This window comes from Cupriavidus laharis (assembly GCF_914271435.1).
Taxonomy (GTDB): Bacteria; Pseudomonadota; Gammaproteobacteria; order Burkholderiales; family Burkholderiaceae; genus Cupriavidus; species Cupriavidus laharis.
In genome coordinates this window covers 1-56,698 of the sequence record NZ_CAJZAI010000020.1, presented here as the reverse complement: position 1 = coordinate 56,698, position 56,698 = coordinate 1, and the positions used below count along the sequence as shown (strand labels likewise).

52 protein-coding genes and 1 other RNA gene (1 of these 53 cut by a window edge) are annotated in these 56,698 nt (G+C 65.9%); 14 read left to right on the top strand and 39 right to left on the bottom strand.

From position 1 onward, the window contains the following. The 4 genes from LDO29_RS25170 to rplM form a co-directional block, all read right to left on the bottom strand. Window positions 1-149 carry the start of a bactofilin family protein gene (locus LDO29_RS25170; protein WP_224082465.1) on the bottom strand. It extends 313 nt beyond the left edge of the window, so only the first 149 of its 462 coding nucleotides appear in the window; the start codon lies at window positions 147-149; its stop codon lies beyond the left edge, outside the window. Between the two features lie 3 nt (window positions 150-152). Continuing rightward, complete coding sequence (locus LDO29_RS25165; protein ID WP_224082464.1) at window positions 153-824, bottom strand: DUF6776 family protein; 672 nt, start codon at window positions 822-824, stop codon at window positions 153-155. A 314-nt stretch (window positions 825-1,138) separates the two neighbouring features. After that, a complete protein-coding gene (rpsI, locus tag LDO29_RS25160) occupies window positions 1,139-1,531 on the bottom strand; it encodes a 30S ribosomal protein S9 (RefSeq protein WP_011296659.1) in 393 nt (130 codons plus the stop codon). A 12-nt stretch (window positions 1,532-1,543) separates the two neighbouring features. Continuing rightward, window positions 1,544-1,972: a 50S ribosomal protein L13 gene (rplM, locus tag LDO29_RS25155; RefSeq protein ID WP_010813907.1), complete on the bottom strand. Its 429-nt coding sequence runs from the start codon at window positions 1,970-1,972 to the stop codon at window positions 1,544-1,546. 741 nt (window positions 1,973-2,713) lie between these two features. Here rplM and LDO29_RS25150 point away from each other — a divergent pair. Continuing rightward, window positions 2,714-3,136 carry an OsmC family protein gene (locus LDO29_RS25150; RefSeq protein ID WP_224082463.1) on the top strand — a complete coding sequence of 141 codons (423 nt, stop codon included), beginning with the start codon at window positions 2,714-2,716 and terminating at the stop codon, window positions 3,134-3,136. A 52-nt stretch (window positions 3,137-3,188) separates the two neighbouring features. On the opposite strand, the gene rnpB is transcribed toward LDO29_RS25150, so the two are convergent. From rnpB to LDO29_RS25125, 5 genes are all read right to left on the bottom strand, one after another. Next, window positions 3,189-3,530: RNase P RNA component class A (gene rnpB, locus LDO29_RS25145), an RNA gene on the bottom strand. A 35-nt stretch (window positions 3,531-3,565) separates the two neighbouring features. Further along, entirely contained in the window at window positions 3,566-4,411 is an 846-nt protein-coding gene (locus LDO29_RS25140) for a DUF3025 domain-containing protein (protein ID WP_224082462.1), read from the bottom strand. Between the two features lie 11 nt (window positions 4,412-4,422). Beyond that, window positions 4,423-5,457, bottom strand: a complete 1,035-nt coding sequence (gene pyrC / locus LDO29_RS25135) for a dihydroorotase (protein WP_224082461.1) — start codon at window positions 5,455-5,457, stop codon at window positions 4,423-4,425. Window positions 5,458-5,502: 45 nt separating this feature from the next. Continuing rightward, the gene (locus LDO29_RS25130) at window positions 5,503-6,816 is read right to left on the bottom strand and encodes a glycerate kinase type-2 family protein (RefSeq protein WP_224082460.1); all 1,314 of its coding nucleotides are present in this window, start codon (window positions 6,814-6,816) and stop codon (window positions 5,503-5,505) included. Then, a complete protein-coding gene (locus LDO29_RS25125) occupies window positions 6,813-7,886 on the bottom strand; it encodes a tartrate dehydrogenase (protein WP_224082459.1) in 1,074 nt (357 codons plus the stop codon). Before LDO29_RS25125 ends, LDO29_RS25130 begins: the two co-directional genes overlap by 4 nt. Before the next feature lie 132 nt (window positions 7,887-8,018). Here LDO29_RS25125 and LDO29_RS25120 point away from each other — a divergent pair, with 132 nt between their 5' ends. Next, window positions 8,019-8,849 (top strand): class II glutamine amidotransferase, encoded by an 831-nt coding sequence (locus LDO29_RS25120; RefSeq protein ID WP_224082458.1) that lies wholly within the window; start codon window positions 8,019-8,021, stop codon window positions 8,847-8,849. Between the two features lie 72 nt (window positions 8,850-8,921). Here LDO29_RS25120 and LDO29_RS25115 read toward each other — a convergent pair whose 3' ends face one another. The 6 genes from LDO29_RS25115 to LDO29_RS25090 form a co-directional block, all read right to left on the bottom strand. Beyond that, entirely contained in the window at window positions 8,922-9,656 is a 735-nt protein-coding gene (locus tag LDO29_RS25115) for an amino acid ABC transporter ATP-binding protein (protein ID WP_224082457.1), read from the bottom strand. Then, the gene (gene gltK, locus LDO29_RS25110; protein ID WP_224082456.1) at window positions 9,653-10,336 is read right to left on the bottom strand and encodes a glutamate/aspartate ABC transporter permease GltK; all 684 of its coding nucleotides are present in this window, start codon (window positions 10,334-10,336) and stop codon (window positions 9,653-9,655) included. The genes LDO29_RS25115 and gltK overlap by 4 nt, the downstream gene beginning before the upstream one ends. A gap of 9 nt (window positions 10,337-10,345) precedes the next feature. Continuing rightward, the gene (locus LDO29_RS25105) at window positions 10,346-11,074 is read right to left on the bottom strand and encodes an amino acid ABC transporter permease (RefSeq protein WP_224082455.1); all 729 of its coding nucleotides are present in this window, start codon (window positions 11,072-11,074) and stop codon (window positions 10,346-10,348) included. A 63-nt stretch (window positions 11,075-11,137) separates the two neighbouring features. After that, window positions 11,138-12,037: a glutamate/aspartate ABC transporter substrate-binding protein gene (locus LDO29_RS25100; RefSeq protein WP_224082454.1), complete on the bottom strand. Its 900-nt coding sequence runs from the start codon at window positions 12,035-12,037 to the stop codon at window positions 11,138-11,140. Window positions 12,038-12,286: 249 nt separating this feature from the next. Next, on the bottom strand, window positions 12,287-13,594 hold the full coding sequence (locus tag LDO29_RS25095; protein ID WP_224082453.1) for a Glu/Leu/Phe/Val family dehydrogenase: 1,308 nt from the start codon (window positions 13,592-13,594) through the stop codon (window positions 12,287-12,289). Between the two features lie 189 nt (window positions 13,595-13,783). After that, window positions 13,784-14,731, bottom strand: a complete 948-nt coding sequence (locus tag LDO29_RS25090) for a LysR family transcriptional regulator (protein ID WP_224082452.1) — start codon at window positions 14,729-14,731, stop codon at window positions 13,784-13,786. A 209-nt stretch (window positions 14,732-14,940) separates the two neighbouring features. Here LDO29_RS25090 and LDO29_RS25085 point away from each other — a divergent pair, with 209 nt between their 5' ends. Together LDO29_RS25085 and LDO29_RS25080 are read left to right on the top strand one after the other, a co-directional pair. After that, entirely contained in the window at window positions 14,941-15,498 is a 558-nt protein-coding gene (locus LDO29_RS25085) for a cysteine dioxygenase family protein (protein WP_224082451.1), read from the top strand. A gap of 63 nt (window positions 15,499-15,561) precedes the next feature. Continuing rightward, a complete protein-coding gene (locus LDO29_RS25080) occupies window positions 15,562-16,020 on the top strand; it encodes an Lrp/AsnC family transcriptional regulator (RefSeq protein WP_224082450.1) in 459 nt (152 codons plus the stop codon). Between the two features lie 53 nt (window positions 16,021-16,073). Here LDO29_RS25080 and LDO29_RS25075 read toward each other — a convergent pair whose 3' ends face one another. Next, window positions 16,074-17,963: an ABCB family ABC transporter ATP-binding protein/permease gene (locus LDO29_RS25075; RefSeq protein WP_224082449.1), complete on the bottom strand. Its 1,890-nt coding sequence runs from the start codon at window positions 17,961-17,963 to the stop codon at window positions 16,074-16,076. Between the two features lie 118 nt (window positions 17,964-18,081). Here LDO29_RS25075 and LDO29_RS25070 point away from each other — a divergent pair, with 118 nt between their 5' ends. Beyond that, window positions 18,082-18,483 carry an acyl-CoA thioesterase gene (locus LDO29_RS25070; protein ID WP_224082448.1) on the top strand — a complete coding sequence of 134 codons (402 nt, stop codon included), beginning with the start codon at window positions 18,082-18,084 and terminating at the stop codon, window positions 18,481-18,483. Between the two features lie 87 nt (window positions 18,484-18,570). Here LDO29_RS25070 and LDO29_RS25065 read toward each other — a convergent pair whose 3' ends face one another. The 6 genes from LDO29_RS25065 to clsB form a co-directional block, all read right to left on the bottom strand. Beyond that, window positions 18,571-19,347: an enoyl-CoA hydratase gene (locus tag LDO29_RS25065; protein WP_224082447.1), complete on the bottom strand. Its 777-nt coding sequence runs from the start codon at window positions 19,345-19,347 to the stop codon at window positions 18,571-18,573. Between the two features lie 76 nt (window positions 19,348-19,423). Then, on the bottom strand, window positions 19,424-20,623 hold the full coding sequence (locus tag LDO29_RS25060; protein WP_224082484.1) for an acetyl-CoA C-acyltransferase: 1,200 nt from the start codon (window positions 20,621-20,623) through the stop codon (window positions 19,424-19,426). A gap of 17 nt (window positions 20,624-20,640) precedes the next feature. Beyond that, window positions 20,641-23,064, bottom strand: coding sequence for a 3-hydroxyacyl-CoA dehydrogenase/enoyl-CoA hydratase family protein (locus tag LDO29_RS25055; RefSeq protein ID WP_224082446.1), 2,424 nt, complete (start codon window positions 23,062-23,064; stop codon window positions 20,641-20,643). Between the two features lie 129 nt (window positions 23,065-23,193). Beyond that, window positions 23,194-24,981, bottom strand: coding sequence for an acyl-CoA dehydrogenase C-terminal domain-containing protein (locus LDO29_RS25050; RefSeq protein ID WP_224082445.1), 1,788 nt, complete (start codon window positions 24,979-24,981; stop codon window positions 23,194-23,196). Between the two features lie 87 nt (window positions 24,982-25,068). Beyond that, window positions 25,069-25,659: a TetR/AcrR family transcriptional regulator gene (locus LDO29_RS25045; RefSeq protein WP_224082483.1), complete on the bottom strand. Its 591-nt coding sequence runs from the start codon at window positions 25,657-25,659 to the stop codon at window positions 25,069-25,071. A gap of 333 nt (window positions 25,660-25,992) precedes the next feature. Continuing rightward, window positions 25,993-27,321 (bottom strand): cardiolipin synthase ClsB, encoded by a 1,329-nt coding sequence (gene clsB / locus LDO29_RS25040; RefSeq protein ID WP_224082444.1) that lies wholly within the window; start codon window positions 27,319-27,321, stop codon window positions 25,993-25,995. 90 nt (window positions 27,322-27,411) lie between these two features. On the opposite strand from clsB, the gene mobB reads away from it, so the two are divergent. Then, window positions 27,412-27,933 (top strand): molybdopterin-guanine dinucleotide biosynthesis protein B, encoded by a 522-nt coding sequence (mobB, locus tag LDO29_RS25035; RefSeq protein ID WP_224082443.1) that lies wholly within the window; start codon window positions 27,412-27,414, stop codon window positions 27,931-27,933. On the opposite strand, the gene LDO29_RS25030 is transcribed toward mobB, so the two are convergent. The 17 genes from LDO29_RS25030 to LDO29_RS24950 form a co-directional block, all read right to left on the bottom strand. Continuing rightward, window positions 27,930-28,703, bottom strand: coding sequence for an endonuclease/exonuclease/phosphatase family protein (locus tag LDO29_RS25030; RefSeq protein WP_224082442.1), 774 nt, complete (start codon window positions 28,701-28,703; stop codon window positions 27,930-27,932). The genes mobB and LDO29_RS25030 overlap by 4 nt on opposite strands. Further along, complete coding sequence (nudB, locus tag LDO29_RS25025; protein ID WP_224082441.1) at window positions 28,703-29,173, bottom strand: dihydroneopterin triphosphate diphosphatase; 471 nt, start codon at window positions 29,171-29,173, stop codon at window positions 28,703-28,705. The genes LDO29_RS25030 and nudB overlap by 1 nt, the downstream gene beginning before the upstream one ends. 81 nt (window positions 29,174-29,254) lie before the next feature. Further along, window positions 29,255-30,148, bottom strand: coding sequence for a hypothetical protein (locus LDO29_RS25020; RefSeq protein ID WP_224082440.1), 894 nt, complete (start codon window positions 30,146-30,148; stop codon window positions 29,255-29,257). 204 nt (window positions 30,149-30,352) lie between these two features. Then, window positions 30,353-32,161: an aspartate--tRNA ligase gene (gene aspS / locus LDO29_RS25015; protein WP_224082439.1), complete on the bottom strand. Its 1,809-nt coding sequence runs from the start codon at window positions 32,159-32,161 to the stop codon at window positions 30,353-30,355. Between the two features lie 46 nt (window positions 32,162-32,207). After that, window positions 32,208-32,945 (bottom strand): DUF502 domain-containing protein, encoded by a 738-nt coding sequence (locus LDO29_RS25010; protein WP_224082438.1) that lies wholly within the window; start codon window positions 32,943-32,945, stop codon window positions 32,208-32,210. A gap of 13 nt (window positions 32,946-32,958) precedes the next feature. Next, on the bottom strand, window positions 32,959-33,288 hold the full coding sequence (locus tag LDO29_RS25005; RefSeq protein WP_224082437.1) for an FmdB family zinc ribbon protein: 330 nt from the start codon (window positions 33,286-33,288) through the stop codon (window positions 32,959-32,961). A 195-nt stretch (window positions 33,289-33,483) separates the two neighbouring features. Continuing rightward, window positions 33,484-34,920, bottom strand: a complete 1,437-nt coding sequence (locus LDO29_RS25000; protein ID WP_224082436.1) for a sodium:solute symporter family protein — start codon at window positions 34,918-34,920, stop codon at window positions 33,484-33,486. Between the two features lie 312 nt (window positions 34,921-35,232). Further along, the gene (locus LDO29_RS24995) at window positions 35,233-35,859 is read right to left on the bottom strand and encodes a methyltransferase domain-containing protein (protein WP_224082435.1); all 627 of its coding nucleotides are present in this window, start codon (window positions 35,857-35,859) and stop codon (window positions 35,233-35,235) included. Window positions 35,860-35,876: 17 nt separating this feature from the next. Next, entirely contained in the window at window positions 35,877-37,454 is a 1,578-nt protein-coding gene (gene ubiB / locus LDO29_RS24990) for a ubiquinone biosynthesis regulatory protein kinase UbiB (protein WP_224082434.1), read from the bottom strand. Between the two features lie 81 nt (window positions 37,455-37,535). Further along, entirely contained in the window at window positions 37,536-38,204 is a 669-nt protein-coding gene (locus LDO29_RS24985; protein WP_224082433.1) for a ubiquinone biosynthesis accessory factor UbiJ, read from the bottom strand. Between the two features lie 149 nt (window positions 38,205-38,353). Beyond that, window positions 38,354-39,316, bottom strand: coding sequence for a Tim44 domain-containing protein (locus tag LDO29_RS24980; protein ID WP_224082432.1), 963 nt, complete (start codon window positions 39,314-39,316; stop codon window positions 38,354-38,356). Between the two features lie 72 nt (window positions 39,317-39,388). Beyond that, window positions 39,389-40,120, bottom strand: coding sequence for a bifunctional demethylmenaquinone methyltransferase/2-methoxy-6-polyprenyl-1,4-benzoquinol methylase UbiE (gene ubiE, locus LDO29_RS24975; protein ID WP_224082431.1), 732 nt, complete (start codon window positions 40,118-40,120; stop codon window positions 39,389-39,391). 21 nt (window positions 40,121-40,141) lie between these two features. Further along, window positions 40,142-40,558: a gamma-butyrobetaine hydroxylase-like domain-containing protein gene (locus LDO29_RS24970; RefSeq protein WP_224082430.1), complete on the bottom strand. Its 417-nt coding sequence runs from the start codon at window positions 40,556-40,558 to the stop codon at window positions 40,142-40,144. Between the two features lie 52 nt (window positions 40,559-40,610). Next, window positions 40,611-42,476, bottom strand: a complete 1,866-nt coding sequence (locus LDO29_RS24965) for an ABC transporter ATP-binding protein/permease (RefSeq protein WP_224082429.1) — start codon at window positions 42,474-42,476, stop codon at window positions 40,611-40,613. A 150-nt stretch (window positions 42,477-42,626) separates the two neighbouring features. Continuing rightward, window positions 42,627-43,061, bottom strand: a complete 435-nt coding sequence (locus LDO29_RS24960) for an HIT family protein (protein WP_224082428.1) — start codon at window positions 43,059-43,061, stop codon at window positions 42,627-42,629. Continuing rightward, window positions 43,058-47,032, bottom strand: coding sequence for a DUF3683 domain-containing protein (locus LDO29_RS24955; protein ID WP_224082427.1), 3,975 nt, complete (start codon window positions 47,030-47,032; stop codon window positions 43,058-43,060). Before LDO29_RS24955 ends, LDO29_RS24960 begins: the two co-directional genes overlap by 4 nt. A 159-nt stretch (window positions 47,033-47,191) precedes the next feature. Then, entirely contained in the window at window positions 47,192-47,770 is a 579-nt protein-coding gene (locus tag LDO29_RS24950) for a YqaA family protein (RefSeq protein ID WP_224082426.1), read from the bottom strand. A 312-nt stretch (window positions 47,771-48,082) separates the two neighbouring features. Here LDO29_RS24950 and LDO29_RS24945 point away from each other — a divergent pair, with 312 nt between their 5' ends. The 8 genes from LDO29_RS24945 to LDO29_RS24910 all read left to right on the top strand — a co-directional run bounded on the left by LDO29_RS24945 (window position 48,083) and on the right by LDO29_RS24910 (window position 56,516). Then, window positions 48,083-48,577, top strand: a complete 495-nt coding sequence (locus LDO29_RS24945) for a (2Fe-2S)-binding protein (RefSeq protein WP_224082425.1) — start codon at window positions 48,083-48,085, stop codon at window positions 48,575-48,577. A gap of 12 nt (window positions 48,578-48,589) precedes the next feature. Further along, the gene (locus LDO29_RS24940) at window positions 48,590-50,965 is read left to right on the top strand and encodes a xanthine dehydrogenase family protein molybdopterin-binding subunit (RefSeq protein ID WP_224082424.1); all 2,376 of its coding nucleotides are present in this window, start codon (window positions 48,590-48,592) and stop codon (window positions 50,963-50,965) included. Between the two features lie 105 nt (window positions 50,966-51,070). Continuing rightward, window positions 51,071-51,865 carry an FAD binding domain-containing protein gene (locus LDO29_RS24935; protein ID WP_224082423.1) on the top strand — a complete coding sequence of 265 codons (795 nt, stop codon included), beginning with the start codon at window positions 51,071-51,073 and terminating at the stop codon, window positions 51,863-51,865. A gap of 346 nt (window positions 51,866-52,211) precedes the next feature. Further along, window positions 52,212-53,108 carry an AAA family ATPase gene (locus LDO29_RS24930; RefSeq protein ID WP_224082422.1) on the top strand — a complete coding sequence of 299 codons (897 nt, stop codon included), beginning with the start codon at window positions 52,212-52,214 and terminating at the stop codon, window positions 53,106-53,108. 3 nt (window positions 53,109-53,111) lie between these two features. Continuing rightward, the gene (locus LDO29_RS24925) at window positions 53,112-54,335 is read left to right on the top strand and encodes a vWA domain-containing protein (RefSeq protein WP_224082421.1); all 1,224 of its coding nucleotides are present in this window, start codon (window positions 53,112-53,114) and stop codon (window positions 54,333-54,335) included. Window positions 54,336-54,351: 16 nt separating this feature from the next. After that, the gene (locus LDO29_RS24920; RefSeq protein ID WP_224082420.1) at window positions 54,352-54,906 is read left to right on the top strand and encodes a CoxG family protein; all 555 of its coding nucleotides are present in this window, start codon (window positions 54,352-54,354) and stop codon (window positions 54,904-54,906) included. Continuing rightward, window positions 54,879-55,901, top strand: a complete 1,023-nt coding sequence (locus LDO29_RS24915) for an XdhC family protein (RefSeq protein ID WP_224082419.1) — start codon at window positions 54,879-54,881, stop codon at window positions 55,899-55,901. The genes LDO29_RS24920 and LDO29_RS24915 overlap by 28 nt, the downstream gene beginning before the upstream one ends. Window positions 55,902-55,910: 9 nt before the next feature. Then, window positions 55,911-56,516 carry a nucleotidyltransferase family protein gene (locus LDO29_RS24910; protein WP_224082418.1) on the top strand — a complete coding sequence of 202 codons (606 nt, stop codon included), beginning with the start codon at window positions 55,911-55,913 and terminating at the stop codon, window positions 56,514-56,516. The last annotated feature ends 182 nt before the right edge of the window (window positions 56,517-56,698 follow it).

The window sequence follows — 56,698 nt, the reverse complement described above, 5'->3', positions numbered from 1 at the left end:
ATGCTCGGCTTGTCGCTCGCCGCGCGGATATTGCCGCGCACCTTGCCATCGAGCCGCAGGCCGCCCGAGAACACCAGATCGCCGTCGATGGCCGTGCTTTCGCCGATCAGTGTATCGATCGAGAGCCCCTTCTTCCTGGAAAACAACATCCCTCACTCCTTGATTGATTCTTGGCCATCCGAAGCCGGACGCTGGAAGGTTGCGGACTGCTTGGCGCGCAGCGTGCCATTCTGCATCACGCGCACGGTCACGTGCCGTACGTCGGCGCCTGGCGGTATGTCGAGTTCGCCCTCCAGCCGCTGGTAATGACGCACGCGCAATGCCGTGCCGGCCTGCCGCGCCGCCGGCACGGTCAACGTTGCCGGCTTGCCCTTCCGCACCATCGCGACAACGAATTCCAGTTCGCCGCGAAACTCCGCCGGCTCGGCAAAAGCGCGCGCCCCGCCCTGCATGAGCAGCAGCCGATATTGCAGGCGCTGCGTGTCAGCCATTCCGGCTTCGACGCGGAAGCTGCGGATATGGATGCCACCCTTATGGTTATCGGCAGGCAACAGCGCTTCAAAGAACGCCAGGTCTTCCTTGAGCTGCCCGGCTTCCTCCTGTGCCGCTCGCAACTGCTGCGCCATGCGTTCCTGCGCCGCGCTGGCCATGCGCAGCCTTGACTCCGCCGTGCTGGCCCCCGCGCGCAGCGCATCGCGCTCCGCACTGACGGCTTCCAGCCGGGCCAACACTTCTGGCTGCGATGCCACCGGCACGGCCTGTTGCAGGCCGGCTTGATACCCGAGGAAGACCGCGCCGACAACCAGACTGGCGGCGAGCGCCATGGCTGACACGCCCCGCAGCCACGACGGGCCCGAGCGAATCACGGCCCGACCGGACACGGGTCGGCGAGGCCGACGCAGGGAACGATACTTCACGTCACCCGCCCGGCCATCAGGAAAAAGCGTTCTTCTGGCAACATGGGCGTGATTGTATCCGCGAGCGACCATTACCCCCACAGAAGTGGGGTGCGAAATTGTGACTTTTTTCGCATTCCCAACGAGTGCCCTCTCCGACGACGGGCGAAAAAAAACCGCACGACCAGCGTGCGGCTTTTTTGCTTCGCGTGATCCGGCAGGGCCGGACCGGCGAACACACATCAGCGCTTCGAGAACTGCTTGCGGCGACGTGCCTTGTGGAAACCGACCTTCTTACGCTCGACTTCACGCGCATCACGCGTGACGTAGCCAGCCTTCGACAGGGCCGACTTCAGCGTTGCATCGTAGTCGATCAGGGCGCGGGTGATGCCGTGACGGACCGCACCGGCCTGGCCGGTTTCGCCGCCGCCGGTAACGTTGACCTTGATGTCGAACGTTTCAGCGTGCTCGGTCAGTTCCAGCGGCTGGCGCACGATCATCAGGGAAGTTTCGCGAGCGAAGTATTCCTTGATGGGCTTGCCGTTGACGACGATGTCGCCCTTGCCCGACTTGATGAAGACACGTGCCACGGCGCTCTTGCGGCGGCCAGTACCGTAATTCCAGTTACCGATCATGGATTGGCCTCCTTAGATTTCCAGCGCCTTGGGCTGCTGCGCTTCGTGCGGATGCTCGGCTTCGGCGTAAACCTTCAGCTTCTTGATCATCGCGTAGCCCAGCGGACCCTTCGGCAGCATGCCCTTGACAGCCTTCTCCAGGGCACGGCCCGGGAAACGCTGCTGCATCTTGCCGAACGTCGTTTCGTAGATACCGCCCGGGTAGCCCGAATGGCGATAGTACTTCTTGTCCGTTTCCTTGGTACCCGTGACACGCAGCTTGGCTGCATTGACGATGATGATGTAATCACCGGTGTCGACGTGCGGAGTGAATTCCGGCTTGTGCTTGCCGCGCAGACGGCGTGCCACTTCGCTGGCGACACGGCCGAGGACTTTGTCCGTCGCGTCAATCACGTACCAGTCGCGCTTAACCTCATGAGGCTTGGCGGAAAAGGTCTTCATGATTTTTCCTGACTATTAGAGAACTGCCCGATACCGACTCGCGAAGGCTTGTACTCGCCCCTGCAAATCTCGTCGGCCGGCCCTTTGGACCTGGCCTTCCTGCTTGTCTTCGCAGGCTCTCCCTGAATCTCTTCCCGCGGGCATGGCGGAAAAGCCGTAGATTATACTGTCGGACGCGACCGGGACACAAGCTAAGCCGAGAGGATTTCGCCAAGATCGCCACGACCGAGGCTGCTTGATGGCTGCAAACGCGGCGTTTGATGCACCTCCCCGGCACAGGCAAAAAAAAACCCAAGCTGGTTTAGCTTGGGTTTGAATCCACCAAAGGAGGAGGGTGGAGGAGACACTTGGAGATCGACGGTGTTTCCTGCGGGCGGTGCGGAGAGCTTGGCCGGGGCTTCGCTTTCGCACTCTGGCGCGCTGTCTGCGCCGTCGTTCAATGATTGGAATTATACATGGGGTAATCCCTGATGCAAGCGAAATTTGCACTGCGAAATGCAATCCCACATCATGGAAAGCAACGCACACCCCGATAGAATGCAATTTCTTATTTAAAATCAATTACTTGACGCATGAATCTATGTGTCACAAGACTGACATATTAGAGGAAACCCTCAGTTTCAACAGGGATATCGGCATCTGCTCGACAGACTTCACGATGTCGTATCCTGGAAAAAGCAAGATTCGAGATCACGCGCTCGTGACCCAAAACACACAACTCTGACGACAGGAACGAACAGAATGGAATGCAAAGTGACATGGATGGGTGCCGAAGGCATGAGCTTCGTCGCCCAGACCGGCAGCGGCCACATCGTCGCCATGGATGGCGCACCGGAAGGCGGTGGCCACAATCTCGCGCCGCGCCCGATGGAAATGGTGTTGCTGGGTACCGGCGGCTGCACCGCCTATGACGTGGTCCTGATCCTCAAGCGCGGTCGCCAGGAAGTGAGCGGCTGCAGCGTGAAGCTCGAAGCCGAGCGCGCCAGCGAAGACCCGAAGGTCTTCACCCGCATCAATTTCCACTTCGTGGTGACCGGCAAGAACCTTAACCCGGCCACGGTCGAGCGCGCGATCAAGCTTTCGCACGAGAAATACTGCTCGGCGTCGATCATGATCGCCAAGACCGCGGAGATCACGCACACACTGGAGATCGTCGAAGGCTGACGGATGCGAATGCCCGGGCAGTTGAACACTGGCCGGGCACATCGGAAGACAAGTGCAAAGCAGGCCGATAAGCCGGATTCTGTGCGCGCCGCCGCACCTTGCGGCGGGCGGCGCGTGACAACCATTCCTCTAGGCCGACTGTTGCCAGCCGGCTCCAGCTCCCTACCCGCAGGCTCAGCGGGCCGCCTCAATGCCTGCCTATTTGGGATTGCTCCAGGTGGAGGTTACCGCGTTTCACCCTTCCCGCCAGGCGAACCCGGCGGCAAGACTCGTCTCTGTGGCCCTATTCCGCACGTTACCGTGGATGGCTGTTAGCCAACACCCTGCCCTGTGGAGTCCGGACTTTCCTCCCCCTGCACCTTGCGATGCAAGCAGCGATTGTCTGGCCTGCTTTGCGGCCCGAAGTCTAACACCAATGCGCCCCGCCGGTCAGGCTTCGCTCTCCTGGCGCCGGCCCAGCCGGAATACCGTCACGTCCGCATAGAATGCCGCGTCGGCATTGGCATCCGACCAGCCGGGAATGCCCATGACGGGCAACGGCGCGAAGCTGCGTCCGCCGCGTAGCCGGCCGGCGTCGGCAGCAGCCTGCAAGGACGCGGCCACCGCATCATCGAGCATGGCAGGTCTGGCGGCGGATACCGGCGGCAGCGCCAGCGGCCATGCATGGGCCGTGACAGACTTGTACGGATTCACCAGCTTCTCCAGCAGCGCGTGGCCGAACGGCACCACCGTGCACTGGCGGCCCCAGTCCTGCCGCCGCCGGACAAACAACTCCTGCCATGCAAACTCGCGCAGCGCCGCCTCAAGGCTGGCGTCGGCGCTCAGGAACAGTATGGCGTTCTCGTCAAACAGCGTCGCGGCATCACGCACACCGCCTCGACCGGCCTGAACGCCCGTGCGGCCGATTACCTCAGCCTGGATCGCATTGAGCCGCGCCTTCGCTTGCGGGAAATGCAGCCAGATCAGCGCGTTGAAGAAATCGTGGAGGTTGTCGCGCGTCGGCACCGCGCCGGTGGCGTGGATGTTGGCCTCATAGGCAGTACCAGCGGGCAATTCCTCCTGTGCGATGAACTTCAGCGGCAGGCCTCGGCCATTGCGCAAGCCTGACCCGGCAGCCAGCTGGTTCAGGCACGCATGCAGCGAGGCGCCATCCGCCACGACCGCGGCCAGGCCGGCACCGGCGGCCGCAAAGGGCTGGAACCACGGCTGCGTCCAGTCGATGGCCGAAAGCGAAGCGGCGAACGCATGGTTCGCCGCCGATGGGACTGCCGTCAATGCCTTGCGCTTCAGCGCGCCTTCCAGCGCAGCGTTTCGCCCGCGCGCAGCGGCACCAGCGTGGCGTCGCCATAGGGCAGCTCGGCCGGCAGCTGCCAGTCTTCACGCTCCAGCGTCAGCGTGCCGGTACTGCGCGGCAGGCCGTAGAATGCCGGGCCGTTGAAGCTGGCGAACGCTTCCAGCTTGTCGAGCGCGCCGGCGGCATCGAAAGCTTCGGCATACAGTTCCATCGCGTGCAGCGCGGTGTAGCAGCCGGCGCAGCCGCAGGCATGTTCCTTCAGGCCGCGCGCGTGCGGGGCGCTGTCGGTGCCCAGGAAGAAGCGGTCGCTGCCGGACGTTGCCGCGGCGACCAGCGCCTCGCGGTGGATCTCGCGCTTGAGCACCGGCAGGCAGTAGTAATGCGGGCGGATGCCGCCGGTGAAGATCGCGTTGCGGTTGTACAGCAGGTGGTGCGCCGTGATGGTCGCGCCCACCGGGCCGCTGGCGTCGCGCACGTACTGCGCCGCATCCTTGGTGGTGATGTGTTCGAACACCACCTTCAGTTCCGGGAAGTCGCGGCGCAGCGGCGTCATGACGCGGTCGATGAAGACGGCTTCGCGATCGAAGATGTCGATATCGCCATCGGTCACTTCGCCATGCACCAGCAGCGGCAGGCCCACGCGCTGCATCGCCTCCAGCGCGACCGCGCAGCGGCGGATGTCGGTCACGCCGGCATCGCTGTTGGTGGTGGCGCCGGCCGGGTACAGCTTGACACCGTGCACGAAGCCGCTCGCCTTGGCGGCGATGACTTCCTCTGCCTGGGTGTTGTCGGTCAGGTACAGCGTCATCAGCGGCTCGAAGCTCATGCCGGCCGGCAGCGCAGCCAGGATGCGCGCACGATAAGCCTGCGCCTGCTCCACCGTGGTCACGGGCGGCTTCAGGTTCGGCATGATGATGGCGCGGCCGAACTGGCGCGCGGTGTCAGGCAGCACGGCCGCGAGCGCCGCGCCGTCGCGCAGGTGCAGGTGCCAGTCGTCCGGGCGGGTAATGGTGAGCTTCTGGGTCATGGCTTGCTGGGCCTGCCGCCGCAAGCGCGGCAGGCAGTCTGGAAGTTAGAGAATCAGGATGGCGCGGTAATCGTTCACATTGGTGCGCGTCGGGCCGGTCACGACCAGATCGCCGATGGCATCGAACAGGCCCCAGGCGTCGTGCGCGTCAAGCTGGCGGCGTGCCGGCATGCCGGCCGCCTCGGCACGCGCCAGGGTCGTCGGACCCGCGAGCGCGCCCGCATTGTCCTCGGAACCGTCGATGCCGTCGGTGTCGGCCGCGATGGCGTGCACGCCCTCCATGCCAGCCAGTTCGATCGCCAGCGACAGCAGGAATTCCGAACAGCGCCCGCCCCTCGCCTTGCCGCTGCCACCGCCGGCCGGCAATGTGACCGTGCATTCACCGCCAGAGATCAGCGCCACGGGCGCGGCAAACGGCGCATTGTACGCGCGAATCTCCCGCACCAGCGCGGCATAGACGCGCGCAACCTCCTGTGCCTCGCCCGTCACCGTGTCGCCGAGGATCACCGGGGTGATGCCGCGCTCGCGGAACAGCGCCGCGGCGGCCTGCAGGCTGCCATGCGCGGTGGCGATCATGCGGTTGTCGACGCGCTGGAATAGCGGATCGCCAGGCTTGGGCGTCTCCGGCACCTCGCCGCGGGCACCGCGCTCCAGGTGCGACTGGACGCTGGCCGGGACGGTGGCGCCGTACCGGCGCAGGATATCGAGCGCATCGGCGAACGTGCTCGGGTCCGCCACGGTCGGCCCCGACGCGATGGCGCTGGGATCGTCCCCGGCCACATCCGAGACGATCAGCGTCGTCACCGGCGCCCGGCTGGCCTGCGCAAGGCGGCCGCCCTGGATGCGCGAGATGTGCTTGCGAACGATGTTCATCTCGGTGATCGGTGCCCCGCAGCGCAGCAATTCCTTCGTCGTGGCCTTGAGGTCGGCCATCGGAATCCCCTCGGCCGGCAGCGACAGCAGGCTCGAGCCGCCTCCCGAAACCAGCACCAGCAGCTGGTCCTGCGGCGTCAACGTCGACACGCGGTCCAGGATCTCGGCCGCGGCCTGTTCGCCAGCTTCGTCCGGCACCGGATGCCCGGCCTCGATCACGCGCACATGCCCGGTCGGCAGGCCGTGCGCATAGCGCGTGACCACCACCCCCTCGATCTGCGCCTTGCCGGCATAGGCCTGCTCCACTGCCAGCGCCATTGACGCCGCGGCCTTGCCCGCGCCCACGACCAGCGTGCGCCCGCTCGCGTGCGGCGGCGGCAGGTGCGCGGCAACGATCTTGAGCGGATCCGCTGCCGCAACCGCCGCCTGGAAGGTCTCCAGCAGCAGCGCGCGCGGATCGCCCGCGAAACTGCCCGCCGCGCTCACAGCGCCTCCGCAATCGCGCGGCCCAGGTCCTCGGTGCCGGCCTTGCCGCCGATGTCGCGCGTCAGCGGCGCATGGTCCGGGCCTGCGGCCAGCACCTTCTCGATCGCGTCCAGCACCACCGCGCCCGCCTCGTCGTGGCCGAGGTGCTCCAGCATCATGGCGCCACACCAGATCTGGCCGATCGGGTTGGCCACACCGCGCCCGGCAATGTCCGGCGCGGAGCCGTGCACCGGCTCGAACAGGCTCGGATACGTGCGGTCCGGGTTGATATTGCCCGATGGCGCGATGCCGATGGTGCCGGTACAGGCCGGCCCCAGGTCGGACAGGATGTCGCCGAACAGGTTGCTGGCCACCACCACGTCGAACCAGTCCGGATGCTGGACGAAGTGGGCGGTCAGGATGTCGATGTGGTACTTGTCGACCTTCAGGCCGGGGTAGTTCGCCGCCATCGCCTCCACGCGCTCGTCCCAGTACGGCATGGTGATCGAGATGCCATTGGACTTGGTCGCCGAGGTCAGGTGCTGCTTGGGGCGCTTCTTCGCCAGCTCGAAAGCGAACTTCAGGATGCGGTCGACGCCCGTGCGGCTCATCACTGTCTCCTGCACCACGATCTCGCGCTCGGTGTTCGGGAACATGCGGCCGCCGATGCTCGAGTACTCGCCCTCGGTGTTCTCGCGCACGACGTAGAAATCGATATCGCCGGGCTTGCGGCCGGCCAGCGGGCTGCGGATGCCCGGCATCAGGCGCACCGGCCGCAGGTTCACGTACTGGTCGAAGGAACGGCGGAATTGCAGCAGCGAGCCCCACAGGGACACGTGATCGGGCACCGTGTCGGGCCAGCCCACCGCGCCGAAGTAGATGGCGTCGTACTTCACCAGCGTGTCGAACCAGTCGTCCGGCAGCATCTTGCCGTGGCGGGCGTAGTAGTCGCAGCTGGAGAAATCGAAGTGGTCCCACCGGAAGTCAATGCCAAATTTGCGTGCGGCGGCATCCATGACGCGAATGCCCTCGGGCATCACTTCCGTGCCGATTCCGTCTCCGGGAATTACGGCAATCTTGTATTGGCTCATAGCGGTCGGGAGGGGTGGTGCGGGATGGCGTGAGGCGCTCAAAGGCGTGCGCTTGGCAGCGGCCCGGGCGCGCGGGATAATGCCTGCATTCTATTGCAAAGCGGCAGCCCCCTGCCGACCCGGTGCCCCGCCATGTGCCAGCTGCTAGGCATGAACTGCGCCACGCCGACCGACGTGACATTCTCCTTCACCGGCTTCGCCGCTCGCGGCGGCGTGACCGACCACCACGCCGACGGCTTCGGTGTCGCCTTCTTCGAAGACAAGGCCTGCCGGCTCTTTATCGACAACCAGTCGGCCGGTACGTCGCCCGTCGCGGACCTGATCAAGCGCTATCCGATCAAGTCGAAGAACGTCATTTCGCATATCCGCAAGGCCACGCAAGGCACGGTGCTGCTCGAGAACTGCCATCCGTTCATGCGCGAACTGTGGGGACGGCACTGGATCTTCGCCCACAACGGCGACCTGCTGAACTTCACGCCGTTCCTGTCCGGCGTCTACCAGCCCGTGGGCGACACCGACAGCGAACTCGCGTTCTGCACGCTGATGCAGGGGCTGCGCAAGCGCTTCCCTGGCTCGCAGCCGCCGCTGAACGAGCTGTGCCATGCGCTGGCGGACATCACGCGGGAAATCACAACGCACGGCGTGTTCAACTTCCTGCTGTGCAATGGGCAGGCCCTGTTCGCGCACTGCTCGACGCGGCTGTACTACATCGTGCGGCAATGGCCGTTCTCGACCGCGCACCTGATCGACGCCGACCTGTCGATCGACTTTGCCCAGGTCACCACGCCGGATGACCGGGTCGCGGTGATCGCTACCGCACCGCTGACCGACAACGAAACGTGGACGCGCTTCGAGCCGGGCGAGCTGATCATGTTCATCGACGGGCGTCCGCAGATGACGCAGATGGTGCCGATCCCGCCAGAGGTGCAGGCGAAGAACGCGGCTAATACGGCTTGTACCTGAAGCCATGCGCGCCGGACTGACAAAAAAGGGACGCCGCGGCGTCCCTTTTCCGTGCAGCGGTGCGCTGCGATCTCAGTGATGCAGGATCTTCGACAGGAACTGCTTCGCCCGGTCCGAGCGCTGCTCGATATTGCCGAAGAACTCTTCCTTGGCGCAGTCCTCAACGATCTTGCCGGCATCCATGAAGATCACGCGGTTGGCCACCTTGCGTGCAAACCCCATTTCGTGGGTCACGCACATCATGGTCATGCCTTCCTGCGCGAGCTGCACCATCACGTCCAGCACCTCGTTGACCATCTCCGGGTCCAGCGCCGAAGTCGGCTCGTCGAACAGCATGCAGATCGGGTCCATCGACAGCGCACGCGCAATGGCCACGCGCTGCTGCTGGCCACCCGACAGCTGGCCCGGGTACTTGGCTGCCTGGCTCTTCAGGCCCACGCGCTCGAGGTACTTCAGGCCCTTGGCCGTGGCCTCCTCCTTCGAACGGCCGAGCACCTTCATCTGCGCGATGGTCAGGTTCTCGGTGATCGACAGGTGCGGGAACAGCTCGAAGTTCTGGAACACCATGCCCACGCGCGAACGCAGCTTGGGCAGGTTGGTCTTCGGGTCGCCCACCGAGGTGCCGTCCACCAGGATGTCGCCCTTCTGGAACGGCTCCAGCGCGTTGACGGTCTTGATCAGCGTCGACTTGCCCGAGCCCGACGGTCCGCAGACCACCACGACCTCGCCCTTGGCAACCCTGGTGGTGCAGTCGGTCAGCACCTGGAAGGTGCCGTACCACTTGGAGACATTGTTGATTTCAATCATAGGGCCACCTTTTTCTGGTAACGCTTGACCATCAGCGAAACGGAGTAGCAGATAACAAAATACACGAGACCGGCAAACAGCAGCATTTCGACGATGCGGCCGTCACGCTCGCCAACACCATAGGCCTGGCCGAAGAAGTCGGCCAGCGCGCTGACATAGACCAGCGACGTATCCTGGAACAGGATGATGCCCTGCGTCAGCAGCAGCGGCACCATGTTGCGGAAGGCCTGCGGCAGGATCACCAGCTTCATGGTCTGCCCGTAGGTCATCCCCAGCGCCTGCGCGGCAAACATCTGCCCGCGCGACACGCTCTGGATACCCGCCCGGATGATCTCGGAATAATAGGCCGCCTCGAACAGCGAGAACGCCACCAGCGCCGAGGTCATGCGCAGGTCCGATGCCGGCGACAGGTTGAAGATGTTCTGCAGCACCTGCGGGATGATCAGGAAGAACCACAGCAGCACCATCACCAGCGGGATGGAGCGGAAGATGGTCACGTACCCCTGGGCAAACCAGTTGAGCGGCTTGATGGACGACAGCCGCATCATTGCCAGGATGGTGCCCCAGACGATGCCCACGATCACGGCCGTGACGGTGATCTTGAGGGAGACCAGCATGCCCTCGCCCAGCACCTCCAGCGTAGCCGGGGTGATGGAGCTGAAGTCGAATTCGTATGCCATGGCGCCCCCTTACTTGCTGCCGATGAAACCGGGCACACGGCTGCGGGCCTCGACCCAGCGCATGACCAGCATGACGACGATGTTAATGAGCGCGTACATCAGCGTCACCGCAATGAACGACTCATACGGGCGTGCGGTGTAGTCCACGAGCTGGCGCCCCTGGGCCGCCAGTTCGAGCAGGCCGATGGTCGACGCCACCGCCGAATTCTTGAAGATGTTCAGGAATTCGGAGGTCAGCGGCGGCACGATGACGCGGAACGCCATCGGCAGCAGCACGAAGCGGTAGGTCTGCGTCAGCGTGAAGCCCATGGCCAGGCCGGCGCTCCGCTGGCCGCGCGGCAGCGAATTGATGCCCGAACGCACCTGCTCCGTGACACGCGCCGCGGTAAAAGTGCCCAGGCACAGCATGGCCGCCAGGAACTGCTGGGTGAACGGGTTCATCTGCTTGATGGCCTCGCCGCCGGGCAGCAGCTCGGGGCCGACGAAATACCAGATGAACAGCTGCACCAGCAGCGGAATGTTGCGGAAGATCTCGACATAGGCCGCGGCGAAGCCCGACAGCCACTTGTTGGGCACCGTGCGCAGCACGCCGAGCACGGAGCCGATGGCCAGAGCAATGACCCAGGACGAGAGCCCGAGCGCGATCGTTACCTTCAGGCCGGAAATCATCCAGTCCAGGTAGGTCTCGTTCTGGGCGGCCTGCTCGAGGAATACTCCCCAATGCCATGTGTAGTTCATGATGCGTCCTCAAAAAGAAACGGAAGGACATGCCTTCCGTTTCGCACGCCTGTATGCGTCAGGTCAGTCGAGTGCCTTGTCGTTCGGGTTCTTGAAGAGCGCCTTCATGTCTTCCGACAGCGGGAAGTCCAGGTTCAGGCCCTTCGGGGGAACCGGCTGCATGAACCACTTGGTGTACAGCGTGTTGACGGTGCCATCCTTCATCATGCCGGCGATCACGGTATCGGACAGCTTCTTGAACTGCGGATCATCCTTGCGGATCATGCAGCCATAGGCCTCGCGCGATTGCGGCTTGCCCACGACGATCCAGTCGGCCGGGTTCTTGGCCTTGGCGCGCTCGCCATACAGCAGCGCGTCGTCCATCATGAACGCCACAGCGCGGCCCGATTCCAGCGTCAGGAACGACTGGCCATGGTCCTTCGTGCTGATGATATTCATGCCCAGCTTCTGGTCATCGTTCATCTTGCGCAGCAGGCGCTCGGACGTGGTACCGGCGGTGGTCACCACGTTCTTGCCCTTCAGGTCGGCCCAGTCCTTGATGCCGCCATCCTTCTTCACCATGATGCGCGTGCCGATGATGAAGATGGTATCCGTGAAGGAAACCTGCTTCTGGCGCTCCAGGTTGTTGGTGGTCGAGCCGCACTCGATATCGATGGTGCCGTTCTGCAGCAGCGTGATGCGGTTCTGCGAGGTGATCGGAATCTCCTTCACCTGCAGGTTCGGCATCTTGAGCTGGTCCTTGATGGCTTCCACGATTTTCATGTTGATGTCGTAGGAATAGCCGACCTGACGGACGCCGCCCAGGTTGTAGTTGAACGGGATCGACGAATCGCGCACGCCAAGCGTAATCACACCGGTATCTTTGATCTTCTTCAGCGTGCCCGTCAGTTGCTCGGCTGCCTGTGCGGTACCGCACACGAAGGCCGCTGCCATCATCAGGGAAGCCAACTTGGCAATTTTCATAACATCTCCTTGACCATGAAGAGAAAGGCGGGATTCTACTGACGAATGTCCCACAGATGAAACAGTATTGCGCAGCATCCCTCTCAAAACAACTGGGTTTTACTCCTAGAAGTCGAATTCAAGGCATAGGTGCGCAGCGACGCCCGATATGACAACGCGGCCCTCGGACATTTCCTCGAGCCGCGTCTGGCGGTCATTCCGACGTTGCTGCGCCGCAACAGAACAGTTGATGGCGCAATGGCGTGGTCATCAGGGGTACAGGCCGCGCATTTCACGCGCCTGCAGGATCCGCGAGCAGGCCACGATGAACGCGGCAGTGCGCAGCGTCACCTTGTTGTCCTGCGCCACCTGCCAGATCGCGCGGAACGCCTCTTGCATGATCCGTACCAGGCGATCGTTGATTTCCTCTTCGGTCCAGAAAAAGCTGGAAAAGTCCTGCACCCACTCGAAATACGACACGGTCACGCCGCCGGCGTTGGCGATCACGTCCGGTGCCACCAGGATATTGCGCTCGCGCAGGATGTCATCCGCTTCGGGCGTGGTCGGGCCGTTTGCACCTTCGATGACCAGCTTTGCCTGAATCTGGGGCGCGTTCTTCGCCGTGATCTGGCCTTCCAGCGCCGCCGGGATCAGGATGTCGCAATCCACCTGCCAGAACTGTTCCGACGAGATGACTTCCGCCTGGAAGCCATCGATGGTGCCGCTGTGCGAGGCGTATTCCATCATCGCGGGCACGTCCAGGCCGGCCGGGTTGTACAGCGAGACGCGGTGGTCCTGCACGGCCACCACCTTGGCGCCGGCCTCATGGAACAGCTTGGCGGCCACGGCACCGACGTTGCCGAAGCCCTGTACGGCCACGCGGGCGCCCTTGATCTCCAGGCCGATATTGCGCGCGGCCTCGGACCCGACCACGAACACGCCGCGGCCGGTCGCCTCGTGACGACCCAGCGAGCCGCCCAGCGAGATCGGCTTGCCGGTCACGACGCCGGTGGCGGTGCTGCCGGAGTTCATCGAATAGGTGTCCATCATCCACGCCATCACCTGGGCATTGGTGTTGACGTCCGGCGCCGGGATGTCCTTGCTCGGCCCGATGATGATGTTGATCTCGCTGGTATAGCGGCGCGTCAGGCGTTCCAGCTCGGCGTGCGACAGCGTGCGCGGGTCCACGCGGATGCCACCCTTGGCGCCGCCGTAGGGCACGTTCACCGCCGCGTTCTTCACCGACATCCACGCCGACAGCGCCATGACTTCCGACAGCGTCACGTCCTGGTGGAAACGCACGCCACCCTTGCCCGGGCCGCGCGACAGGTTGTGCTGCACGCGGTAGCCCTCGTAGTGGGCGATGGTGCCGTTGTCCAGCTCGATGGGTACGTCGACGATCATCGCGCGCTTGGGGCGCTTGAGGGTTTCAACCCAGCGTGCCAGCGAGCCCAGGTAGGGCGTGACACGGTCCACTTGTTGCAGGTAGATGCCCCATGGGCCGAGATTGTCGGCGTTGAGGTAGGACGGCAGTGCGTGCTTTTGGCCAGCAATATTGGTCGGTGCTGCGGAAGACATCGGTTGGTTCCGGGGTGGAGAATGCCCGCAAGCTTAGGCGTGGCGCGGGTCCGGAATCCAATGCCGTTTGGTCATTCGGTCATGCAAGATGTGCATAACGTTGAAAGGTGACTGGTCAACGAAGGGACGTCTCTTGCAGACCACGGACATGCTCCCTCTCCCGCAGGCGGGAGAGGGAGCAAACCATCGCTAATCCGACGCCAGTGTCGCCCATACTTGATCCACCAACTGCCGCTTGCGCCGTGCCGCCGTGGCCCGCCGATCGTTGCCGTTCTCCCCCGGCCGTTCGCGGTACAAGCGGATCTCCATGTCGATCGACAGCGGCAGGCCGCGCGCCGACTCCGCACGCACCAGCCGCCCCTGCGCGACGTCCTCGCGCACTGCGCTCTCGGGCAAGAAAGCCATGCCATGTCCGGACAGCGCCATGACCTTGAGCGCCTCGGCCATGTCCGTCTCGTAGCATTTGTCGAGCTTGAGCGCTTCCGAGGTATCGGCCAGCAGCATGTCCACCATGCGGCCAAGGAAGGCATTGGGCGTGTAGCTCAGGAACGGCACCGGTTTCTTGTCCGTGCCGGGCAGCCGGTACAGCGGCTTGCCGGCGCTGTCGGGCACGCTATAGGGCGATAGCCGCTCGATGCCGAGCACGAGCATGTCATAGCGAGCCGGATCTAGCTGGATCGCCTGACGCGCATGGTGGTACACCATGACCAGGTCGCAGCCGCCCTCCACCAGCATCAGCACCGCGTCATGCACGTTGAGCGCGCGCAGCCGGCACGGCAGCGTGCCGATCTTGCGCTCGAGCGCCTTGAGCCATTCGGGGAAGAAGGTCAGCGACAGCGTGTGCGGCACGGCGAATTCCAGCACCTGCGCGTTCGACGAGCGCTGGCCCCGCATCAGCGCCCGCGTCTCGCTGACCTGCGCCAGCATCGCCAGCGCCTGCTCGTAGAACACCTTGCCGGCGGCGGTCAGGCTGGTCGGGTAGCTGGAGCGGTCGATCAGCTCCGTGCCGACCCACGCCTCAAGCGACTGGATCCGGCGCGAGAACGCCGGCTGCGTAACATGCCGCTGTTCAGCCGAGCGCGAGAAGCTGTGCGTCTCGGCCAGGCTGACGAAGTCTTCAAGCCATTTGATTTCCATGACGCGGATTATCCACCGGCTTGGACACCAGCGGCACTGGCGCGCAAGGCGTTCCCATAGGTCGCCAATTCATAGCATTTGATTCTTTAGATTGCTATGCTCATAGCATGTATTTGCACACCTTACCGATATCGGACGACAGATTGCATGCCTTTGCTCCGGCGCCGCACCTATGATTTCCACATACCAAGAACGTCACGGAGCCAGCCATGCAATCCTGCCCAGCCACCACAGGCGGCACGCCCGCCTTCCAAGCGGGCCCGCTGGGCCAGCTCGCGCGCAGCATGGAGGCAACCTTCGCGCACAGCGCGCGCATGGTGGCCGGCAATATCGACACCTGCCTGCCGGACGCCGACACCCTGCTGGCCTGCCTGCCGCCGGGTGCGCTGCTCGGCAACCCGCACAGCTATGCCCGCCACCTCGTCTATGCCGATCCGCTCGCGCGCTTCTCGGCCATGCTGCTGGTCTGGCGGCCCGGGCAGTCCAGCCCCGTGCACGGGCACCGCACCTGGTGCGCCTACCGCGTGCTGCGCGGCACCCTGAGCGAGCGCCACTACCAGTGGGATCCGGCCACGCAGCGCGCCACGCAGACCGGCAGCGCCGAGCGCAGGGCCGGCGCCACCTTCAGCGTGCCGGCGGGCCTGCAGCACATCCATGCGCTTGGCAATGCCAGCGACGCCATCGCCGTATCGCTGCACCTGTATGGCGTGGACCAGGACCAGATCTCCACGGGCGTCAACCTGCTGGTTGAGACCGTCGACGCCTGACGCGCCCGCTCCGGGGACGGCGTGCAAGGGCTGCCGCCTCCCCGGGAACAAACGCAGAGTTCAATGGACCGCTACGACAAACAGATCCTTGCCATCCTGCAGGAAGATGCCACCGTGCCAGTGGCCGAAATCGGCGAACGGGTCGGCCTGACCTCGACGCCGTGCTGGCGCCGTATCCAGAAGCTCGAGGAAGCCGGGCTGATCCGCAAGCGCGTGGCGCTGCTCGACGCCGATAAGCTGAACGCCGGCGTGACGGTATTCGTCTCGGTCCGCACCAGCCAGCACAACGTCAAATGGCTCAAGCAGTTCCACGCGCTGGTCGCCTCGATTCCCGAGGTGACCGAGTTCTATCGCATGGCAGGCGACACGGATTACCTGCTGCGCGTGGTCGTGCCCGACATCGCCGCCTATGACCGCGTGTACAAGAAGCTGATCCAGGGCGCGGAACTGGCCGACGTGAGCTCCAGCTTTGCGATGGAGCAGATCAAGTACACCACGGCGCTGCCGCTCGACTACGCGTAGCGGCCCAGTACCTGGCAGGATTTCTCCCGCGCAGTGCTGCGCGGCTTCAGCGCTCAGGCATCCTGCGTCGCATCGCCGACGTCGATGGCCAGTTCGTCCGCCACGGTCTCGCCTTGCGCCGCGCTGCGCGCCTGAATTTCCCACATCTCCGCATAGCGCCCGCCTGCACGCATCAACTCGGCGTGCGTACCGCGCTCGACGATGCGCCCGCGGTCCATCACCAGGATCTGGTCGGCATGGACCACGGTGGACAGCCGGTGCGCGATCAGCAGCGTGGTACGGTTCTGCGCAAGCCGCATCAGCTCGGCCTGGATGGCCTGCTCGGTGCGCGAGTCCAGCGCGGACGTGGCTTCGTCGAACACCAGGATCGGCGGGTTCTTCAGCAGCGTACGCGCGATCGCCACGCGCTGCTTCTCGCCGCCGGAAAGCTTGAGGCCACGCTCGCCCACGGGCGTGTCATAGCCTTGCGGCAACTCACTGATAAAGCCATCGATCTGCGCGGCACGCGCCGCCGCGATGACTTCGTCATGCGTGGCATCGGGCCGGCCATAGGCGATGTTGTAGAAGATGCTGTCGTTGAACAGCACCGTGTCCTGCGGCACGATGCCGATCGAGCGCCGCAGGCTTTCCTGCGTGATGCTGCGGATGTCCTGCCCGTCGATCAGGATGGCACCGTCGCCGACGTCATAGAAGCGGAACAGCAGGCGCGCGAGCGTCGACTTGCCCGAGCCGCTGTGCCCCACCACCGCGGTGGTAGTGCCCGCCGCAATGGTGAAATCGACATCGTCCAGGATCACGCGGTTCGATTCATAGCCGAAGCACACATGGCGGAAGCGCACTTCCGCGCCCTGCACCTTCAGCGGCTGCGCGCCCGCGGTATCGGCCACCTCCTGGTGCGTGCCCAGCAGCACGAACATGCGGTCCATGTCGGTGGTCGCCTGCTTGATCTCGCGATAGATCACGCCAAGGAAGTTCAGCGGGATATAGAGCTGGATCATCAGCGTGTTGACCAGCACCAGGTCGCCCAGCGTCAGCTTGCCCGCCACCACGCCCACGGTGGCGCGCCACAGGATCAGGATCAGCCCGGCCGCGATGATGGTCTGCTGGCCGAAATTCAGGAAGGAGAGCGAATTCTGCGAGCGGATCGCCGCCGTGCGGTACTTGCGCAGGTTCTCGTCATAACGCCGCGCCTCGTATTCCTCGTTGCCGAAGTACTTGACGGTCTCGAAATTGAGCAGCGAATCGATGGCCTTCTGGTTGGCGCGCGAATCGAGCTCGTTCATCCGGCGGCGGAAATGCGTGCGCCATTCGGTCACAACGATGGTGAAGACGATATAGCCCACCAGCGCGCAGCCCGTGATGGCGGCAAACCAGATGTCGTAGTGCAGCACGAAGAAGCCGAGCACCAGCGCCATCTCCACCAGCGTCGGCAGGATGCTGTACAGCGAGTACGAGATCAGCGACTGGATGCCGCGCGTGCCGCGCTCGATGTCGCGGCTCATGCCGCCGGTCTGCCGGTCCAGGTGGAAGCGCAGCGACAGCGCGTGCAGGTGCCGGAACACCTGCAGCGCGATTTCCCGCACCGCGCTCTGCGTGACCTTGGAAAAGAGGATCTCACGCAACTCGGTGAACAGCGTGGCGGACAGCCTCAGCACGCCGTAGGCCACGATCAGCCCGACCGGCACCACCAGCAGCGCGCGCGGGTCGCCGGCGGTGATGTTCATGGTGTCGATGAGCCGCTTCATCAGCACCGGTACGCCCAGGTTGGCCACCTTGGCTGCGACCAGGCAGGCCAGCGCAAACATCACGCGCCACTTGTAGTGCCAGACATAGGGCAGCAGGTTGCGCACGGTCTGCCAGTCGCTGCGTGGCGGGCGCTGGCCGGGAAACAGGGTGGCGGGCCGTGCGGGGGACGGTTCCGCGGTCGTGGAATAGCGGCGCATACGATAGAATTCAGGCCAATGGCCGATTGTCGCAGAGATCGCGCCGGCCGGCAGGACGCCCCCCGGCTGCGGCCGCCGGGCAGCACTGCCCTCCTTCTCCTCTTTCCGGTTGCCCGCAATGAATTCGCCCCATACCGTCCCCGCCCTGCCCGCCGGCAAGAGCCCCGCGCTGCGTGTCGTACCGATGCCCGCCGATGCTAACGTGCATGGCGACGTGTTCGGCGGCTGGATCATGGCGCAGGTGGATATTGCCGGGTCCATTCCCGCAGTCGAGCGCGCCCAGGGCCGCGTGGCCACGGTGGCGGTCAATTCCTTCCTGTTCAAGCACCCGGTGTTCGTCGGCGACCTGGTGAGCTTCTATGCCGAGATCGAAAAGACCGGCCGCACCTCGATCACGGTGTCGGTCGAGGTCTATGCGCAGCGCATGCGGCACAGCAATGAGATCGTCAAGGTGACGGAAGCCACGCTGACGTATGTGGCGACGGATGAGAGCCGGCAGCCGCGGGTGTTGCCGACTTGATGGTTTCTCCCCTCTCCCGCTCGCGGGAGAGGGGAGCCAGGCGTCCGGTAGAGAAGCCTTATCGGGATGGCTCGCCGTCTCGCCCGCTCAGTTGAACTTCGTAAAATCCGGCCTCCGCTTCTCGAAGAACGCCGCAAACGCCTCCTTCGCCTCGGGCGCCACCAGCATGCGCCGGAACACCGCACCCTCCTCGGCCATCTTCTGCTCCACGGCCGCCATGTCATTGCCCTTCATCAGCCGCTTGGTCTCGCGCAGCGACGAGGCCGGCAGCGCGGCCAGTTTGCGCGCCTGTTGCAGCGCAAATTCATGCAGTTCCGCCACTGGCAGCACGCGCGTGACCAGGCCGATCTCGTGCGCTTCCTGTGCGCCGAACGGCTCGCCGAGCATCAGTTTTTCAGCCGCACGCTGGTAGCCGACCAGGCGCGGCAGCAGCAGGCACGATGCGGCCTCGGGGCACAGGCCGAGCTGCGCGAACGGCAGCGACAGCTTTACCGTTTCCGATGCATAGACGAAATCGCAGTGCAGCAGCAGCGTGGTGCCCACGCCGACGGCCGCGCCGCTGACAGCCGCGACGACCGGCTTGCTTGCATGGCTGATCTGGTACAGGAACTGGAACACCGGCGCCTGCTCCGCGCCTTCGCCGCCAGTGGGCGGGCGCTGCATGAAGTCTTCCAGGTCGTTGCCCGCGGTAAAGATCTCGTCCTTGCCACGGATCAGGATGACGCGGACCGCGCGATCTTCCTCGGCAGCGCGCAAGGCGTCGGCCATGGCCTGGTACATCGCTGCCGTGATGGCGTTCTTCTTTTCTGCGCGATTGAACTCGATCGTCAGGATGCCCTGCTCGATGCTGGTGCGGATGCTCATGGATACCTCTCGTGGCGATACGTGGCTGCGATGACGGGATGGGGCGCCCGGGCAGCGCCCCAGCTGGCGGGTTGCTTCAGACGCGCTCGAAGATGCCGGCCGCGCCCATGCCCGTACCCACGCACATGGTCACCATGCCGTACTTCAGGTTGTGGCGACGCAGCGCGTGCACCACGGTGGCCGAGCGGATCGCACCGGTCGCGCCGAGCGGATGGCCCAGCGCAATGGCGCCGCCCATGCGGTTGACCCTGGCCGGGTCAAGCTCCAGATCGCGCATGACCGCCAGCGATTGCGCGGCAAACGCCTCGTTCAGCTCGATCCAGTCGATCTGGTCCTGCGTCAGGCCAGCCGCCTTCAGCGCCGCGGGAATCGCTTCCTTCGGGCCGATACCCATGATCTCCGGTGGCACACCACGCACCGCGAACGACACGAAGCGCGCCAGCGGCACCAGGTTGAACTGCTTCAGGATCTTCTCGGATACGAGGATCAGCGCGCCGGCGCCATCGGACGTCTGCGAGCTGTTGCCGGCGGTCACGCTGCCCTTGCTGGCAAACACCGGGCGCAGCTTGCCAAGGCCTTCCAGCGAGGTCTCCGGGCGCGGGCCTTCGTCCAGCGAGATCGTGCGCGTCTTGATGCTCACCTCGCCGCTGGCCAGGTTCGGGAACTTCTCGACGATCTCGATCGGCGTGATCTCGTCCCTGAACTCGCCGGCCTGCTGCGCGGCGATGGCCTTCTGGTGCGAGGCCAGCGAGAACGCGTCCTGGTCCTCGCGGCCGACCTTCCATTGCTGCGCGACCTTCTCGGCGGTCAGGCCCATGCCGTAGGCAATGCCGACGTTCTCGTCGCGCGTGAAGATGTCAGGCGACATCGACGGCGAGTTGCCCATCATCGGCACCATGCTCATCGATTCCACGCCGGCGGCGATCATCACGTCGGACTCGCCCACGCGGATGCGGTCGGCGGCCATGGCCACCGCGCTCAGGCCCGAGGCGCAGAAACGGTTGACGGTGATGCCGCCCACCGTGTTCGGCAGGCCCGACAGCAGCGCGCCGATACGCGCCACGTTCAGGCCCTGCTGTGCTTCGGGAATCGCGCAGCCGACGATGGCGTCTTCGATCAGCTTCGGATCAAGGTTCGGCACCTGCGCCACGGCGGCCTTCAGGATCGTCGCCAGCAGGTCGTCCGGACGCGTGTTCCGGAACGCGCCCTTCGGCGCCTTGCCGATCGGCGTGCGGGTCGCGGCAACGATATAGGCGTCTTGCAGTTGTTTCATGATGTCGGTTCCTCGCTGCCTTAATTGCGGACGGGCTTGCCGGTCTGCAGCATGCCCATGATGCGTTCCTGCGTTTTGCTTGTGCCGAGCAGGTCGACGAAGGCCTTGCGCTCCAGCGCGAGCAGCCATTCCTCGCTCACCAGCGAGCCGGCTTCGACGTCGCCGCCGCAGACCACTTCGGCAATGCGCGAGGCAATCAGGAAGTCGTGCGCGGAGATGAAGCCGCCGTCGCGCATATTGACCAGCGATGCCTTGATGGTCGCGATGCCCGAGCGGCCGGCCACCGGCACCAGTGCGGGCAACGGCGCGCGGTAGCCGGCGTCTGCCAGTGCGCGCACTTCGTTCAGCGCCACGTGGAGCAGTTCGTGCACGTTGAAGACGATCTTGTCCGAGGTCTGCAGGTAGCCCATCTGGCGCGCTTCCAGCGCGGAAGCCGACACCTTGGCCATGGCCGCGCTCTGGAAGCGGCTGGTCAGGAATTGCAGATAGTTGGTGCTGCCGGCCGCCTGCGCGGCACGCGCCGCTGCCAGCGCAGCTTCCTTCAGGCCGCCGCCGGCGGGAACCAGGCCCACGCCCACTTCCACCAGGCCGACATAGGTTTCCAGCGCCGCGATGCGTGCCGCCGAATGCAGCATCAGTTCGCAGCCACCACCCAGCGCAATGCCCGATGCGGCCGACACAACCGGCACTGCCGAGTACTTCACGCGCATCATGCCGTCCTGGAACTTCTTGACGAACGGTTCGATGCCCTTGGCACCGCCCATCATGAAGGCCGGCATCGCGGCTTCCAGGTTAGCGCCCGCCGAGAACGGACCGCCCGGCGCGCCGAGCTGCAGCGACGTCGGCTGCCACACGACCAGGCCCTTGTACTCGGCTTCAGCGAGGTCGATCGCGCGCGTCAGGCCGTCGATCACGTCCGGCCCGATGGTGTTCATCTTGCTCTTGAACGAGACCACCAGCACGTCGTCCTGGCCCTCGGCCACCCAGGTGCGCACGGCGTCGTTCTCTTCGACGGTGCGGCCGGCCTTGCGCGGATCCAGCGTGGCCGTGCCTTGAATCGCCGCACGGAAAACCTGGCGCTGGTACACCGGCAGCGTGCTGCGCGCGACGAACTGCTGCGTGGCAGGCGCCCACGAACCTTGCGCGGCATGCACGCCCTGGTTTTCGGCGACCGGACCCTCGAACACCCATGCTGGCAACGCCGCCTTGGACAGCGCCTTGCCGGCTTCGATGTCTTCCTTCACCCACTCCGCAACCTGCTTCCAGCCCGCAGCCTGCCAGTCTTCGAACGGACCCGAGTTCCAGCCGAAGCCCCAGCGGATCGCCAGGTCGACGTCCGCCGCCGAGCCGGCAATCTGCTCGAGGTAAACGGCGATGTAGTGGAACACGTCGCGGAAGATCGCCCACAGGAACTGCGCCTGCGGATTCGTCGACTCGCGCAGCAGCTTGATGCGTTCCGCCGGCGCCTTCTTCAGCATGCGCGCGACGATCTCGTCGGCCTTCTTGCCCGACTCGACGTACTGGCCGGTCTTGGCATCCAGCACCTTGATGGCCTTGCCTTCCTTCTTGTAGAAGCCGGCACCGGTCTTCTGGCCCAGCGCGCCCGCGTCGACCAGGCCCTTCAGCACGGCCGGAGTCTTGTACACCGGCGCGAACGGGTCCTCATGCAGGTTGTCCTGCATGGTCTTGATCACGTGCGCCATGGTGTCCAGGCCCACCACGTCGGCAGTGCGGAACGTGGCCGACTTCGCGCGGCCCAGCTTGGAACCGGTCAGGTCGTCGACCACGTCGAACGGGATGCCGAACTTCTCGGCCTCGGCGAACACCGCCAGAATCGAGAAGATGCCGACGCGGTTGGCGATGAAATTCGGCGTGTCCTTCGCACGCACCACGCCCTTGCCAAGCGTAGAGGTCAGGAACGCTTCGAGCTTGTCGAGGATATTCGGCTGCGTGGTTGCTGTCGGGATCAGCTCGACCAGGTGCATGTAGCGCGGCGGGTTGAAGAAGTGCACGCCGCAGAAGCGTGCCTTCAGGTCCGCATCGAAGCCTTCGGACAGCGCCGTGATCGACAAACCCGAGGTATTGGTCGCGAAGATGGTGTTCGCGCCCAGGTGCGGCGCGACCTTCTTGTACAGGTCGTGCTTCCAGTCCATGCGCTCGGCGATCGCTTCGATCACCACGTCGCATTCCTTGAGCAGGGCGATATCGTCTTCGTAGTTGGCGGCCTGGATCAGGCCAGCCTCGTCCTTGATGCCCAGCGGCGCGGGTGACAGCTTCTTCAGGTTCTCGATGGCGCGCAGCGCGATACCGCTCTTGGGGCCTTCCTTGGCCGGCAGGTCGAACAGAACCACCGGCACGCGCGCGTTGACGAGATGGGCGGCGATCTGCGCCCCCATGACGCCGGCGCCGAGCACGGCGACTTTCTTGACGATGAAATTGGACATGAGCGCTCCTGAGCAAAGTGAGCGTTGTAAATCGTCGTCCCCGCGCACGCGGGGACCCAGTGACTTTGGTGTTCTGCCAGCGCCCTGAAAGACGCTGGGTTCCCGCCTTCGCGGGAACGACAGTCTGGCTTAGAACAAATCAGCGTCCAGCGCCATCAGCGTGGCCGAGCCGGCGCGCGCCTTGCGGATCTCGCCGGCCGTTTCCGGCAGCAGCTTGGCGAAATAGAAGCGCGCCGTGGCCAGCTTGGCGGTGTAGAACTTGTCGCCGCTGCCTTCCTTCTCCAGCGCGATCTTGGCCATACGTGCCCAGAAGTATGCGAACACCAGGTGGCCCACCACGCGCAGGTACGGCACTGCGGCGGCGCCGACTTCATCGGCATTGCCCATGGCCTTCATGCCGATTTCCATGGTCAGCTTCTGCACCTTGTCGCCCAGGTCGGCCAGCGGGTTGACGAACTCCTGCATGGCTTCGCTGGTGCCCTCTTCCTCGACGAATTCCTGCACGATCTTGCCGAAGGCCTTCATCTTCGCGCCCATGTCGCCAAGAATCTTGCGGCCCAGCAGGTCCAGCGCCTGGATGGTGTTGGTGCCTTCGTAGATCATGTTGATGCGGGCGTCGCGCACGTACTGCTCCATGCCCCATTCGGAGATGTAGCCATGGCCGCCGAACACCTGCATGCCTTCGTTGGTGCTGGTGAAGGCGTTGTCGGTCAGGAAGGCCTTGATCACCGGCGTGAGCAGCGCGACCAGGTCGCCGGCCTGCTTGCGCACGGCCTCGTCCGGGTGCGACAGCTCGCGGTCGATCTGCAGCGCGGTCCAGTAGCTGAATGCGCGGCCGCCCTCGGCGTAGGCCTTCTGCGTCAGCAGCATGCGGCGCACGTCCGGATGCACGATGATCGGGTCGGCGGGCTTGTCCGGTGCCTTCGGGCCGGTCAGCGCGCGCATCTGCAGGCGGTCCTTGGCGTAGGCCAGCGAGTTCTGGTACGCGACCTCGGTCAGGCCCAGGCCCTGCGCGCCGACGCCGAGGCGCGCGGCATTCATCATCACGAACATCGCGTTCAGGCCCTTGTTGGCCTCGCCCACGAGCCAGCCGCGCGCACCATCAAGGTTCATCACACAGGTGGCATTGCCGTGGATGCCCATCTTGTGCTCGATCGAGCCGCACTGGATGCCGTTGCGTTCGCCAGGGTTGCCGCTGGCATCGGGGATGAACTTCGGCACGACGAACAGCGAGATGCCCTTGGTGCCCTGCGGCGCATCCGGCAGGCGCGCCAGCACCAGGTGGATGATGTTCTCGGCCATGTCGTGCTCGCCGGCCGAGATGAAGATCTTGGTGCCGGTGATCAGGTAAGAGCCATCGGCCTGCGGTTCAGCCTTGGTGCGCAGAATGCCGAGGTCGGTGCCGCAATGCGGCTCGGTCAGGCACATGGTGCCGGTCCACACGCCCGACACCAGCTTGGGCAGGTAGGCCTGCTGCAGTTCCGGCGTGCCGTGCGCATGCAGCGCCTCGTAGGCGCCGTGCGACAGGCCCGGGTACATGGTCCACGCCTGGCTGGCCGAGTTCAGCATCTCGTACAGCACGTTGTTGACCACGATCGGCAGGCCCTGGCCGCCGAAGGCCGGGTCGCACGCCAGCGCGGGCCAGCCGGCCTCGATGTACTGCTGGTAGGCTTCCTTGAAGCCCGTGGGCGCCTTGACCACGCCGTCGCCGACGTAGGTGCAGCCCTCGCGGTCGCCCACCTGGTTGAGCGGAAACACCACGTCCGAGCAGAACTTGCCCGCTTCTTCGATGACCTGGTTGATGGTGTCCGCGTCGATGTCCGCGTGCGGCGGCATCGCCTTGAGTTCGGCTTCAGCGCCGAGCAGTTCGTGGAGGACGAACTGCATGTCGCGCAACGGTGCGGTGTACTGGCCCATCAAAAGCTCCTTGGAGTTTCATGATGCCGCCACGCCGCCCGTGCGCCGCCCGCAGATGGCGGGCGCAACGGTCCGTACGCGGCAGCTTCAGGTACGGTAAGACTGAATCAGTTTGTTGAGCGCGACCATGGCAAGTTCGGCGCTGTCCGGCAGGCGCAGGAAACGGGCGTCATGATGCAAGCCTAGTTCAAGGCTGTACATCTCGAACAGCATCAGGCGCGGATCGCAATCCGCGCGCAGGTGCCCCTCTTCCTTGGCCTGCGTGATGGCACGCGTCAGCGCGGCACGCCAGATGGTGACGCTCTTGACCAGCTCGTCACGCACCAGGCTTTCCGCGCGGTCGTCGTACTCGACCGCACCGCTGATGTAGATGCATCCCGTCGTCACTTCCTGGATGCGTTTCTCCATCCACCGGCGCACCATCGACCACAGCCGGGGCAGCCCGCGCGGCTCGTGCAGCGAGGGGTAGAACACCTCCTGCTCGAACCGCCGGTGATACTCCCGCACAACTTCCACCTGCAGGTCTTCGCGCGAACCGAAATGCGCGAACACGCCGCTCTTGCTCATCTGCATGCGTTCCGCCAACAGGCCGATGGTCAGACCCTCGAGCCCGTCGCGGGACGACAGTTCCAGTGCGGCATCCAGAATCGCCACACGTGTCATCTCCCCCTTGCGCATCGGCGCGGGGGAAGCGGTGGCGGATTCGAGGCGGGCTGACTGGTGTCGCATGTTATTTCTCCGTTCTTGTGGCGCCTTCACTGGGCGCCACGTATGACCCTGACGTTGCTTATTGCCTGCGGCGGCCGCACAAATGCCGGTTTTCGCCGCGAATGCACGCAGTCTAAGCCAAAAAAGAACGGTCGTTCAGATTATTCTGTCGCGACCGGTTGCCATCAAGCTTTTAATTAGACCCACGTTTCTAAACAGGCTGCGTTGCAACATCAACACGCCGCCTGCTGCCACAAGCCACGCCGCCAGCGCCATGCTGCGTGGCAATATCCGCGCGTTGCCTCAGTAGCGCCCCGTCACGCCGGCGATGACGACGCCAAGACGCAACACCATATACGCCGCCCAGTTCGCCACGCGTCGCAGCGTCGAGCGCCGCGCATGGGCTTCCGGCATGACCCGCACGCTGCGCTGCGCGATGGCGCACTCCAGTTCCGCGCGCAGTTCCGCGGCGAAGGCCGGATCATAAACGCAGACGTTGGCTTCGCGGGCGAGCAGAAGGCTGAAGGGGTCCATATTGCTCGACCCGACCGTGGCCCAGGTCTGGTCCACCACGCCCACCTTGGCATGCAGGAAGCTTTCGGCGTACTCGTAGATCTCCACGCCGGCGTCCAGCAAGCTGGCATACAGCGCGTGCGTGGCGAAATGCTGCAACCGGTATTCGACGCGGCCCTGCAACAGCAATCGTACCCGTACGCCGCGCGCGCGGCAGGCCAGCAGCGCGCGCCGCACCTTGTGCCCAGGCAGGAAATACGCGTTAGCCAGGATCACGTCGTCACGCGCCACGCCCAGCGCGCGCAGGTATTCCCGTTCGATGGTGCGGCGGTTGCGCAGGTTGTCGCGCAGCAGCAGCGCCGCCAGCACGCTGCCCTCGGCCTCGTGCCGCGGCGGCAGGTCGGTGACGAGCGGGTAGCCCGCCGCGGCGCCGGCCAGGCCGACGCCGCGCAGTTCGCCGCGTAGCGACAGGCGCCACCAGAGGCGTTCGGCGGTCAACGCGATGCGGTCCACCAGCGGCCCCCGCACTTCCACGGCGAAGTCGTAGCGGGCCCCGAGCCCTTCCTGCTCGAAGGGCCCATGGTTGTAGTCGTCGATGATGTTGATGCCGCCCACGAACGCCACGCGCCGGTCGATCACCGCCAGCTTGCGGTGCAGGCGGCGCAGATGCCGGCGCGCCAGCCGGAAGCCGTGCAGGACGCGGTAGACACGCAGCTGCACGCCGCCATCGCGCAAGCGCTGCGTGAGTTCGGCTGACATATCGCCGGCACCGAAGCCGTCCACCGTGAGCCGTACCGATACGCCACGCGCCGCCGCGCGGATCAGCGCATCGCTCACGGCGCGCCCGACTTCGTCATCGGCGTAGATATAGGTTTCCACGATGACCTGGAAGGCCGCCGCGTCGATAGCCTCGATCAGCGCCGGGAAGAAATCGCGCCCTCCGCTCAGCAGGCGCACCTGGTTGCCGCCCACGGGCTTGCTGTGCCGTCCGGCCCAGCGAAGCAGGCGCCGCCGTCCCGCACGCGCGGCCGTGCCGGCGCCGTCATCCCGCGCCGCAACATGCGCCACGGCAGTGGCACGCGTGGCGGTCAGCTTGTCGGTGTCGGATATCCGTGACATGACGCGATTATGGGACACACGGCGCCATCTGCACATGGTGCGGCGCATCTCTGCTATCGTCGATGCACTCAGGCACCAAGGGATAGCACCGTGAAGGTATTCGGCATCACCGGCTCGTCCGGCAGCGGCAAGACCACGCTCCTGGACGCGCTGATCCCGCGCTTCGTCGCCAGCGGCATGCGGGTCAACGGCATCAAGCATACGCACCATGGCTTCGACCCCGACACGCCGGGAAAGGACTCGTGGCGCATGCGCGAGGGCGGCTGCAGCAACGTGGTGCTGGTCGGCGCGCGCCACATGACGCTGATGCGCCACTATCCCGAGGACATCCCATCGCCCGAGCTCGACGACGCGCTGGCCGTGCTGCCAGCGGATACCGACCTCGTCCTGGTGGAAGGCTACAAGCGCAGCGATTTCCCGAAACTGGAAGTCTTCCGCCCGTCGCTGGGGCGTGCGCCGCTATGGAATGAGGTGCCCGGCGTGGTCGCCGTTGCCACCGATGCGCCGGCGGTAGTGGCGCAGATGACGTCCTTGCAGGTGCTGGACCTGGCCGATCCCGACGCCATCTTCCACTTCATCCGCAGCCGGCTGGAGGAGACCGGGAACAGCTAGGCAGCCTTGCCGGCGGCCGCGCTGTCGTTGTTGGCGCTTTGCGCCAGCTCCGCCACCAGTGGCACATGGTCGGAGCGCTGCGCCCAGTCGCGTCCGGTCAGCGCATGCGCCCGTTCGATCTCGAAGCCGCGCACATAGATGCGGTCGAGCTGCCACCACGGCATATGGCTCGGAAAGGTGTGCAGACGTGCCCCGCGCGCATGCGACGCTTCCACTGCGCCCAGCGTGTTGCAGATCTGCGCGTCGAGCCGGTGGTTCCAGTCGTTGAAATCGCCGGCGATCACCAGTGGCGCCGAAAGCGGCACGACGTTGCGCACGCGCTCGACCAGCGCCTCGGCCTGCCGGGCGCGGCTGCGCGCGAACAAGCCGAAATGCACGCAGATAAGATGGGCTTCCACGCCATTCACGTCGGCCACCGCGTGCAGCAGGCCGCGCTGCTCGAAGCGGTGGTCGGAGATATCGAGGTTCTCCGACATCAGGATCGGATGGCGCGACAGGATCGCGTTGCCGTGGTGGCCATGGTCGTAGACGGCGTTGCGCCCGTACACGGAGTGCGGGTACGCGTCGGTGGCCAGGTAGTTCAGCTGCGTGTGATCCGGATCGAACAGTGCCGCGGCGACCAGGCGGTCGTTGCGGTCCTGCACTTCCTGCAGGAACACGATATCGGCGTCCATGGCCTGCAGCCCGGCGCGCACGTTCTGGATGCGCGGGCGGCGCGAGATGCCGGTCACGCCCTTGTGGATGTTGTAGGTGACGACTCGCAGCTTCATCAGCCAGCTCCACAGACGGCTGGCCTGCCTGCGGCGCGCCAGGCCAGTTGGCGCACTGCCTCCGCGTTGCTGCTGGAAAAGCACTGCTGCGCCGCCGCCTCCCATGGCAGCCATTGCGACTGCAGGTGCTCGCGCGGCGCCAGCGTCACGGGGAGCGGCCCGGATACACACAGGCCGAACCAATGCTCGGTATTGCGCGTGACGCCCGCCGCATACCGGTGGCGCCACTGCGGGTAAATGTCGTACTGGATGGTGTGCTGCCAGTCGGTGAGCTGGTGTTCGCCGGCGATGATGCCGGTCTCTTCGAACACTTCCCGCGCGGCGGTCAGCGACAGGGGCTCGTCAAGGGTATCCAGGCTGCCCGTCACGGACTGCCAGAAGCCCGGCCGGTCGGCGCGTTCCAGCAACAGCACTTGGAGATCTGGCGTGTAGATCACGACCAGCACGGATTCAGGAATCTTGTAGGGCATGGAACAGGGTCCGATGGACACCCAGTAGGATAGCGCAGCCGCGCCCGCTTGCCACGCGAATGCCCCGCCGTATCCAGGCCGTCAGGCCGCGTCGCGTTGTGCCTCGGCATGCATCGGGTCGGTGCGCAGCCAGGTGTCGAAGACATCGGGTGCGTCGCCATGCCCCCAGGCCTCGCGCAGCTGCTGCATGAGCGGCGCGAGCGATTCCCGGTAGCGCTGCGCGGCTTCGCGCGCCTGGAAAGCCAGGTCTTCGGCACTGGCCTGCGCCTGCTCGCGCAGCGTGCCTCGCTGCTGGACGATTTCCTTCTCGCGCTGGCCCAGCGTGTTGTATTTCTGAATCAGGAAGCGCTGGTAGTCGCCGGCTTCCCCGCCCTGCGCCGACTGGGCATTCACCTGTTCGAAGCGCAGCACGATGCTGGCCGTCTCCTGCTCGACCTGGGCAGCTTCGGCTTCCAGTGCATGGAGGGCGTCCTGCTGGCGCTGGGCGCCGCGCCGGCTGTCCTGCACGCGCGCGGCCTCTTCCTCGAAGGTACGCTGCGCGAACAAGTAGGCCTGCACCACGGGCTGCGGTGCCACCACCAGCAGCGGGTCGGCCCCGGCGGCGCGCTGACCGGTCAGCAAGGCGTCGTCGGGCAACCGCAGGTTGCCCAGTTCATCGAGCCAGCGGCCGCGCGCCATCACGGCGGCAACGGTGTCCAGCGCCACGCGCCGCAGGGCTTCGGCGCGCTGCGATGCGACCGGCTCCACGGCCGGCACGCCGCTGGTCGCCTGCGCGGCGGCGTGGGCAACGTCGGGCACACAGGCCGCCACGGTCGTCGCCACCGATTCCGACATGGCCTGCGCCGACTTGCGTACCGCGCGGCGCAGTTCGAAGCGTGCGAGCAGCATCATCACCAGGCCGGCAACTAGCCAGGTCAGGATCGTTTCGGCATGCGCCAGCAAGAACTGGCGGATCAGGTCTGTGTCCAGGTTCACGTCATATTCCTCCCGCGCGCCGGCCACCTCAAGGCGGGGGCTCGGTCAGCGCCTAAGATAGAAAGAGACATTGCCATCCGGGGCCATGTTCCGGCCAGTAACAAATGGAAACTTCGGCGCGCAGCCAGCGCGGGAATCACTTGGGACCGGAAACGAAAAAACCGCGCACAAGGCGCGGCTTTTTGTAGCTCAGGACTGTCCGGCTCAGACCGTGGTCTTCGGCTCGGCGGCGCGCAGGCGGATATGCAGCTCGCGCAGCTGCTTCTCGTCGACCGCGCTCGGCGCCTGCGTCAGCAGGTCCTGGGCGCGCTGGGTCTTCGGAAAGGCGATCACGTCGCGGATCGAATCGGCACCGGCCATCATGGTGACGATACGGTCCAGGCCGAACGCCAGGCCGCCGTGCGGGGGCGCGCCATATTGCAGCGCATCAAGCAGGTAGCCGAACTTGGCACGCGCCTCTTCGTCGTTGATCTTCAGCGCGCGGAACACCTTGCTCTGGATATCCGAACGGTAGATACGGACCGAGCCGCCGCCCATTTCCCAGCCGTTCAGCACCATGTCGTAGGCCTTGGCGATGCACTTGCCCGGATCGGTCTCCAGGTACTCCATATGCTCGTCCTTGGGGCTCGTGAACGGGTGGTGCATGGCGACCCAGCGGGCGTCTTCCTCGTCGTACTCGAACATCGGGAAGTCGATCACCCACAGCGGCTTCCAGGCGTCCTCGAACAGGCCGCTGGCCTTGCCGAACTCCGAGTGGCCGATCTTCAGGCGCAGCGCGCCGATGGAGTCGTTGACCACCTTGGCCTTGTCGGCACCGAAGAAGATGATGTCGCCGTCCTGGGCGCCGGTGCGCTTCAGGATCTCGGCAATCGCCGCGTCATGCAGGTTCTTGACGATCGGCGATTGCAGGCCGTCACGGCCCTTGGCCACTTCGTTGACCTTGACCCAGGCCAGCCCCTTGGCGCCGTAGATGCCGACGAACTGGGTGTAGGCATCGATCTCGCCGCGCGAAATCGCGCTGCCGCCCGGCACGCGCAGGCCGACCACGCGGCCGCTGTCGCTGTTTGCGGGGCCCGAGAATACCTTGAAGTCGACGTCCTTCATCACGTCGGTCAGCTCGGTGAATTCCAGCTTCACGCGCAGGTCCGGCTTGTCCGAGCCGAAGCGGGCCATGGCTTCTCGGAACTCCATCACGGGAAACTTGGCGTCCAGGTCGACATCGATGGCGTTCTTGAACACCACGCGCATCATGTCCTCGAACAGGTCACGGATCTCCTGCTCGGTCAGGAACGAGGTCTCGCAGTCGATCTGCGTGAATTCCGGCTGGCGGTCGGCGCGCAGGTCTTCGTCGCGGAAGCACTTGGTGATCTGGTAGTAGCGGTCGAAGCCCGACACCATCAGCATCTGCTTGAAGATCTGCGGGGACTGCGGCAGCGCGAAGAAGTGGCCCGGGTTCACGCGCGACGGCACGAGGTAGTCACGCGCGCCTTCGGGCGTGCTCTTGCCGAGCATTGGGGTTTCGATGTCGATGAAGCCTTGCGCGTCCAGGTACTTCCGCACTTCCATCGCCACCTTGTAGCGCAGGCGCAGGTTGTACTGCATCTGCGGGCGGCGCAGGTCCAGCACGCGATGCGTGAGGCGCGTGGTTTCCGACAGGTTGTCGTCGTCGAGCTGGAACGGAGGCGTGACCGACGGGTTCAGCACGGTCAGCTCATGGCACAGCACCTCGATCTTGCCCGAGGTCAGGTTGGCATTCTCGGTGCCGGCCGGGCGCGGACGCACCTTGCCGGTGATGCGGATGCAGTACTCGTTGCGGATCTCTTCCGCGGCCTTGAACATCTCCGGGCGGTCCGGGTCGCACACCACCTGCACCAGGCCTTCGCGGTCGCGCAGGTCGATGAAGATCACGCCGCCATGGTCGCGGCGGCGCTGGACCCAGCCGGTCAGGGCCACTTCCTGGCCCGAGAGTTGTTCGGTCACCAGACCGCAGTAGTGAGTACGCATGGAAGACATAGGAGATTTCCCGGTAATACGCAGCCGCCCGCCGGGCGGCCCGTGATCAATTGGTATGCGAAGGATCGGCCGTCTCGGCCTCGGCCTCGCGCCCGGCCACGGAGGCAGGGGCAACGGCAGGGCCGACGGGATCCGCCGGGCGGCTCGGGCCGCCGTTCTTGCGGGGCAGTTCCGCCGGTGCCACCACGCCCATCGAAACGATGTACTTGAGCGCGGCATCGACGGTCATGTCGAGTTCGATGGTGTCGGCCTTGGGCATCATCAGGAAGAAGCCCGAGGTCGGGTTGGGCGTGGTCGGCACGTAGACGCTGACGTACTCGCCCTGCAGGTGGTTCTGCACGTCGCCGCCTGGACGCCCGGTCAGGAAGGCGATGGTCCACGAGCCTTCACGCGGATACTGCACCAGCAGCGCCTTGCGAAACGCATTGCCCGACGACGACAGCAGCGTGTCGGACACCTGCTTGACGCTGGTGTAGATCGGGCCCACCACCGGGATATGGCCCAGCAGCGCTTCCCACCAGCGCACCAGGCGCTGGCCGATGAAGTTGTGCGCGAGCAGCCCGACCAGCAGGATGAACAGCAGCGTCAGGATGGCGCCAAGGCCCGTCACCCGCTTGCCGAACAGGAGCTGGTCCGGCCGCCAGGCTTCCGGCAGCAGCGCCAGGCTCTGGTCCATGGTGCCGATGATCAGGCTGAGCACCCACAGCGTAATGCCCAGCGGCACGAGCACCAGCAGCCCGGTCAGGAACCAGGTCTTCAGCGCGGAAGTTTTCTTTGCGACCACGGCCGTCCTGCGATCAGTGGCAGGCGCAGGCGCTGCCGCAACCGCCCGCGGGCGCTGCCGACGTGGTGCTGTCCGACGTGCTGGCCGAAGATTCGGTCGACGCCGCCGCGGCGCCAGCAGCCGTGCCCGACGATGCCGTGGCGCTGGTGCCACCGCTGCCGCCGCGGAAATCGGTCACGTACCAGCCCGAACCCTTGAGCTGGAAGCCGGCCGCGGTAAGCTGCTTCTTGAAGGTCCCGGCAGCGCCGCAGGACGGGCAGTCGGTGAGCGGGGCATCGCTCATTTTCTGCAGCACATCGCGCCCGTGGCCGCAGGCGTCGCAACGGTAGGCATAGATCGGCATGGTGTGTCTTTCGCGAAAAATCTGGATCGGAACAGTGCGGGCACCGCCCGCGCGACCGCGCACGACGATGCAAAGCTTTGAATTATAAACCTTTATGGGGTTGCCTGACGGGCGGAAATGCGGGCACAAAGCGACACACCTGGCCAGCCGGGGCCAGGATCGTTGGATCGGGGGAGCCGTCCCCCCGGACGGCAATCAGGCGATATGCACTTCCTTGACCGGCGCGTGATCCGCAATCCACTGCGGCAGCAGCGAACCGACCACCATGCCGCCGATCGAGAACAGCAGGCCGACCATCTGTGGCGGCATCATCGCATCGGCAAAGGCGACTTCGCAGGTCAGCCAGGACGCAAGGCCCAGCAGGATGGCCGCCAGGCCGCCCTGGCGCGTGGCCGGTTTCCAGAACATGCCGAAGGCGAGCGGCACGAATGAGGACACCAGCGTGACTTTGTAGGCATTTTCGACCATATGAAAGATCGAAAGGTGCGAATTCAGCGCGAACAGGGTCACGGTGCCCGTGAACACCAGCACGACCGTCTGCATCACGCGCAGGAACTGCTTGTCATCGAGATGGCGGAAATACGGCCGCAGGATGTTCTCGGCAAAGGTCACCGACGGCGCCAGCAGCGTAGCCGAGGCGCAACTCTTGATGGCCGACAGCAGCGCGCCGAAGAACATCACCTGCGCGAACATCGGTGCATGCTGCAGGATCAGGCTGGGCAGGATCAGCTGGGAATCCGAATTGATGTATTTCGCCACCATGTCCGGATCGATCAGCGTGGCCGAGTAGGCCAGGAACATCGGAATGAAGGCAAAGAAGAAATACAGCACGCCGCCAAGCACGGACGCGCGCCCGGCGATGTGCTCGGTCCGTGACGACGTCACGCGCTGGAACACATCCTGCTGTGGAATCGAGCCCAGCATCATGGTGAACAGCGCCGCGGAAAACCCGATGATCTGCACCAGGTCCAGCGAAGGCAGGAACTCGAACTTGCCGGCCGCCGCCGCATGCGACACCACCGCCGCCACGCCGCCGGCCTGGCCGCTGACTTCGTAGCCGATATAGAGCATGCCGACCACGATGATGATCATCTGGATGAAATCCGTCACGGCGACCGACCACATGCCGCCGAACAGGGTGTACACCAGCACGCTGGCCGCGCCGATCATCATGCCGGCCTCTTGCGACAGCGCGCCGTCAGAGACCGTATAGAACACCAGCCCGAGCGCCTTGATCTGCGCCGCGACCCAGCCCAGGTACGACACCACGATGCACAGCGTGGTCAGCACCTCGGCCAGCCGCCCGTAGCGGTTGTGGTAGTAGTCGCCGATGGTAAGCAGGTTCATGCGGTACAGCGGACGCGCGAAGAACAGGCCCACCAGGATCAGGCACAGCGACGAGCCGAACGGGTCGGACACGACCCCTGACAGGCCCTCTTTCAGGAATACCGCGGGGATGCCCAGCACGGTTTCGGAACCGAACCAGGTGGCGAAGACGGTGGCGGTGACGACGTAGAACGGCAGGCTGCGACCGGCGACGGCGAAATCGGTGGTGTTGCGCACGCGCAGCGCCGCCCACAGGCCGATGCCGACCGAGATTACCCAGTAGATGATGACGAACCAGATCAGCATGCCGCTGCCCTATGCAGAAATTGCCCTTGTGGCGAAAAACCGAATGCCGGGCCGGCTGCTATGTCTTGCGCCTGCCTGCCCGGAGTCCAATTCATCGGTCGGGGCCGCTTGAGGGGCATTGGGACGCCTGTCCCTGAGCGGGATGGCGCACTTGGCCTGCGGTCGTAGCCGAATCAAAACGCGGATTATAGCGACGGAGACCTTCGCGGAAGAAAAAAATTCCCGACGGGTGGCAAATCGCCAGGGTCGTGCATCGCGACCGGCACTGTCGGGCCCGGCTGCCGTTGTTCCGGCGCAAACCCGTGCTGCCGCTCAGTCCGTCCGCCGGCGCCAGACCTGCCAGCGCTCCTGCCCCTCAAAAACCTGCAGCGGCGCGGCGGAAGGACGGTCCTCGATACGCTCGAAAGCGGGTCCGAGCAAGTCATCGAGGTCGGATGCGGGCATGGCGAACGGCGGCCCGCCGCGCTTGTCGCCCAGGAAAAAATAGCCGGCCAGCAGGCCGCCGGGCGGCAGCAATGCCGCCACGCGCTCGCCGTAGGCTTCGCGCAGTATCGGCGGCAGTGCACAAAGAAAAGCGCGCTCGTAGATCAGCTCGCAGCGCGGCTCCGGTGTGAAGGCGAAGAAATCCGCTTCGCGCACGATCGTGCCGGCCGGACCCAGCGCGCGGCGGGCCGAGGCGACCGCTTGCGGCGAAAAGTCGATGGCCGTAACCGGCCAGCCACGCTCGAACAGCCAGCCCGCTTCCCAGCCGTTGCCGCAGCCGGGCACCAGCGTCGGGCATGGCTGGTTGCCAGCAATGAACTGCTGGAACTCGGCGGGCACGCCATGCAGGTCCCAGGGCGTGAAGCCCTGTTCGAAGCGTTCGTCCCAGAATGCCGGATCCGCCGCGTTGCGAGTACTGAACTCCGGCGGCGCCGGTGCCTTGTCGGCGGGGGTCATATCGTGTCTCCTTCGTTCTACCAGTAGCCGGCCCAGGCCAGCATATGCGTCAGCACGATGCCGGCGATAAAGCCGCCCACCAGCAGCAGCGCGGTGCCGACCAGCCGGTTGGTACGGCGCTGCTCGGTCACCAGCATGGCCAGCAGCCGTTCCTGCTCGCCATTGGTATTCAGCGCGCGCCGCTCCAGGAACTGGTGCGCCAGGCGCGGGAAGTCGGGCAGCATCTTGGCCCACAGCGGCGCCTCGACCTTGATCCGTTCCCACGCGCCCTTCCAGCCCACCTGCTCGTGCATCCAGCGTTCGAGGAAGGGCTTCGCCGTTTTCCACAGGTCCAGGTCCGGATCTAGCTGGCGGCCCAGGCCTTCGATATTGAGCAGCGTCTTCTGCAGCAGCACCAGTTGCGGCTGGATCTCGACGTTGAAGCGGCGCGAGGTCTGGAACAGGCGCATCAGCACCATGCCGAGGGAGATTTCCTTGAGCGGCTTGTCGAAGTACGGCTCGCAGCAGGCGCGCACCGCGCTTTCCAGCTCCTCCACGCGCGTATCGGGCGGCACCCAGCCGGATTCCACGTGCAGCAGCGCCACGCGGTGGTAGTCGCGGCGGAAGAAGGCGATGAAGTTCTGCGCGAGATAGTTCTTGTCGAACTCGGACAGCGCACCGACGATGCCGAAGTCCAGCGCGATGTAGCGGCCGAAGGTCTCGGGCTGCACCGACACCAGGATATTGCCGGGGTGCATGTCGGCATGGAAGAAGCCGTCGCGGAACACCTGCGTGAAGAAGATCTCCACGCCCTCTTCCGCGAGCTGGTGCATGTCGACGCCGGCGGCCTTGAGCGATTCGGTGCGCGAGATCGGGATGCCGTGCATGCGCTCCATCACGAACACCGTGCTGCTGCACCAGTCCCAGAACACCTCGGGCACCAGCAGCAGGCTGGTGTCGGCGAAATTGCGGCGGAGCTGGCTGGCGTTGGCCGCCTCGATCATCAGGTCCAGTTCGTCGTGCAGGTACTTGTCGAACTCGGCCACGACTTCGCGCGGCTTCAGGCGCTTGCCGTCGGCCCAGAAGCGTTCCAGCCAGGTGGCCATGTCGCGCATCAGCGCCAGGTCGCTGTCGATCACCGGGAGCATGCCCGGGCGCAGCACCTTCACCGCGACCTCGCGGCCGTGGCTGGGGCCGCCCTTGAGCGTGGCGAAGTGCACCTGCGCGATCGACGCGCTCGCCACGGGCTGGTGCTCGAAAGTTTCGAAGAGATCGTCGAGCCGCCGACCCAGCGAACGCTCGATGATCTTCACGGCGACCACCGAATCGAACGGCGGCACCTGATCCTGCAGCATGGCCAGCTCGTCGGCAATGTCCGGCGGCATCAGGTCGCGCCGGGTGGACAACACCTGGCCGAACTTGACGAAGATCGGCCCCAGCTTGGTCAGCGCGAGCCGCAGGCGTTCGCCGCGCGGCATGTCCAGCTTGCGCCCGATGGTCATGACGCGGACCAGGAAGCGGATCTTGCGGTTCTGGAAGCCGGAGAGCACGAGCTCGTCCAGGCCGTAGTACAGGATGACGAAGAGGATCTTGCCGAGGCGCAGAAGGCGGGTCATGCGGCGGTATTGGTATTCAGGGAACGGTGGCGCTGCGCGGTGCGGGCCGCAGCAAAAGTGGGCGTCATGCCGGCGGCGCGATCAGCGATGGGCGGACGGCAGCGCCGTCGGGGCGGCGGGGCGGGTGCGCTCCAGCCGCTCCAGGCGTTTCTCCAGGCGGGCAAGGTCATCGCGCAGGCGGCCCACATCGGTACCGAAATCATCCAGCGCTACGTGGCGCACCAGCGTCCGCTTTTCGTCCAGCAGGTATTCGGTAACGTTATCCACCAGCGTGCGGCCCACGCGCGTGGCCTGCTCATGCACCTGGCGCGCACCGTCGACCATGCGCTGGGCCAGGCTGTCGCTGACCGGCCCGCCCAGGATTCCGCGGAACGCGCGCGACAGGTCCTCGGCCGCGTCCCAGCGCAGGTTGCGCGCGAGCATCGAAACCGTGTTGGCCAGCTCGGCATCGCCCTCGATGCGCACATGGCGCATCGCCGCAGCCTGGCCGCCGTCCGCCACGTCGGCAGCGACGAGCGGCCATTGCTGCAGGGGCACGAGCAGCGTGACTGCCGGCGCTTCGGCCGCGGGTGCCAGCTCGGTGGCGCCATCCTCGGTCACCCGCAGCGACAGCGCGAACGCGGCGGCGTCGAAGCGGACCACGCGGCCGGCGAACGGCGCCAGCAGGCCGCGGGCCCAGGGCTCCTGTTCGAGCAGGTGGTTCAGCGCGGCAACGGCGGGCGCGGCCAGGGCGGAAGGCAGAGGATTCATGGCAAAGGGCGTGCTGCGCACGACTGGGCTGGCAGGCCTGACACAGGGTGAGACACCGCCTCCAAACGGAAAAGGCCCGCGCTTGCGCGCGGGCCCTCCATTCTAAGCTACTCCCCGCTGGCGTCACCGCCATGGGGCACTGACGGCACTCAGGACTCCTGCTGGATACCGGCAAGCAGCCAGCCACCCGAGCCGGAAACCGGCTTGGCCAGGTTCCAGACCTCGGCAAACGGCTGCGCCGCTTCGCCGGCGCGCTCGCGGATCATGCCCGAGAAACGCACGCTGGCCAGGTGCTGGCTCGGCGACGATTCGATGCCCAGCATCTGCGCTTCCAGCGTAACCACATCGGTCTTGTTGACTTCGGCGCCGCGCTCGGACAGGTCCATCTTGATCTCGGCGAACATTTCCGGCGTCGTGAATTCGCGGATGTCGTCGAGGTTGCCGGCATCCCAGGCCGCCTGCAGGCGCACGAAATGCACCTTGGCGTTGCGCAGGAAGGCTTCGGTGTCGAAGTCGGCAGGCACACCCCAGGGCTGGGCAGCGCCAGCGGCTACCGGCGCCGCTGCGCCGGCAGCGGGCATCACGGGTTCGGCCGCCGTGGCCGGGGCAGCCGGCTGGCGCAGCATCGGTTCCGCGTTGCGAGCCATGCCGCCCGCGCCGGCGCCCGCGTAGGCAGGCTGCTGCTGGCGGCTGCCGCCACGGAACTTGCGGATCAGCCACATCACCACGAACGCGACCAGCGCGATCAGGATCAGGTTGGACAGAAAGCTCAGCGCCGCGCCGCCCAGGCCGAAGTGCGACAGCAGCCAGCCAATGCCCAGGCCGGCGGCGATGCCGCCCAGGATGCCGCCCCAGTTGCGCTTGGGCGCAGCCGCGGCGGCCGCGCCGGCAGCCCCGGCGGTGGCCGGTGCGGCCTGCTGCGCAGGCTGCTGGGCCGGCTGCGACGGCGTCTGCTGCGCCGGCGCCTGCTGGCGTTGCTGCGTCACGGTGGACGATTGCTTGCCGATGCTGCGCGAGCCGCCCATGCGCTTGGCATTGGCGTCCAGCGCCATGCCGAGCGCGATCGCGGCAATCAGCGACCCCACCAGGAATTTTCCGCGAAGTGATGACATATTCAGTGATCCCCTGTCAGTTTCCGCTCAAAACCGGCATTCGATTGCCGGATTCGAGCCAGGAATGGCGATTTAATACTTGCGCCCGACGTGGAGCGCCACCACTCCGGCCGTCAGATTGAAGTATTCGACATTCTCCAGCCCAGCTTGTTCCATCAAGCGTACAAGTGAAACCTGGTCTGGATGCATGCGGATGGATTCTGCCAGATAACGGTAGCTTGGGGCATCCCCCGCCACCTTCTGCCCCAGCCACGGAAGCACCTTGAAGGAATAGATATCGTAGGCCTTCTCCAGCGGTTTCCATACCTTGGAGAATTCCAGCACCATGACCTTGCCGCCCGGCTTCACCACACGGCGCATCTCGGCCAGGGCAGCATCCTTGTGGGTCATGTTGCGCAGGCCGAAGGCCACCGTGACCAGGTCGAAGTAGTTGTCCGGGAACGGGATGCGCTCGGCATCGCACAGGGCCACCGGGGTGATGATGCCCTTGTCGAGCAGGCGGTCGCGGCCCACGCGCAGCATCGATTCGTTGATGTCGGTGAGCCAGACCTGGCCGGTCAGCCCGGCCTGCTTCGCGAACGCCTTGGCCAGGTCGCCTGTGCCGCCGGCGATGTCCAGCACCTTGTGGCCAGGCCGCACGCCCGCCTGGGCGATGGTGAACAGCTTCCACAGCCGGTGCATGCCGCCCGACATCAGGTCGTTCATCACGTCATACTTGCTGGCGACCGAATGGAACACGCCGGCAACCTTGCCGGCCTTCTCCGTTTCGTCGACCTTCTCGAACCCGAAGTGGGTTTCGCTCATATCTCAGACTCCAGGTACTGATCAGTGGTGATGGCCGCAACCATGGCCGCCGGCAGCCGCCATGGGCGTGTCGCGGTCGACGCCCGCGGCTTCCAGGCGCTTCAGGTAGTCGGCCCACAGCGCATCCTGCTGGTCGCCCAGGCGGTACAGCAGGTCCCAGGAATAAATGCCGGTGTCGTGGCCGTCGGTGAACCGGATCTGGATGGCGTAGTTGCCCACGGGCTCGACGGCGGCGATGCCGACCTCGCGCTTGCCGGTCTGCAGCACTTCCTGGCCGGGGCCGTGGCCCTGTACTTCGGCCGACGGGGAATACACGCGCAGCAATTCGAACGGCAGCCGGAAGCTGCGCCCGTTCTCGAAGCCGATTTCGAGCACGCGCGACTGCGTGTGCACTGTCAGCGCGGTGGGATGGGGAGTATCTTTCTCGAGGCCTGCCATAGTGGGTGCGCCGGCGCGGGCGCCAGGTGGGTTGGCGTGCCGCGGCTCGCGGTCACGCCTCGCATACGACCCGATAGCTTACCGCAGCCACCCCACCTTGCCCATCCTGGGTGCCGGCGCCGTCATCGGGCACATAGCGCAGCCGGCGGCCATGAAAGGCAGCCACGGTGCTGCGGTGGGCAATGCTGATGATCGCGGCATCGGGCAATGCCTCGACCATCAGGCGGTACATGATGCCCTCGGTTTCCTCGTCGAGCGCGCTGGTGGCCTCGTCCAGGAACAGGTAGCGGGGCTTCTGCAGCAGCGCGCGGGCGAATGCCAGGCGCTGCTGCTCGCCGGGCGACAGCCGCAGCGACCAATTGTCGAAGACGTCGAGCTGGTCCACGAGCTGCGGCAGCCGCGCCTGGCGCAGCACCGTCTGCAGTGCCTCGGCGGCGTGGGCCGTGCCTGCGTCCGGATACGCGAGCGCGTCGGCGAGCGTGCCGATCGGCAGGTAGCTGCGCTGCGGCAGGAACAGCGTGCGCGCGTCGGCCGGCATCGTGACGGTGCCGCTGCCGTACGGCCAGATACCCGCCAGCGCGCGGAACAGCACGCTCTTGCCGCAGCCCGACGGCCCGTTCACAAGCCAGCGCTCGCCCGGCGCGATGGCCAGCGAGAACGGCGCCACCAGCTGGCGCTGGCCGACGCTCGCGCCGCGGTGGGCACGCACCGGCAGCGCCAGACCGAGGCCGTCGACGCGAATGCCCGCCTGCGGCTCGCCAGTATGTTCGACCTCGATATCGCGCACGCCGGTATGCGCCTGGTCCTGCCGCTCGGCCACGCGGATCGCCTCCTGGAAATCGATCAAGCGGTTGGCTGCCGCCTTCCAGCCCACCAGCGTCGCGTAGCTGTCCACGAACCACGACAGCGCGCCCTGCACCTGGCCGAAGGCCGAGCTGGTCTGCATCAGGCCGCCCAGCGTCATCTTGCCGGCGAAGTAGCGCGGCGCCGCCACCAGGATCGGGAAGATGATGGCGAACTGCGCGTAGCCGGAACTGACGAACGTCAGCCGCCGCGTATAGCGCATGAGCTGGTTCCAGTTCGCGCGGATGCGGTCGAAGCGCGCGCGCAGGCCGGCCTGCTCGGTCGGCTCGCCGCGGTACAGCGCCACGGGTTCGCTGTTCTCGCGCAGCCGCACCAGCGTGAAACGGAAATCCGCCTCGTACTGTTCCTGCTGGAAATTCAGGCCGATCAGCGGCCGTCCGACGACATGCGCGATCAGCGAGCCGATCACCGCGTAGCCAGCTGCAAACCACACCATGTAGCCCGGGATCACGATCTCGTTGCCGCCCAGCGCAAGGCTGATCGGGCCGGATACCGTCCACAGGATGCCGACGAAGGACAGCAGCGTCACCACCGAATTGAGCAAGCCCAGCGACAGCGACAGCGCGCCGTCGGTGAACTGGCGCAAGTCGTCCGAAATACGCTGGTCAGGGTTGTCGGTGGTATGCGTCTGCTCGATCCGGTAGTACGCCTGGTGCCCCATCCAGTGGCCCATGAACTGGCCCGTCATCCAGGTGCGCCAGCGCATCTGCAGCATCATCGTGTAGTACTGCCGCGAGATGGCGGCCACGATGAAGAACGCCGCGATCCACGAGAACCGCAGCAGCAGCACCTTGAACGACGCATAGTCGCGCTGCTCCAGCGCGTTGTAGAACACGCGGTTCCACTCGTTGAGCAGCACGTTGATATAGACGATACCCAGGTTGAGCGCCACCACCAGGGTGAGCAGGCCAAGCCCAGCCTTGCGGTCTTCGGACTTCCAGTAGGGCTTGATCAGCGCCCAGGTCGCGGCCATGCGCAGCCGGCTCTGGATCTTGAGGGCCCGGGCGGGAACAGCCGGGCCCGGTACGGTGACGGAAGTCGGTGTGGTGGACATAGCGGCAGCGGTGCGCCCGCCGGCGCTGCGGCGGGCTTGTTCTTCTGGAATGAGCAACGGCCGCGGCGGCCCTTGCGATGACAACAGGATTCAGACGCGTGCCGCATGGCACGGTTCCGCGCCGCCGGCCAGGTGTTGCCGCCGCGCGGCTCAGCTGCCCACAGCCAGCGCGGAAAGTGCCGTACGCAGCGCCGGCAGCCGGCTTGCCAGTTCTGCCACGCGCGCTGCGTCAGCGGCGCGCTGGGGCGCAGCCCAGATCGCCTCGGGGAAATGGGTGTCCCAGCGGTAACGCGGAATGATATGCCAGTGCAGGTGCGGCACCATATTGCCGAATGCGGCCAGGTTGACCTTGTCCGGCGTCATGACCTCGCGCACCACGCGTTCCACACGGGCCACCAGCCGCATCAGCCAGGCCTGGTCGGCGTCATCCAGGTCGGTCAGTTCTGCCGCATGGTCGTTCCAGACGATGCGGCAAAAGCCGGGAAAGCGGTCGTGCTCGACCAGGATCACGCGCGCGCGGTCGCCCATCCAGACGAGTTCGCCGCCGTCGGCTTCGCACAGCGGGCAACCCTGCACGCGCGTCACACCAGCACCCGCTCGATACCGCCAGCATTGGCCTTGGCCACATACTCCGGCATCCAGTTCTCCCCAAGCAGATGCTTCGCCATCTCCACGACGATATAGTCGGCCTGCACCGACGCATCCTCGTTGTAGCGCGACAGCCCCTGCAGGCACGACGGGCAGCTGGTCAGGATCTTGACGTCGCCGGTGAAGCCGTCGGCGCGCAGCTTGTCGGCGCCCTTCGTCATCTCCTCTTCCTTGCGGAAGCGGACCTGCGTCGAGACATCCGGACGGGTCACCGCCAGCGTGCCGGACTCCCCGCAGCAGCGCTCGTTCTTCTCGATCTTGCCGGCGCCCGCGTTGCCGCCCATCAGGTCATTGACCAGCCTGGTCGGGTCCATGGTCTTGATCGGCGTGTGGCAGGGGTCGTGGTACATGTAGCGCGTACCGGTCACGCCTTCGAGCTTCACGCCCTTTTCCAGCAGGTATTCGTGGATATCGATGATGCGGCAGCCCGGGAATATCTTCTCGAATTCATAGGTGGCGAGCTGGTCGTAGCACGTGCCGCAGCTGACCACCACCGTCTTGATGTCGAGGTAGTTCAGCGTGTTGGCCACGCGGTGGAACAGCACGCGGTTATCGGTGACCATCTTCTCGGCCTTGTCGTACTGGCCGTTGCCACGCTGCGGATACCCGCAGCACAGGTAGCCCGGCGGCAGCACGGTCTGCACGCCCACGTGCCACAGCATGGCCTGCGTGGCCAGCCCCACCTGCGAGAACAGCCGCTCCGAGCCGCAGCCCGGGAAGTAGAACACCGCTTCCGTTTCCGGCGTGGTCGCCTTCGGGTCGCGGATGATCGGCACGATCTCGTTGTCCTCGATGTCGAGCAGCGCGCGCGCGGTCTTCTTGGGCAGGTTGCCCGGCATTTTCTTGTTGATGAAGTGGATCACCTGCTCGCGCACCGGCGGCTTGCCCACCGTGGCCGGCGGATGCGCGGTCTGCTTCTTCGCGAACTTCTTCAGCACCTCATTGCCCAGGCGCTGCGCCTTGTAGCCCCAGTCGATCATGACCTTGCGGGTCAGGTTGATCGTTTCCGGGCTGGTGGCGTTCAGGAAGAACATCGACGCGGCCGTGCCGGGGTTGAACTTCTTCTGCCCCATCTTGCGCAGCAGGTTGCGCATGTTCATCGACACATCGCCGAAGTCGATCTTCACCGGGCACGGCGTCGCGCACTTGTGGCACACCGTGCAGTGGTCGGCCACGTCGGAGAATTCGTCCCAGTGCTTGATCGACACGCCGCGGCGGGTCTGTTCCTCGTACAGGAAGGCCTCGACCAGCAGCGAGGTGGCCAGGATCTTGTTGCGCGGGCTGTACAGCAGGTTCGCGCGCGGCACGTGCGTGGCGCACACCGGCTTGCACTTGCCGCAGCGCAGGCAATCCTTGACGCTGTCGGCAATGGCGCCGATATCGCTCTGCTGCATGATGATGGACTCATGCCCCATCAGGCCGAACGACGGCGTGTACGCATTGCGCAGGTCCGCGCCCGGCAGCAGCTTGCCCTTGTTGAAGCGGCCCTGCGGATCGACCTTCTGCTTGTAGGCGCGGAAGTCGCCGATCTCGTCCTCGGTCAGGAACTCCAGCTTGGTGATGCCGATGCCGTGCTCGCCGGAAATCACGCCGTCGAGCGAGCGGGCCAGGTCCATGATGCGGGCCACCGCGCGGTGGGCGTCCTGCAGCATGTCGTAGTTGTCGGAGTTGACCGGGATGTTGGTGTGCACGTTACCGTCGCCGGCGTGCATGTGCAGCGCCACGAAGACGCGCCCGCGCAGCACTTCCTTGTGGATGGCCTGCGCCTCGTCGAGGATGGGCTTGAACTCGCCGCCGTTGAAGATCTTGCGCAGCTCGGCGCGCACTTCGCCCTTCCAGGACACGCGAATGGTGCGGTCCTGGAGCAGGTGGAACACATTGGCATCCGGCTGCTGCGCCAGGCGCGCGTCGAAGGCCTGGCCGAGCAGACCCAGGCCGTGCGCGATCAGCGACGCCTTGGCGGCTGCCAGCGGCGTGTCGAGGTGGTCCTGCAGGTAGCGCCAGCGCGAGCGGATTTCGCGCAGCAGCGTGAGCGCGTGCTGCACGCGGTCTTCCAGCAGCTCGGCGCTCGGGATCTCGTTGGCGTCGTCGCTGCGGCCCAGCGGCAGGTTGCCGCGCGCGAAGAAGGCTTCCAGCGCGTCGACCAGCGCGAGCTTGTTCTTGATCGACAGCTCGATGTTGATGCGCTCGATGCCGTCGGTGTACTCGCCCATGCGCGGCAGCGGAATCACCACGTCTTCATTGATCTTGAAGGCGTTGGTATGCCGGGCAATGGCGGCGGTGCGCGAACGGTCGAGCCAGAATTTCTTGCGCGCCTCGGGGCTGACGGCGATGAAGCCCTCGCCGCTCTTGCCGTTGGCCATGCGGATCACTTCCGACGTGGCACGCGCCACGGCATCTTCATCGTCGCCGACGATATCGCCGATCAGCACCATCTTCGGGAAAGCATTGCGCTTGCTCTTGGTGGCATAGCCGACGGCGCGCAGGTAGCGCTCGTCCAGGTGCTCGAGGCCGGCGAGGATGGCGCCACCCGGGGTCTTCGACTCGCCGTCAAGGAAATCCTTGATCTCGACGATGCTTGGAATGGCATCGCGCGCCTGGCCGAAGAACTCCAGGCACACGGTGCGGATGAACTTCGGCATGCGGTGCAGGATCCAGCGCGCGCTGGTGATGATGCCGTCGCAGCCTTCCTTCTGCACGCCCGGCAGGCCCGCCAGGAACTTGTCGGTGACGTCCTTGCCCAGGCCTTCCTTGCGGAACTTGCGGCCTTCGATGGCCAGCGTCTCGGTGCGCAGCACCTTCTCGCCCGGTGCCCGGTTGCCGTCCGACCACTTCAGTTCGAACGTGGCGACCGGCACGTCGTGGATCTTGCCCAGGTTGTGGTCCAGCCGGGTGACTTCCAGCCAGTTGCCTTCCGGATCGACCATGCGCCACCAGGCCAGGTTATCCAGCGCGGTGCCCCACAGCACAGCCTTCTTGCCGCCCGCGTTCATGGCCACGTTGCCGCCAATGCACGACGCGTCAATCGACGTCGGGTCCACCGCGAACACCAGGCCGGCCTTGTCGGCGGCGTCGGCCACGCGGCGCGTCACCACGCCGGCGCCCGAGAAGATGGTCGCAACCTTGTGCGAGACACCTGGCAAGTCAGTCTGCTCGACCGGGCCGAGCTGTTCCAGCTTCTCGGTATTGATGACCGCGCTCATCGGCGTCAGCGGCACGGCGCCGCCGGTATAGCCGGTGCCGCCTCCGCGCGGGATGATGGTCAGGCCGAGCTCGAAGCAGCCCTTGACCAGGCCGGCGATCTCTTCCTCGGTGTCCGGCGTCAGCACGACGAACGGATATTCCACACGCCAGTCGGTGGCGTCGGTCACGTGCGATACGCGCGACAGCCCATCGAACTTGATGTTGTCCTTCTGCGTGACGCGGCCCAGCACGCGCTGTGCGCGCTTGCGCAGGTCATAGGCAGCGGCGAACTCGTTCTTGAAGTCCTCGATCGCCTGCTTGGCGAAGGCAACGAGCTGCTCCACGCGGTGCGAGCGGTCCTCGGCGGCCGGCTCGGCATGCACGGCACGGTCGGCAGCGCGGCGCTTCTCGATCTCGCTCAGGCGGTGGTGCAGCGCGCTCACCAGCATCTGGCGTCGCTTGGGGTTCTCGAGCAGGTCGTCCTGCAGGTAAGGATTCCGGCGCACTACCCAGATATCGCCCAGGACTTCATACAGCATGCGTGCCGAACGGCCGGTACGGCGCTCGCTGCGCAATTCGTCCAGAATGCGCCAGGCCTCTTCGCCCAGCAGGCGAATGACAATCTCGCGGTCCGAAAAGGACGTGTAGTTATAGGGGATTTCACGCAGGCGCGGCGGGGCGTCCTGCGCGGCCAGCTTGGCGTCGAGCACGAGTGGGGCGTTCATGGGGGGACCGCTTCCTGCTGCGCACTGAAGGTGTGCGCCGATCGTTCATTAAAGCGCGATTGTACTGCATGGCACGGTTTCGCCGCGCCGCAACATGACACAACCCGTGTCGGAACAAGGGTTTAGCGCCGCTTTGCGTACTGCCGGGCACACAAGGATTCAGAACCAGGCCCTGAAGATTCCGGCAATGTTGTGCCAAAAACTGTCCGGAATCCACAGCAGGCTGGCAGTCATGGCCAGATAGCGCAGGAATTTGCCGACCGCCATATAGGCCAGGCTGGGCCAGAACGACAGCCGCAGCCAGCCCGCCAACGTGCACAATGGATCACCTATGCCCGGCAGCCACGACACCAGCAGCGTCGGCGGGCCCAGCCGCCGCATCCAGCGGAAGTAGCGCGCGTCCAGTTTGGGCTTGGTGGGCTTGCGCACATGTTCGCGATGCTCAAGGTGTTCCTGCTCGTGTTCGCGCGCCTGGCGCCGCTTGCGGTAGCGCACCAGCGCCAGCTTGGCCGCATAGCCGAGCCACCAGTCGATAGCGCCGCCCGCGGTATTGCCGAGCGTGGCCACCACCACCGCCGGCCAGAACATATGCGGGTTGAGCTTGACGTAGCCGAACACGGCCGGCTCCGAGCCCAGCGGCAGCAGCGTGGCCGACACCAGGCTGACGACGAAGATCGCGGGCAGGCCCACCTTAGGCAGGGCGATGATGTCGAACAGCCAGTCGAAGAACGCTTCCATGTCGTGGGCCGGGGTATCCAGGGGTGCCTTGGCGGCGTCAGCATTCTAGCCGTACCCCTTTCGGGGCACGGGCAACCCGCATGGCAGCGCCCGGCGATTTGTGATTAACTGTTAGAGCCCGTCGCGGCCAAACGTTCGCCGGCCGCCGGGGGGGTCCCCTCCCGCACGGCATTCGCCGTGGGCAGCACCGGAAGCACCAATATCACGAAATAGCCGTAGCAAACGGCAGTACCGCGTCGTGGCCAGTCCCGCGCTGTTTTTTTCGGGATTTCGGGGAGTTGGTCATGCGCGTCCACCCACATGGAGACAAGCATGGCGATTCCGATCCGCCTGACGGTCAATGGCAAGCCCGTTGACACCCAGGTAGAACCCAACACCCTCCTGGTCCAGTTCCTGCGCGAACAGCTTCGCCTGACCGGCACGCACGTCGGCTGCGATACCGCGCAGTGCGGCGCCTGCACGGTCCACCTGGACGGACGCGCGGTCAAGTCCTGCAATATGCTCGCCGTGCAGGCCGACGGGGCCCAGGTCACGACGATCGAAGGGCTGGCCGGCGGCGGCAATGGCCTGCATCCGATGCAGGAAGCCTTCCGCGAATGCCATGGCCTGCAGTGCGGCTTCTGTACACCCGGCATGGTCATGGCAGCCACCGCGCTAGTGAAGGCACAGCCAGACGCTGATGCCACCACTATCCGCCAGCAGCTCGAAGGCAACCTGTGCCGCTGCACGGGCTACCACAACATCGTCAAGGCCGTGCAGCAGGGGCAGGCCGCCATGCGCGGCGCCGCTGCCACGAGCGCCGAGTAAGGGAGGCCAGCCATGAACGCACCCGAATCGCAAAAGTTCGTCGGCGCGGCGGTCAAGCGCAAGGAAGACTTCCGCTTCCTGACCGGCAACGGCCAGTACACCGACGACATCGTCCTGCCGCAGCAGAGCTACGGCTACTTCGTGCGCTCGCCGCACGCGCATGCGCGCATCAAGTCGATCGACAGGAGCGCCGCGCTGGCCTCGCCCGGCGTGATCGCCGTGCTGACCGGCGAGGACATGGCCGCCGACAAAGTGGGCGGCCTGCCCTGCGGCTGGCTGATCCACAGCATCGACGGCTCGCCGATGAAAGAGCCGCCCCACCCCGTCATCGCACAGGGCAAGGTTCGCCATGTCGGCGACCAGGTGGCGCTGGTGGTAGCCGAAACGCTGATGCAGGCGAAGGACGCCGCCGAGAAGATCGAGGTCGACTACGAGGAGTTGCCTGCCGTGGTCAACGCCGCCGATGCGGCCGCGGCCTCCACGCTCGTGCATGACGACGTGCCGGCCAACACCTGCTACACCTGGGGCCACGGCGACAAGGCCGTGACCGATGCCGCCTTTGCGAAAGCCGCGCACGTGACCACGCTGGAGATCGTCAACAACCGGCTGATCCCGAACGCGATCGAGCCGCGCGCGGTCAATGCCAGCTATGCGCGCCAGGACGACAGCTACACGGTCTACGTGGCCAACCAGAACCCGCACGTGGAACGCCTGCTGATGGGCGCCTTCGTGCTGGGCCTGCCGGAATCGCGGCTGCGCATCATCGCGCCCGACGTTGGCGGCGGCTTCGGCTCCAAGATCTTCCTGTACCCGGAGGACGTGGCGCTGACCTGGGCCTCGAAGAAGGTCGGCCGGCCGATCAAGTGGACCGCCGAGCGTTCGGAATCCTTCCTGACCGATGCCCACGGCCGCGACCACGTGACCAAGGCCGAGTTGGCGCTCGACGGCGACGGCAAGTTCCTGGCCATGCGCGTGCACACCACCGCGAACATGGGCGCCTACCTGTCGACCTTCGCCAGCAGCGTGCCGACCATCCTGTACGCGACGCTTCTGGCCGGGCAGTACGCCACGCCGGCCATCTATGCGGAGGTAAAGGCGGTGTTCACCAACACCGCGCCGGTGGATGCCTACCGTGGCGCCGGCCGGCCCGAAGCCACCTTCGTGGTCGAGCGCCTGGTGGAGACCGCCGCGCACGAGCTCAAGATGGATCCGGCCGAGCTGCGCCGCAAGAACTTCATCCGCCAGTTCCCGTATGCCACGCCGGTAGGCCTGACCTATGACACCGGCGACTACGAGCCTTGCCTGGCGCGCGCGCAGGAACTGGCCGACGTGAAGGGCTTCCCGGCCCGCCGCGACGAGGCAAAGCAGCGCGGCAAGCTGCGCGGCCTCGGCTACTCCTGCTACATCGAGGCCTGCGGCCTGGCACCGTCGAACATCGCCGGCGCACTCGGTGCGCGCGCGGGCCTGTTCGAGGTTGGAGAGATCCGCGTGCACCCGACCGGCACCGTCACCGTGTTCACCGGTTCGCACAGCCATGGCCAGGGTCACGAAACCACCTTCGCGCAGATCGTGGCGGACCGGCTCGGCATCGCGCTGGAATCGGTCGAGATCGTGCACGGCGACACCGGCCGCGTGCCGTTCGGCATGGGCACCTACGGCTCGCGCTCGCTGGCAGTGGGCGGTTCGGCGATCATGAAGGCGCTCGATAAGATCGAGGCCAAGGCCAAGAAGATCGCCGCGCATTTGCTGGAGGCATCCGACGCCGACATCGAATTCAGCAACGGCGTGTTCCGCGTGGCCGGCACCGACCGCACCAAGACCTTCGGCGAAGTCGCGCTGACCGCCTACGTGCCGCACAACTACCCGCTCGACAAGCTGGAGCCGGGCCTGAACGAGAACGCGTTCTACGACCCGACAAACTTTACCTATCCGTCGGGCGCCTACGTGTGCGAAGTGGAAGTCGATCCGGACACCGGCGAGTCGCAGGTGGTGAAGTTCACGGCGGTCGACGACTTCGGCAACATCATCAACCCGATGATCGTCGAAGGCCAGGTGCACGGCGGCATCGGCCAGGGCCTCGGCCAGGCCATGCTCGAACAGTGCGTCTACGACAGCGACAGTGGCCAGCTGCTGACCGGCTCGTACATGGACTACGCCATGCCGCGCGCGGGCGACCTGCCCGACTTCACCGTGGAAACCGCCAAGGGCACACCCTGCACGCACAACCCGCTGGGCGTGAAAGGCTGCGGCGAAGCCGGTGCCATCGGCTCGCCTCCGGCCTTCATCAACGCGCTGGTCGATGCGCTGTCCCCGCTCGGCGTGAAGGGCCTGCAGATGCCTGCCACGCCGCACCGCGTGTGGCAGGCCATCCAGGCCGCCAAGCCGTGATCTCTCGTCGCTCCCGCGAAAGCGGGAGCCCAGCGACTTTTGCAACCGCTGGTAAAGACACTGGGTTCCCGCCTGCGCGGGAACGACAAGCGAAAGGAAACCGACATGTACGCATTCCAGTTTGAACGTGCAGCGGATGCCAAGGCGGCCGTCGCGAAGCTCAAGGCCGACCCCGACGCCAAGTTCCTGGCCGGCGGCCAGAGCCTGCTGGCCGCGATGAAGCTGCGCCTCGCCTCGCCATCCACGCTCATCGACGTGGCGCACATCCCCGGCATGGCCGACATCCGCGTCGAAGGCAACGAAGTCGTGATCGGCGCCGCCGCGCGCCACGCCGACGTCGCCGCCAACGCCGAGGTACGCCAGCGCATTCCCGCGCTGGCCGCGCTGGCCGAAGGCATCGGCGACCGCCAGGTCCGCGCGATGGGCACCATCGGCGGCTCGCTCGCCAACGACGACCCTGCCGCGTGCTACCCGGCCGCCGTACTGGGCCTGAACGCCACCGTGGTCACCGACCGCCGCACCATTGCGGCTGATGACTTCTTCAAGGGCCTGTACGAGACCGCGCTCGAGCCAGACGAACTGATCACGGCCGTGCGCTTCCCGATCCCCGAGAAAGCCGCCTACATCAAGTTCCGCAATCCGGCCTCGCGCTTCGCGCTGGTCGGCGTGATGGTCTCGCGCACCGGCGGCAACGTGCGCGTCGCCGTGACTGGCGCGGCTGACAGCGTGTTCCGCTGCCAGCCGCTGGAACAGGCGCTGTCGGCCAGCTTCACGCCGGCGGCGGCGAAGGCGGTCAAGATCGATCCGTCACACCTGAACGCCGACCTGCACGCATCCGCCGAATACCGCGCCCACCTGATCCCGGTGCTGGCAGCGAGAGCGGTGGAGGCTGCAGGCTAGACGAAAAGGAGCGGAGCGCCGCGAAAGGAGAAGCGAGCATAGCCAACGCCATCGAAACAGCGACGGTTTGGCCGTTCCCTCCCCTTGAGCGGCGCCTCGCGCTGAGCCAGCTCCGCGGTCGTCCGGGGCACAGCCCCGGACAAGCTTGCGCAGTGTCTGAGCGGCCGTTCAGGCCGCGAGTTTTGCGCGAGCGCCGCGGAGCTGGCTCAGCGCGAGGGGGTGTCGCCGATCACGGGGTCGCCTTTCTTGCTTCTTCTTTGGCGAGACAAAGAAGAAGTAGCCCCCGAAGGAGGCTATCCAGCGGCGCCAGCACGAACGACGACGTACGAAGCAACCAGACAGCCCCATGCTCCCCACCTCCATCGACGAAACCCTCGCTCAACTGGCATCCCACCAATACTTCGCCGACCGCGAAACCGCGACCGTCCTGTACCTCGCCCTGCGCATGCAGCGCCCCCTGTTCCTCGAAGGCGAGCCCGGCGTAGGCAAAACCGCCCTGGCCCAGGCCATGGCCGAAGTCATGGGCACCCGCCTGTTGCGCCTGCAGTGCTACGAAGGCCTCGACGCCGCCAGCGCCCTGTACGAATGGGACTACCCCCGCCAGATCATGGCCCTGCGCGTGGCCGAAGCCCGCGGCGAACGCCCCGAAACGCAGTCGCTCTACCACGACGACTACCTGCTCAAACGCCCGCTGCTCGAAGCCCTGCTCCCCGACCCGGCTGCCCCCGGCGTGCCGCGTGTGCTGCTGATCGACGAGATCGACCGCGCCGACGAACCGTTCGAAGCTTTCCTGCTGGAGATACTGTCCGAATACCAGGTGTCGATCCCCGAAATCGGCGTGATCCGCGCCGAACGGCCGCCGCTGATCATCGTCACCTCCAACCGCACCCGCGAAGTGCACGACGCGCTCAAGCGCCGCTGCCTGTACCAGTGGATGGGCTACCCGCAGCGCGACCGCGAACTGCAGATCGTCGCCGCGCGCGCGCCGGAAGCCGCCGCACGGCTGCAGGCGCAGGCCGTCGATTTCATCCACCGCCTGCGGGGCATCGACCTGTTCAAGGCCCCCGGCATCGCCGAGGCCATCGACTGGTGCCGCGCGCTGTCCGCGCTCGGCGTGACCGAACTGGACCCGCAGTCGGTGCGCGACACGCTCGGCGTGCTGCTCAAGTACCAGGACGACCTGGCCCGCGCCGACGGCCCCACCGTGGCCGAACTGCTCGCGGGCACGTCGGCCGCGACCTGAGCCATGGCCACGCTGCACCCCGCCAGCACCGGCAAGCCCGGCCCCGCCCTGCCGGTGCTGGCGCGCAACGTCACGCATTTCATGCGCCTGCTGCACGACGGCGGCTTCGCGTTGTCGCCTGCGCATTCGGTCGACGCGCTGGAAGCGCTGCAATACGTGGACATCGGCCAGCGCGACGATGTGCGCGCAGCGCTGGCCGCGCTGGTGCTGTCGGGCCCGGACCAGCGCCCGCTGTTCGATGCCGCGTTCGACCTGTTCTGGCGCGACCCCGACTGGGAAGGCAAGCTGCGCGCGATGCTGCTGCCGCGCGTGGATGCCGGCGCACCGCCACCGCGCCGCAGCAACCGGCTCGCCGACGCGCTGGCGGCACGCCAGCCCGACCTGCCCGCACGGCCACAGCAGACCGAAGCGGAACGCCTGGCGGTGCCGTTGACCTTCTCGGACCAGGAGCGTCTGGCACAGCGCGACTTCGAAACGCTAACCGCGCAGGAATGGCGCGCGCTGCAGCATCTGGTGCGCAAGCGCCGCGCCCACCTGGCGATGGAACGCACGCGCCGCTTGCGCCCGTCCAGCAGTGGCACCCACGCCGACCTGCGCGCCAGCGCGCGCCTGGCGGTGCGCCAGCATGGCGAATGGCTGCGCTGGAAATACCGCCGCCATGCCGAACGCAAGCCGCCGGTGGTACTGCTGCTCGACATCTCGGGCTCGATGAGCCAGTACTCGCGCGCGGTGCTGTACTTCTGCCATGCGCTGACGCTGTCGCGCGAGCGGCTGTCGGTGTTCCTGTTCGGCACGCGGCTCACGAACATCACGCGCGCCTTGCGCGAGCGCGACCCCGACGAAGCTGTCGCCGTCATCACCGGCCAGGTACGAGACTGGGCCGGCGGCACGCGCATCGGCGAGGCGCTGGCCAGCTTCAACCGCCAGTGGGCACGCCGCACGCTCTCGGGACGCGCCACGGTACTGCTCGTCACCGACGGCCTGGACCACGAGCACATCGACCTGCTGAGCCAGGAGATGGCACGGCTGCGGCGCTTTGCGCACCGCATCATCTGGCTCAACCCGCTGCTGCGCTACCCCGGCTTCACGCCGCAGGCACGCGGCGTGCAGGCCATCCTGCCGCATGTGGATGCGCTGCGTCCGGCGCACAACCTCGACAGCCTGCTCGCGCTGCAAACCCTGCTGTCCGAACCGGGCGCCAGCGCCTTCGTTTCACCTATGAAATAAACAAGGAACCCACCCCATGGAAATGAACCGGAGCCAGCGCCTGCCGGTGCCCCAGCAAGTGGCATGGGAGGCGCTCAACGACACGGCGCTGCTCAAGCAGTGCATCCCCGGATGTGAGAGCATCGAGCCTGACGGCGAAAATGCCTACCAGCTCGCATTGACCGCGGCGGTCGGGCCGGTCAAGGCGCGCTTCAAGGGTCGCATGGCGCTGCAGGACATCCAGGCGCCGGACAGCTACACCATCCAGTTCGACGGACAGGGCGGTGCGGCCGGGTTCGGCAAGGGGTCCGCGCGCGTCACGCTGGAACCTGATGGCGAGGAAACGGTTCTCACGTATGCGGTCAACGCACAGGTGGGCGGCAAGATCGCGCAGATCGGCTCGCGGCTGGTAGACGCCGCAGCGCGCAAGATGGCGGATACCTTCTTCACGCGTTTCACCGAGGCACTGGCGACACCGGTGCCCGATGAAGCCGCACAACAACAAGACGCCGCCCCCGAAGGCGGCGATACGCAACAAACAGAGGAACCCAAGCGGAAGCGATCATGGACAGCGTGGATCTCGAAGTCCTGAGAAGCAGCGTACGGTGGCAGCAGGAAGGCCACCGCGTGCTCCTGGTCACGGTAGTCAGAACCTGGGGCTCGTCGCCCCGCCCCGAAGGCGCGATGCTGGCCGTGCGCGACGACGGGCTCGTCGTCGGCTCGGTCTCCGGCGGCTGCATCGAAGACGATCTCATCGACCGCGTGCGCCGCCAGGGCATCACCGCGGACCATCCCGAATCGGTCAAGTACGGCATCAGTGCCGAAGAAGCCCACCGCTTCGGCCTGCCATGCGGCGGCACCATCGAACTGGTGACCGAGCCGCTCACGCCGGCGAGCGGCATCGCCGGCCTGCTCGACGCCGTCGAGAACGGCCGGCTGGTGGCCCGCACGCTCGACATGGCCACCGGCAAGGCCTCGCTGGGGCCGGCCGAGGCGACCGACGGCCTGGCCTTTGACGGCAAGACACTGCTGACCATCCACGGCCCGCGCTACCGCATGCTGGTGATCGGCGCGGGGCAGCTCTCCAAATACCTGTGCCAGATCGCTGTGGGCCTGGGCTTCCAGGTCACCGTGTGCGACCCGCGTGAGGAGTACACGGAAACCTGGGACATTCCCGGCGTGACCATGGTGCGCACCATGCCCGACGACACCGTGATGGAGATGCAACTCGACGAGCGCTGCGCGGTGATCGCCCTCACGCACGACCCCAAGCTCGACGACCTGGCCCTGATGGAAGCGCTGCGCACGCGCGCGTTCTACGTCGGCGCGCTGGGCTCGCGCCGCAACAACCAGGCGCGGCGTGAACGCCTCAAGGAATTCGACCTGAACGAAATACAGCTCGCCCGCCTGCATGGCCCGGTCGGCATCTACATCGGCAGCCGCACGCCGCCCGAGATCGCCATTTCCATCCTGGCCGAAGTCGTGGCCGCCAAGAACCACGTGTCGCTGCCCGACATCCTGCAGGTCGAAGGCGCCAAGGCAGCGCGGGAAATGGCGGCCAGCACCGGCAGCAGCTGCAGCACGTGAGGACGCCCCATGACCGCCGCCCGCAATGCTCCCCTGATCCAGACCGACCTGCCGACCGGGATCCTGCTGGCGGCGGGGTTCGGCCGGCGCTTCGACGCCAACGGCCAGCGCAACAAGCTGCTGGAAAAGCTGCCTGACGGCCGCACCATCGCATGGCGCAGTGCGCGCACGCTGGCCGCCGCGCTACCGGAATCGATCGCCGTGATCCGGCCCGGCAATCCCGCGCTCGCCGAGGAGTTGCGGCGTGGCGGCTGCCGGGTTGTCGAAGCCGCCGAGACCGAGGCAGGCATGGGCGCCGCGTTGCGCGCCGCCGTAGCCGCCACGCCCGATGCGCACGGCTGGGTGGTGGCGCTCGCCGACATGCCGTGGCTGCCGCTGGAACTGGTCAGGGCAGTGGCACTGACCATCACCACGCCCGAGACCATCGCCGCGCCGTGGCGCGACGGGCGGCGCGGGCATCCGGTTGGATTTGGCGCTGCCTGGCGGGAGGAATTGCTGAAGCTCGATGGGGATGAGGGGGCCAGGGCGTTGTTGAAGACGCAGCCGGTGACGCGGATTCTGACGGAGGATGATGGGGCGTTCAGGGATGTGGATTTGCCGGGGGATATTAGGTAGGTTTTGATGAGTTTTCGTGCGTGGCGGGCCTGGCTGTTTCGCCGGCGTGGCTGGCGGGGTTCTGCGGTGAATGATTGGGGTGTCGTTCTTGGCTGATGCTGCTGTTTCGCCGGCGACCCCCCCGCAAAAGACGCGCCCCCCCAACCCCCCCACCCCGCCCCCCCCCCCCCCCCCCACCCCCC

What these genes read in the sequence shown, in the direction of transcription:
- LDO29_RS25165 (WP_224082464.1), bottom strand. Translation starts at nt 824, where the DNA reads ATGGCGCTCGCCGCCAGTCTGGTTGTCGGCGCGGTCTTCCTCGGGTAT.
- rpsI (WP_011296659.1), bottom strand. Translation starts at nt 1,531, where the DNA reads ATGATCGGTAACTGGAATTACGGTACTGGCCGCCGCAAGAGCGCCGTG.
- rplM (WP_010813907.1), bottom strand. Translation starts at nt 1,972, where the DNA reads ATGAAGACCTTTTCCGCCAAGCCTCATGAGGTTAAGCGCGACTGGTAC.
- LDO29_RS25150 (WP_224082463.1), top strand. Translation starts at nt 2,714, where the DNA reads ATGGAATGCAAAGTGACATGGATGGGTGCCGAAGGCATGAGCTTCGTC.
- pyrC (WP_224082461.1), bottom strand. Translation starts at nt 5,457, where the DNA reads ATGACCCAGAAGCTCACCATTACCCGCCCGGACGACTGGCACCTGCAC.
- LDO29_RS25125 (WP_224082459.1), bottom strand. Translation starts at nt 7,886, where the DNA reads ATGAGCCAATACAAGATTGCCGTAATTCCCGGAGACGGAATCGGCACG.
- LDO29_RS25120 (WP_224082458.1), top strand. Translation starts at nt 8,019, where the DNA reads ATGTGCCAGCTGCTAGGCATGAACTGCGCCACGCCGACCGACGTGACA.
- LDO29_RS25115 (WP_224082457.1), bottom strand. Translation starts at nt 9,656, where the DNA reads ATGATTGAAATCAACAATGTCTCCAAGTGGTACGGCACCTTCCAGGTG.
- gltK (WP_224082456.1), bottom strand. Translation starts at nt 10,336, where the DNA reads ATGGCATACGAATTCGACTTCAGCTCCATCACCCCGGCTACGCTGGAG.
- LDO29_RS25105 (WP_224082455.1), bottom strand. Translation starts at nt 11,074, where the DNA reads ATGAACTACACATGGCATTGGGGAGTATTCCTCGAGCAGGCCGCCCAG.
- LDO29_RS25100 (WP_224082454.1), bottom strand. Translation starts at nt 12,037, where the DNA reads ATGAAAATTGCCAAGTTGGCTTCCCTGATGATGGCAGCGGCCTTCGTG.
- LDO29_RS25095 (WP_224082453.1), bottom strand. Translation starts at nt 13,594, where the DNA reads ATGTCTTCCGCAGCACCGACCAATATTGCTGGCCAAAAGCACGCACTG.
- LDO29_RS25090 (WP_224082452.1), bottom strand. Translation starts at nt 14,731, where the DNA reads ATGGAAATCAAATGGCTTGAAGACTTCGTCAGCCTGGCCGAGACGCAC.
- LDO29_RS25085 (WP_224082451.1), top strand. Translation starts at nt 14,941, where the DNA reads ATGCAATCCTGCCCAGCCACCACAGGCGGCACGCCCGCCTTCCAAGCG.
- LDO29_RS25080 (WP_224082450.1), top strand. Translation starts at nt 15,562, where the DNA reads ATGGACCGCTACGACAAACAGATCCTTGCCATCCTGCAGGAAGATGCC.
- LDO29_RS25075 (WP_224082449.1), bottom strand. Translation starts at nt 17,963, where the DNA reads ATGCGCCGCTATTCCACGACCGCGGAACCGTCCCCCGCACGGCCCGCC.
- LDO29_RS25070 (WP_224082448.1), top strand. Translation starts at nt 18,082, where the DNA reads ATGAATTCGCCCCATACCGTCCCCGCCCTGCCCGCCGGCAAGAGCCCC.
- LDO29_RS25065 (WP_224082447.1), bottom strand. Translation starts at nt 19,347, where the DNA reads ATGAGCATCCGCACCAGCATCGAGCAGGGCATCCTGACGATCGAGTTC.
- LDO29_RS25055 (WP_224082446.1), bottom strand. Translation starts at nt 23,064, where the DNA reads ATGTCCAATTTCATCGTCAAGAAAGTCGCCGTGCTCGGCGCCGGCGTC.
- LDO29_RS25050 (WP_224082445.1), bottom strand. Translation starts at nt 24,981, where the DNA reads ATGGGCCAGTACACCGCACCGTTGCGCGACATGCAGTTCGTCCTCCAC.
- LDO29_RS25045 (WP_224082483.1), bottom strand. Translation starts at nt 25,659, where the DNA reads ATGCGCAAGGGGGAGATGACACGTGTGGCGATTCTGGATGCCGCACTG.
- clsB (WP_224082444.1), bottom strand. Translation starts at nt 27,321, where the DNA reads ATGTCACGGATATCCGACACCGACAAGCTGACCGCCACGCGTGCCACT.
- LDO29_RS25030 (WP_224082442.1), bottom strand. Translation starts at nt 28,703, where the DNA reads ATGAAGCTGCGAGTCGTCACCTACAACATCCACAAGGGCGTGACCGGC.
- nudB (WP_224082441.1), bottom strand. Translation starts at nt 29,173, where the DNA reads ATGCCCTACAAGATTCCTGAATCCGTGCTGGTCGTGATCTACACGCCA.
- aspS (WP_224082439.1), bottom strand. Translation starts at nt 32,161, where the DNA reads ATGTCTTCCATGCGTACTCACTACTGCGGTCTGGTGACCGAACAACTC.
- LDO29_RS25005 (WP_224082437.1), bottom strand. Translation starts at nt 33,288, where the DNA reads ATGCCGATCTATGCCTACCGTTGCGACGCCTGCGGCCACGGGCGCGAT.
- LDO29_RS25000 (WP_224082436.1), bottom strand. Translation starts at nt 34,920, where the DNA reads ATGCTGATCTGGTTCGTCATCATCTACTGGGTAATCTCGGTCGGCATC.
- LDO29_RS24995 (WP_224082435.1), bottom strand. Translation starts at nt 35,859, where the DNA reads ATGACCCCCGCCGACAAGGCACCGGCGCCGCCGGAGTTCAGTACTCGC.
- ubiB (WP_224082434.1), bottom strand. Translation starts at nt 37,454, where the DNA reads ATGACCCGCCTTCTGCGCCTCGGCAAGATCCTCTTCGTCATCCTGTAC.
- LDO29_RS24985 (WP_224082433.1), bottom strand. Translation starts at nt 38,204, where the DNA reads ATGAATCCTCTGCCTTCCGCCCTGGCCGCGCCCGCCGTTGCCGCGCTG.
- LDO29_RS24980 (WP_224082432.1), bottom strand. Translation starts at nt 39,316, where the DNA reads ATGTCATCACTTCGCGGAAAATTCCTGGTGGGGTCGCTGATTGCCGCG.
- ubiE (WP_224082431.1), bottom strand. Translation starts at nt 40,120, where the DNA reads ATGAGCGAAACCCACTTCGGGTTCGAGAAGGTCGACGAAACGGAGAAG.
- LDO29_RS24970 (WP_224082430.1), bottom strand. Translation starts at nt 40,558, where the DNA reads ATGGCAGGCCTCGAGAAAGATACTCCCCATCCCACCGCGCTGACAGTG.
- LDO29_RS24965 (WP_224082429.1), bottom strand. Translation starts at nt 42,476, where the DNA reads ATGTCCACCACACCGACTTCCGTCACCGTACCGGGCCCGGCTGTTCCC.
- LDO29_RS24955 (WP_224082427.1), bottom strand. Translation starts at nt 47,032, where the DNA reads ATGAACGCCCCACTCGTGCTCGACGCCAAGCTGGCCGCGCAGGACGCC.
- LDO29_RS24950 (WP_224082426.1), bottom strand. Translation starts at nt 47,770, where the DNA reads ATGGAAGCGTTCTTCGACTGGCTGTTCGACATCATCGCCCTGCCTAAG.
- LDO29_RS24945 (WP_224082425.1), top strand. Translation starts at nt 48,083, where the DNA reads ATGGCGATTCCGATCCGCCTGACGGTCAATGGCAAGCCCGTTGACACC.
- LDO29_RS24940 (WP_224082424.1), top strand. Translation starts at nt 48,590, where the DNA reads ATGAACGCACCCGAATCGCAAAAGTTCGTCGGCGCGGCGGTCAAGCGC.
- LDO29_RS24935 (WP_224082423.1), top strand. Translation starts at nt 51,071, where the DNA reads ATGTACGCATTCCAGTTTGAACGTGCAGCGGATGCCAAGGCGGCCGTC.
- LDO29_RS24930 (WP_224082422.1), top strand. Translation starts at nt 52,212, where the DNA reads ATGCTCCCCACCTCCATCGACGAAACCCTCGCTCAACTGGCATCCCAC.
- LDO29_RS24925 (WP_224082421.1), top strand. Translation starts at nt 53,112, where the DNA reads ATGGCCACGCTGCACCCCGCCAGCACCGGCAAGCCCGGCCCCGCCCTG.
- LDO29_RS24920 (WP_224082420.1), top strand. Translation starts at nt 54,352, where the DNA reads ATGGAAATGAACCGGAGCCAGCGCCTGCCGGTGCCCCAGCAAGTGGCA.
- LDO29_RS24915 (WP_224082419.1), top strand. Translation starts at nt 54,879, where the DNA reads ATGGACAGCGTGGATCTCGAAGTCCTGAGAAGCAGCGTACGGTGGCAG.
- LDO29_RS24910 (WP_224082418.1), top strand. Translation starts at nt 55,911, where the DNA reads ATGACCGCCGCCCGCAATGCTCCCCTGATCCAGACCGACCTGCCGACC.